This is a genomic window from Mycetocola zhadangensis, from assembly GCF_003668565.1.
Classification (GTDB): Bacteria; Actinomycetota; Actinomycetes; order Actinomycetales; family Microbacteriaceae; genus Mycetocola_A; species Mycetocola_A zhadangensis.
The window spans coordinates 115,344-171,186 of the sequence record NZ_RCWJ01000001.1 but is presented as its reverse complement, the minus strand read 5'-3'; the positions used below and the strand labels follow the sequence as shown (position 1 = coordinate 171,186).

General features: G+C 63.2%; 58 protein-coding genes (2 of these 58 only partly in view). 14 read left to right on the top strand and 44 right to left on the bottom strand.

Features of this window, described 5'->3' with window-relative positions; genetic code table 11:
- The 5 genes from purH to sucC all read right to left on the bottom strand — a co-directional run.
- Positions 1-1,134 carry the 5' portion of a bifunctional phosphoribosylaminoimidazolecarboxamide formyltransferase/IMP cyclohydrolase gene (purH, locus tag D9V28_RS00830; RefSeq protein ID WP_121657835.1) on the bottom strand. It extends 459 nt beyond the left edge of the window, so 1,134 of the gene's 1,593 nt are visible here — the first part of the coding sequence; it begins with the start codon at positions 1,132-1,134; its stop codon lies off the left edge, out of view.
- Between the two features lie 50 nt (positions 1,135-1,184).
- Positions 1,185-1,766 carry a phosphoribosylglycinamide formyltransferase gene (gene purN, locus D9V28_RS00825; RefSeq protein ID WP_121657834.1) on the bottom strand — a complete coding sequence of 194 codons (582 nt, stop codon included), beginning with the start codon at positions 1,764-1,766 and terminating at the stop codon, positions 1,185-1,187.
- A gap of 40 nt (positions 1,767-1,806) precedes the next feature.
- Positions 1,807-3,069 (bottom strand): cell division protein PerM, encoded by a 1,263-nt coding sequence (locus D9V28_RS00820; RefSeq protein WP_121657833.1) that lies wholly within the window; start codon positions 3,067-3,069, stop codon positions 1,807-1,809.
- 105 nt (positions 3,070-3,174) lie between these two features.
- Positions 3,175-4,062: a succinate--CoA ligase subunit alpha gene (gene sucD / locus D9V28_RS00815; RefSeq protein ID WP_121657832.1), complete on the bottom strand. Its 888-nt coding sequence runs from the start codon at positions 4,060-4,062 to the stop codon at positions 3,175-3,177.
- Positions 4,063-4,078: 16 nt separating this feature from the next.
- Positions 4,079-5,242: an ADP-forming succinate--CoA ligase subunit beta gene (gene sucC, locus D9V28_RS00810; protein WP_121657831.1), complete on the bottom strand. Its 1,164-nt coding sequence runs from the start codon at positions 5,240-5,242 to the stop codon at positions 4,079-4,081.
- A gap of 174 nt (positions 5,243-5,416) precedes the next feature.
- Between sucC and D9V28_RS00805 the strand changes: the two genes are divergently transcribed.
- Entirely contained in the window at positions 5,417-6,199 is a 783-nt protein-coding gene (locus D9V28_RS00805) for an oxygenase MpaB family protein (RefSeq protein WP_183086383.1), read from the top strand.
- A 90-nt stretch (positions 6,200-6,289) separates the two neighbouring features.
- Here D9V28_RS00805 and D9V28_RS00800 read toward each other — a convergent pair whose 3' ends face one another.
- Positions 6,290-6,934, bottom strand: a complete 645-nt coding sequence (locus tag D9V28_RS00800; protein WP_121657830.1) for a hypothetical protein — start codon at positions 6,932-6,934, stop codon at positions 6,290-6,292.
- Between the two features lie 187 nt (positions 6,935-7,121).
- On the opposite strand from D9V28_RS00800, the gene D9V28_RS00795 reads away from it, so the two are divergent.
- Positions 7,122-8,939 carry a sensor histidine kinase gene (locus tag D9V28_RS00795; RefSeq protein WP_121657829.1) on the top strand — a complete coding sequence of 606 codons (1,818 nt, stop codon included), beginning with the start codon at positions 7,122-7,124 and terminating at the stop codon, positions 8,937-8,939.
- The gene (locus D9V28_RS00790) at positions 8,936-9,625 is read left to right on the top strand and encodes a response regulator (RefSeq protein ID WP_121657828.1); all 690 of its coding nucleotides are present in this window, start codon (positions 8,936-8,938) and stop codon (positions 9,623-9,625) included. The genes D9V28_RS00795 and D9V28_RS00790 overlap by 4 nt, the downstream gene beginning before the upstream one ends.
- A 6-nt stretch (positions 9,626-9,631) precedes the next feature.
- Here the strand turns inward: D9V28_RS00790 and panD are convergent, their stop codons facing one another.
- From panD to D9V28_RS00775, 3 genes are read right to left on the bottom strand one after another with little or no spacing between them, the layout of a single operon-like run.
- Complete coding sequence (gene panD, locus D9V28_RS00785; RefSeq protein ID WP_121657827.1) at positions 9,632-10,048, bottom strand: aspartate 1-decarboxylase; 417 nt, start codon at positions 10,046-10,048, stop codon at positions 9,632-9,634.
- Between the two features lie 4 nt (positions 10,049-10,052).
- Positions 10,053-12,440, bottom strand: a complete 2,388-nt coding sequence (locus D9V28_RS00780; protein ID WP_121657826.1) for an ATP-dependent helicase — start codon at positions 12,438-12,440, stop codon at positions 10,053-10,055.
- A gap of 50 nt (positions 12,441-12,490) precedes the next feature.
- A complete protein-coding gene (locus D9V28_RS00775; protein ID WP_121657825.1) occupies positions 12,491-13,531 on the bottom strand; it encodes a glycerophosphodiester phosphodiesterase family protein in 1,041 nt (346 codons plus the stop codon).
- A gap of 161 nt (positions 13,532-13,692) precedes the next feature.
- Here D9V28_RS00775 and D9V28_RS00770 point away from each other — a divergent pair, with 161 nt between their 5' ends.
- Positions 13,693-14,493: a Bax inhibitor-1/YccA family protein gene (locus D9V28_RS00770; RefSeq protein WP_121657824.1), complete on the top strand. Its 801-nt coding sequence runs from the start codon at positions 13,693-13,695 to the stop codon at positions 14,491-14,493.
- 88 nt (positions 14,494-14,581) lie between these two features.
- Complete coding sequence (locus tag D9V28_RS00765; protein WP_121657823.1) at positions 14,582-15,244, top strand: pentapeptide repeat-containing protein; 663 nt, start codon at positions 14,582-14,584, stop codon at positions 15,242-15,244.
- Between the two features lie 5 nt (positions 15,245-15,249).
- On the opposite strand, the gene D9V28_RS00760 is transcribed toward D9V28_RS00765, so the two are convergent.
- Positions 15,250-15,819, bottom strand: coding sequence for a CGNR zinc finger domain-containing protein (locus D9V28_RS00760; RefSeq protein WP_121658823.1), 570 nt, complete (start codon positions 15,817-15,819; stop codon positions 15,250-15,252).
- Positions 15,820-15,914: 95 nt separating this feature from the next.
- Here D9V28_RS00760 and D9V28_RS00755 point away from each other — a divergent pair, with 95 nt between their 5' ends.
- On the top strand, positions 15,915-16,910 hold the full coding sequence (locus D9V28_RS00755) for an EamA family transporter (protein ID WP_183086382.1): 996 nt from the start codon (positions 15,915-15,917) through the stop codon (positions 16,908-16,910).
- Positions 16,911-17,081: 171 nt separating this feature from the next.
- On the opposite strand, the gene guaA is transcribed toward D9V28_RS00755, so the two are convergent.
- The 6 genes from guaA to D9V28_RS00725 form a co-directional block, all read right to left on the bottom strand.
- Positions 17,082-18,665, bottom strand: a complete 1,584-nt coding sequence (gene guaA / locus D9V28_RS00750; RefSeq protein ID WP_121658822.1) for a glutamine-hydrolyzing GMP synthase — start codon at positions 18,663-18,665, stop codon at positions 17,082-17,084.
- Positions 18,661-19,128 (bottom strand): DUF3817 domain-containing protein, encoded by a 468-nt coding sequence (locus D9V28_RS00745; protein WP_121657821.1) that lies wholly within the window; start codon positions 19,126-19,128, stop codon positions 18,661-18,663. The genes guaA and D9V28_RS00745 overlap by 5 nt, the downstream gene beginning before the upstream one ends.
- Before the next feature lie 4 nt (positions 19,129-19,132).
- Positions 19,133-19,951, bottom strand: a complete 819-nt coding sequence (locus D9V28_RS00740) for an SURF1 family protein (protein ID WP_147440888.1) — start codon at positions 19,949-19,951, stop codon at positions 19,133-19,135.
- 10 nt (positions 19,952-19,961) lie between these two features.
- Complete coding sequence (locus D9V28_RS00735) at positions 19,962-21,335, bottom strand: cation:proton antiporter (protein WP_121657819.1); 1,374 nt, start codon at positions 21,333-21,335, stop codon at positions 19,962-19,964.
- Positions 21,332-21,871, bottom strand: a complete 540-nt coding sequence (locus tag D9V28_RS00730; RefSeq protein ID WP_121657818.1) for a cation:proton antiporter regulatory subunit — start codon at positions 21,869-21,871, stop codon at positions 21,332-21,334. Before D9V28_RS00730 ends, D9V28_RS00735 begins: the two co-directional genes overlap by 4 nt.
- A 146-nt stretch (positions 21,872-22,017) precedes the next feature.
- Positions 22,018-23,745: a glycerol-3-phosphate dehydrogenase/oxidase gene (locus tag D9V28_RS00725; RefSeq protein WP_121657817.1), complete on the bottom strand. Its 1,728-nt coding sequence runs from the start codon at positions 23,743-23,745 to the stop codon at positions 22,018-22,020.
- Between the two features lie 235 nt (positions 23,746-23,980).
- Between D9V28_RS00725 and poxB the strand changes: the two genes are divergently transcribed.
- Entirely contained in the window at positions 23,981-25,711 is a 1,731-nt protein-coding gene (poxB, locus tag D9V28_RS00720) for a ubiquinone-dependent pyruvate dehydrogenase (RefSeq protein WP_121657816.1), read from the top strand.
- A gap of 25 nt (positions 25,712-25,736) precedes the next feature.
- Here poxB and D9V28_RS00715 read toward each other — a convergent pair whose 3' ends face one another.
- Positions 25,737-26,855, bottom strand: a complete 1,119-nt coding sequence (locus D9V28_RS00715) for a GuaB3 family IMP dehydrogenase-related protein (RefSeq protein ID WP_121657815.1) — start codon at positions 26,853-26,855, stop codon at positions 25,737-25,739.
- Positions 26,856-27,008: 153 nt separating this feature from the next.
- Positions 27,009-28,511, bottom strand: coding sequence for an IMP dehydrogenase (gene guaB, locus D9V28_RS00710; protein WP_121657814.1), 1,503 nt, complete (start codon positions 28,509-28,511; stop codon positions 27,009-27,011).
- Positions 28,512-28,780: 269 nt separating this feature from the next.
- Between guaB and D9V28_RS00705 the strand changes: the two genes are divergently transcribed.
- From D9V28_RS00705 to D9V28_RS00690, 4 genes are read left to right on the top strand one after another with little or no spacing between them, the layout of a single operon-like run.
- Positions 28,781-30,091, top strand: a complete 1,311-nt coding sequence (locus D9V28_RS00705; protein ID WP_371869981.1) for a branched-chain amino acid ABC transporter permease — start codon at positions 28,781-28,783, stop codon at positions 30,089-30,091.
- Between the two features lie 9 nt (positions 30,092-30,100).
- On the top strand, positions 30,101-31,081 hold the full coding sequence (locus tag D9V28_RS00700) for a branched-chain amino acid ABC transporter permease (protein ID WP_121657813.1): 981 nt from the start codon (positions 30,101-30,103) through the stop codon (positions 31,079-31,081).
- A complete protein-coding gene (locus D9V28_RS00695) occupies positions 31,071-32,069 on the top strand; it encodes an ABC transporter ATP-binding protein (protein WP_121657812.1) in 999 nt (332 codons plus the stop codon). Before D9V28_RS00700 ends, D9V28_RS00695 begins: the two co-directional genes overlap by 11 nt.
- Complete coding sequence (locus D9V28_RS00690; RefSeq protein ID WP_121657811.1) at positions 32,066-32,809, top strand: ABC transporter ATP-binding protein; 744 nt, start codon at positions 32,066-32,068, stop codon at positions 32,807-32,809. The genes D9V28_RS00695 and D9V28_RS00690 overlap by 4 nt, the downstream gene beginning before the upstream one ends.
- 448 nt (positions 32,810-33,257) lie before the next feature.
- Here D9V28_RS00690 and D9V28_RS00680 read toward each other — a convergent pair whose 3' ends face one another.
- The 3 genes from D9V28_RS00680 to groES form a co-directional block, all read right to left on the bottom strand.
- Entirely contained in the window at positions 33,258-34,538 is a 1,281-nt protein-coding gene (locus D9V28_RS00680) for an ABC transporter substrate-binding protein (RefSeq protein WP_121657809.1), read from the bottom strand.
- Positions 34,539-34,688: 150 nt separating this feature from the next.
- Positions 34,689-35,627: an EamA family transporter RarD gene (gene rarD / locus D9V28_RS00675; protein ID WP_121658820.1), complete on the bottom strand. Its 939-nt coding sequence runs from the start codon at positions 35,625-35,627 to the stop codon at positions 34,689-34,691.
- A 162-nt stretch (positions 35,628-35,789) separates the two neighbouring features.
- A complete protein-coding gene (gene groES / locus D9V28_RS00670) occupies positions 35,790-36,086 on the bottom strand; it encodes a co-chaperone GroES (protein ID WP_121657808.1) in 297 nt (98 codons plus the stop codon).
- A 144-nt stretch (positions 36,087-36,230) separates the two neighbouring features.
- Here groES and D9V28_RS00665 point away from each other — a divergent pair, with 144 nt between their 5' ends.
- On the top strand, positions 36,231-37,418 hold the full coding sequence (locus tag D9V28_RS00665) for a class I SAM-dependent methyltransferase (RefSeq protein ID WP_121657807.1): 1,188 nt from the start codon (positions 36,231-36,233) through the stop codon (positions 37,416-37,418).
- Positions 37,419-37,544: 126 nt separating this feature from the next.
- Positions 37,545-38,018: an SRPBCC family protein gene (locus D9V28_RS00660; RefSeq protein WP_121657806.1), complete on the top strand. Its 474-nt coding sequence runs from the start codon at positions 37,545-37,547 to the stop codon at positions 38,016-38,018.
- A 60-nt stretch (positions 38,019-38,078) separates the two neighbouring features.
- Here the strand turns inward: D9V28_RS00660 and D9V28_RS00655 are convergent, their stop codons facing one another.
- Genes D9V28_RS00655 through glmS form a run of 10 tightly spaced genes read right to left on the bottom strand, consistent with a single transcriptional unit; the run spans position 38,079 to position 46,341 of the window.
- Positions 38,079-38,885 (bottom strand): nitroreductase family protein, encoded by an 807-nt coding sequence (locus D9V28_RS00655; RefSeq protein ID WP_121657805.1) that lies wholly within the window; start codon positions 38,883-38,885, stop codon positions 38,079-38,081.
- Between the two features lie 2 nt (positions 38,886-38,887).
- On the bottom strand, positions 38,888-39,232 hold the full coding sequence (locus tag D9V28_RS00650; RefSeq protein WP_229727667.1) for a hypothetical protein: 345 nt from the start codon (positions 39,230-39,232) through the stop codon (positions 38,888-38,890).
- Positions 39,233-39,242: 10 nt separating this feature from the next.
- Complete coding sequence (locus D9V28_RS00645; protein ID WP_147440887.1) at positions 39,243-40,208, bottom strand: DUF4190 domain-containing protein; 966 nt, start codon at positions 40,206-40,208, stop codon at positions 39,243-39,245.
- A gap of 23 nt (positions 40,209-40,231) precedes the next feature.
- Positions 40,232-41,305 (bottom strand): tRNA (adenosine(37)-N6)-threonylcarbamoyltransferase complex transferase subunit TsaD, encoded by a 1,074-nt coding sequence (tsaD, locus tag D9V28_RS00640; protein WP_121657803.1) that lies wholly within the window; start codon positions 41,303-41,305, stop codon positions 40,232-40,234.
- Positions 41,302-41,796, bottom strand: a complete 495-nt coding sequence (gene rimI / locus D9V28_RS00635; protein ID WP_121657802.1) for a ribosomal protein S18-alanine N-acetyltransferase — start codon at positions 41,794-41,796, stop codon at positions 41,302-41,304. Before rimI ends, tsaD begins: the two co-directional genes overlap by 4 nt.
- The gene (gene tsaB / locus D9V28_RS00630; protein ID WP_121657801.1) at positions 41,793-42,413 is read right to left on the bottom strand and encodes a tRNA (adenosine(37)-N6)-threonylcarbamoyltransferase complex dimerization subunit type 1 TsaB; all 621 of its coding nucleotides are present in this window, start codon (positions 42,411-42,413) and stop codon (positions 41,793-41,795) included. Before tsaB ends, rimI begins: the two co-directional genes overlap by 4 nt.
- Before the next feature lie 9 nt (positions 42,414-42,422).
- Positions 42,423-42,917, bottom strand: coding sequence for a tRNA (adenosine(37)-N6)-threonylcarbamoyltransferase complex ATPase subunit type 1 TsaE (gene tsaE / locus D9V28_RS00625; RefSeq protein WP_121658818.1), 495 nt, complete (start codon positions 42,915-42,917; stop codon positions 42,423-42,425).
- Positions 42,918-42,958: 41 nt separating this feature from the next.
- Entirely contained in the window at positions 42,959-44,071 is a 1,113-nt protein-coding gene (gene alr / locus D9V28_RS00620; protein WP_121657800.1) for an alanine racemase, read from the bottom strand.
- Entirely contained in the window at positions 44,068-44,457 is a 390-nt protein-coding gene (locus D9V28_RS00615) for a holo-ACP synthase (protein ID WP_121657799.1), read from the bottom strand. The genes alr and D9V28_RS00615 overlap by 4 nt, the downstream gene beginning before the upstream one ends.
- Before the next feature lie 33 nt (positions 44,458-44,490).
- Positions 44,491-46,341: a glutamine--fructose-6-phosphate transaminase (isomerizing) gene (glmS, locus tag D9V28_RS00610; RefSeq protein ID WP_121657798.1), complete on the bottom strand. Its 1,851-nt coding sequence runs from the start codon at positions 46,339-46,341 to the stop codon at positions 44,491-44,493.
- Between the two features lie 35 nt (positions 46,342-46,376).
- Between glmS and coaA the strand changes: the two genes are divergently transcribed.
- Positions 46,377-47,333: a type I pantothenate kinase gene (gene coaA / locus D9V28_RS00605; RefSeq protein ID WP_121657797.1), complete on the top strand. Its 957-nt coding sequence runs from the start codon at positions 46,377-46,379 to the stop codon at positions 47,331-47,333.
- 33 nt (positions 47,334-47,366) lie between these two features.
- Here the strand turns inward: coaA and glmM are convergent, their stop codons facing one another.
- From glmM to D9V28_RS00540, 13 genes are all read right to left on the bottom strand, one after another.
- Positions 47,367-48,728, bottom strand: a complete 1,362-nt coding sequence (gene glmM / locus D9V28_RS00600; protein WP_121657796.1) for a phosphoglucosamine mutase — start codon at positions 48,726-48,728, stop codon at positions 47,367-47,369.
- 27 nt (positions 48,729-48,755) lie between these two features.
- Positions 48,756-49,241, bottom strand: coding sequence for a 30S ribosomal protein S9 (gene rpsI / locus D9V28_RS00595; RefSeq protein WP_121657795.1), 486 nt, complete (start codon positions 49,239-49,241; stop codon positions 48,756-48,758).
- Between the two features lie 30 nt (positions 49,242-49,271).
- Entirely contained in the window at positions 49,272-49,718 is a 447-nt protein-coding gene (rplM, locus tag D9V28_RS00590) for a 50S ribosomal protein L13 (RefSeq protein WP_121657794.1), read from the bottom strand.
- A 135-nt stretch (positions 49,719-49,853) separates the two neighbouring features.
- Positions 49,854-50,780, bottom strand: coding sequence for a tRNA pseudouridine(38-40) synthase TruA (gene truA / locus D9V28_RS00585; protein ID WP_121657793.1), 927 nt, complete (start codon positions 50,778-50,780; stop codon positions 49,854-49,856).
- A gap of 130 nt (positions 50,781-50,910) precedes the next feature.
- On the bottom strand, positions 50,911-51,441 hold the full coding sequence (gene rplQ, locus D9V28_RS00580; protein ID WP_121657792.1) for a 50S ribosomal protein L17: 531 nt from the start codon (positions 51,439-51,441) through the stop codon (positions 50,911-50,913).
- 47 nt (positions 51,442-51,488) lie between these two features.
- On the bottom strand, positions 51,489-52,481 hold the full coding sequence (locus tag D9V28_RS00575) for a DNA-directed RNA polymerase subunit alpha (protein ID WP_121657791.1): 993 nt from the start codon (positions 52,479-52,481) through the stop codon (positions 51,489-51,491).
- Between the two features lie 129 nt (positions 52,482-52,610).
- Positions 52,611-53,009: a 30S ribosomal protein S11 gene (gene rpsK, locus D9V28_RS00570; protein ID WP_108391748.1), complete on the bottom strand. Its 399-nt coding sequence runs from the start codon at positions 53,007-53,009 to the stop codon at positions 52,611-52,613.
- A gap of 44 nt (positions 53,010-53,053) precedes the next feature.
- The gene (rpsM, locus tag D9V28_RS00565) at positions 53,054-53,428 is read right to left on the bottom strand and encodes a 30S ribosomal protein S13 (protein WP_108391749.1); all 375 of its coding nucleotides are present in this window, start codon (positions 53,426-53,428) and stop codon (positions 53,054-53,056) included.
- A 154-nt stretch (positions 53,429-53,582) separates the two neighbouring features.
- Positions 53,583-53,696: a 50S ribosomal protein L36 gene (gene rpmJ / locus D9V28_RS00560; protein WP_021759549.1), complete on the bottom strand. Its 114-nt coding sequence runs from the start codon at positions 53,694-53,696 to the stop codon at positions 53,583-53,585.
- Positions 53,697-53,792: 96 nt separating this feature from the next.
- Positions 53,793-54,014, bottom strand: coding sequence for a translation initiation factor IF-1 (gene infA, locus D9V28_RS00555; protein WP_121657790.1), 222 nt, complete (start codon positions 54,012-54,014; stop codon positions 53,793-53,795).
- Positions 54,015-54,163: 149 nt separating this feature from the next.
- Entirely contained in the window at positions 54,164-55,309 is a 1,146-nt protein-coding gene (locus D9V28_RS00550; RefSeq protein WP_121657789.1) for a mannitol-1-phosphate 5-dehydrogenase, read from the bottom strand.
- Positions 55,306-55,746 (bottom strand): PTS mannitol transporter subunit IIA, encoded by a 441-nt coding sequence (locus D9V28_RS00545; protein WP_121657788.1) that lies wholly within the window; start codon positions 55,744-55,746, stop codon positions 55,306-55,308. Before D9V28_RS00545 ends, D9V28_RS00550 begins: the two co-directional genes overlap by 4 nt.
- Positions 55,743-55,843 carry the final stretch of a PTS mannitol transporter subunit IIBC gene (locus D9V28_RS00540; protein WP_121657787.1) on the bottom strand. It continues 1,483 nt past the right edge of the window, so the window shows 101 of its 1,584 coding nt (coding positions 1,484-1,584); its start codon lies beyond the right edge, outside the window; its stop codon occupies positions 55,743-55,745. The genes D9V28_RS00545 and D9V28_RS00540 overlap by 4 nt, the downstream gene beginning before the upstream one ends.

Here is a 55,843-nt window from a genome sequence, read left to right as displayed (position 1 = left end):
GAGCGGTTCAGGGGCGAAGTCGGCCGGAAGCTGCAGGATGCGGAGGTTCTTTTTTGTGCGCAGAACATCGATCGCGTCTTCGTCGAAGCCGGGAGCAACGAGCACCTCGGTGAAGATCTCCCTGATGGTCTCGGCCATCTTGAGCGTCACCATCCGGTTCGCGGCGATAACACCGCCGAACGCCGAGACCGGGTCGCAGGCGTGGGCCCTGGCGTGAGCCGATGCGATGGCGTCAGGAGCCTTGGGCGCAGCGACCGCGATGCCGCAGGGGTTTGCGTGCTTGATGATGGCGACCGCCGGAACCGTGAAGTCGTAGGCTGCACGAACGGCGGCGTCGGCGTCGACGAAGTTGTTGTAACTCATCTCCTTGCCGTTGAGCTGGGTTGCCTGGGCAATGCCGTGTCCGCCTGCGCGAAGGTAGAGTGCGGCTTCCTGGTGCGAGTTCTCGCCATAGCGGAGCACGTGGGCCAGCTCGGCCTGGATCGTCAGTGAGGCGCCGAAACCCTCAGCCGTGTCGGTGAACCAGCCTGCGACAGCGGTGTCATACGCGGCCGTGTGGGAGAAGGCTCGGGCGGCCAGTTCGCGGCGCTGGACGAGGGTGGTTCCGCCCTGCGCGACGGCATCGATGATCTCGCCGTAGCTGGCCGGCGATACGACGATTGCGACGTTGGGGTGGTTCTTTGCGGCAGCGCGGACCATGGCCGGGCCACCGATATCAATCTGCTCAACGACGTCGTCGCCGACGGCACCGCTGGCCACCGTCTCGACGAACGGGTAGAGGTTGACCACGACGAGTTCGAACGGTTCGACGCCGAGCTCATCGAGCTGCTGCTCGTGGGACTCGAGGCGCAGGTCCGCAAGCAGTCCGGCGTGCACTGAGGGATGCAGGGTCTTCACACGGCCGTCGAGGGACTCGGGGAATCCGGTGATGTTGGCGACGTCTGTGACGTCGAAGCCGGCGTCGCGGATGGTCTGCGCAGTCGATCCGGTCGAGACCATTTCGACGCCGGCGCCTGCGAGGGCACGGGCGAGGTCGAGCAGACCCGTCTTGTCGCTGACGGAGATGAGTGCGCGCGAGATGCGCACAACGTCACGCTCGCGGTAGAGGCTCTTGTCGTGGCTTGGACCTGCCATGGTGTGCTCCTTCTAAAGCCGAGGAAACTCGGGTCTTGAGGCCGGTCACGCTAGAGGGAAGCGAGGTCGAGCCCGTTGGCGATGTCGAGAACCGTCTGCACGAGCAGTCGGCGTTCGACGGGTTTAATCCGTTCGTGCAGTTCGTGTTCGGTGTCTCCTGGGAGAACCGGAACACGTTCCTGAACGATGATCGGACCCTGGTCGACTCCGTTGTCGACGACGATGATGGATGCCCCGGTCTGGGTCGCGCCAGCTGCCAGAGCGTCGCGGACACCGTGTGCGCCTGGGAACTCGGGCAGGTACGCCGGGTGCGTGTTGATGAGGTGCGGAGCGAGAGCGTCGACGACGGAGCGCGGGAGGAGGCGCATGAGTCCGCTGAGCACAACGAGGCCTGGGGACCAGACCTGAATCTGCTCGAGCAGCGCCTCACCCCATTCTTCGCGTGACGCGAAAGAGCTGTACGGCACGATGAACGACGGGATTCCGAACGCCTCGGCGTGTGCGAGTCCATCGGCCTCGCGGTCGGCTCCGACCGCGACAACACGAGCGGGGAATTCAGCGTCGGCTGACGCCTCAAGCAGCGCACGGAGATTGGACCCCGTGCCCGAGATCAGCACGACGATATTCAGCACGGGGCAATCCTACAGTTGCCCGGCGGTGGGGCTGGAGCCCTCAGCCGACGCGCGACGCGCTTCGGCCCGATGGGACGTCGAGCTGGGCGGTGTCGCTCTTGCCGGACGCCATCCCGATCAGAGCGGCCAGAGTGACTTCGACGAAGGCGAACAGGGCGATCATCAACGGGTTCGGGCCAACGGACACCAGGCGCCCCGGGCCGACCGCCCCTCCGGAGAACCAGGCCAGCAGGCCAAGAACGATCGCGGAGACGACGCCGATGCCCACTGCCGCGAGAGCCAGGCGGCTGGCAAGCGGTCCACCGCGCAGGTCGGAGACGAGACGGGGCCGTACGAGAGCGGCCGCAAGGAAGCCGACGGCGAGAGGAACGAGCAGTCCGAGAAATCCGAGCGGGAGATCGCCGCTGGGAACAGCACCGAGCAGAGGCAGTGCGGGCACCGGGCCGACGAGCGTGTTCACCGGTGAGATCGAACTTCCGGCACCGAGGGCGAACCCCGGTCCGATCAGCCAGGCCGCGACCCAGATCACGAAGTTGCCGAGGAATCCGATTTGGGCAATGGTCGCCATGATCCCGCCGGAGACGCCGAGCTGTGAGCTCTGGTACAGGCTGGTGATGACACCGAAGTTACCGACAATGAGCACTGCGAGCAGGGTGGCGGCGACAGCGATCAGTGCGAGCACAACGGCGAGACCGCCACGCAATGATGCCCCCATGACGGCGAGGGCCGTGTCGTCAAAACGGTCGGTCACGCGTGAAACGAGACCGCGATCGCCGACCTGACCAGCGGCATCCGCTCGCCACAAAACGCGCAGTGCGCCGATCGCGAGACCGAGTGCGTACACGATGCCGGGAATCAGGAAGCTTTGCCACAGCGACGGGCGCACGGCCGAGTCCTGGGCCGTCAGCGCCAGGGCGCCGGTGAGCAGGATGAACGTGACGAGGGCGGCAACGACGCCCGTCGGCCAGAGTCGGGTGCCAGCGGCGCGTGCGCCGGTGCGGGCGCCCATGAACACTGTGAACCCGGCGACAGCCAGTGGCGCGATGCTGACGACGAAGGGTGTTGCTGCCTCTGGAATACCGATCGCCGCGACGATCGCACCAGGGAGGGCAACGGTGAGGTTCACCCCGTTGCCGAGAAGCCAGATGTCAACGGCGGCGCGCCAGAACACCAGCCAGTCGACGGAGAACCCGTAGTCGGTGGCCCAGAGCACACTCAACGGAACGAGGGTCACTGCGATTCCGATGGCGACGGTGATGAGCGCCTCGAGAGCGGCGAGCAGGGCAAGAGTTGTGCGGTTCATTCGACTCGAAGTTTAGCCCTCGGGTGCGGGCGGTCAGGCGTGCCACGCCACGCACGACGAAGGGCGGCAGTTTCCTGCCGCCCTTCGCTGTGGAACCGGTTCGGACTACAGTCCAGCGATGATCTCGCGCATGAGGCGTGCGGCCTCTGACGGGGTCTTACCGACCTTGACGCCTGCGGCCTCGAGGGCCTCCTGCTTGGCAGCAGCGGTTCCGGCCGAGCCGGAGACGATGGCACCTGCGTGACCCATGGTCTTGCCCTCCGGCGCCGTGAAGCCGGCGACGTAACCGACGACGGGCTTGGTGACGTGAGCCTTGATGTAATCAGCGGCGCGCTCTTCAGCGTCTCCACCGATCTCACCGATCATGACGATGGCCTTGGTCTCGGGGTCCGCCTCGAACGCCGCGAGTGCGTCGATGTGCGTGGTGCCGATGATGGGGTCTCCACCGATACCGATGGCGGTCGAGAAGCCGATTTCGCGCAGCTCGTACATCATCTGGTAGGTCAGGGTTCCTGACTTGGAGACGAGTCCGATCGGTCCCTTGCCCGCAATGTTGGCCGGGGTGATTCCGACGAGGGCCTCACCGGGGGTGATGATGCCTGGGCAGTTCGGACCGATGATGCGGGTCTTGTTGCCCTTCTGCTGCGCGTAGGCCCAGAACTCGGCCGAGTCGCCGACGGGAACACCCTCGGTGATGATGACGAGCAGTGGGATCTCAGCGTCGATGGCCTCGATGACGGCGTTCTTGGTGAATGCCGGGGGCACGAAGGCGATCGACACGTCAGCGCCGGTCTTCTCCATCGCTTCTGCGACTGTTCCGAAGACGGGCAGTTCGACGTCGCCGTGCAGCACAGTGGTGCCGGCTTTGCGTGCGTTCACGCCACCAACGACGTTGGTGCCAGCCTTGAGCATCAGTGCGGTGTGCTTGGTGCCCTCACCGCCGGTGATGCCCTGAACGATGACCTTGGAATCCTTGTTGAGGAAAATTGACATTGTTTCGTTCGTCCTTTTACTTCGAAGCCAGCTCGGCGGCCTTGTCGGCGCCTTCGTCCATGGTTGCGGCGAGGGTGACCAGCGGGTGGTTGGCCTCGTTGAGGATGCGGCGGCCTTCTTCGACGTTGTTGCCGTCGAGGCGAACGACGAGCGGCTTGTTCGCTGCGGAGCCGAGTTCGGCGAGCGCGCCAACGATGCCCTTGGCGACTGCGTCGCACGCGGTGATTCCACCGAAGACGTTGACGAAGACGCTCTTGACCTGCGGGTCACCGAGGATGACGTCGAGGCCGGCGGCCATGACCTCAGCGGATGCTCCGCCTCCGATGTCGAGGAAGTTGGCTGGCTTCACTCCGCCGTGGTTCTCACCGGCGTATGCGACAACGTCGAGGGTCGACATGACGAGTCCTGCACCGTTTCCGATGACACCCACCTCACCGTCGAGCTTGACGTAGTTGAGGTCGCTCTGCTTGGCCTTCGCTTCGAGCGGGTCAGCAGCGTCCTTGTCCTCGAGCTTCTCGTGTGCAGCGTGGCGGAAGCCGGCGTTCTCATCGAGCGAGACCTTGCCGTCGAGGGCCACGATGTCGCCTTCCTCGGTGAGGACGAGCGGGTTGACCTCGACGAGCGTCGCGTCCTCGCCCTTGTAGACGTTGTAGAGCTTCACGAAGACGTCGGACACCTTGTCAACGAGCTCAGCGGGGAAGTTTGCAGCTACGGCGATTTCGCGAGCCTTGGCAGCGTCGATTCCTTCGATCGGGTCGACCTCGATGCGAGCGAGCGCTTCAGGCTTCTCGACGGCGAGAACCTCGATCTCCATTCCGCCTTCGACGCTTGTGAGCGACAGGTAGGAACGGTTGGCGCGGTCGAGCAGCACGGAGAAGTAGAACTCCTCGGCGATGCGAGCGCCTGCCGCGACCATGACGCGCTTGACGACGTGGCCTTTGATGTCGAGGCCGAGGATGGCCTGAGCTGCTTCGAAAGCTTCGTCAGGCGTCTTGGCGACCTTGACGCCGCCAGCCTTTCCGCGGCCACCGACCTTGACCTGAGCCTTGACGACGACGACACCACCAAGCTTTTCGGCTGCGGCGCGCACCTCCTCTGGCGTTTCAGCGACGATACCCGGCAGGACCGGGACCTCGTATTTTTCGAACAGGTCGCGTGCCTGGTATTCGTAAAGATCCACGTGGATTTCCGTTTCTGCTTAGTGCATTACTGATGTGCGCAGTTGCTGGCGGCCCCAGCGTCAGGTATCTCGACGCCGAGAGAAAAGCCTTTACCACTCTACTTCGTCTCTTCCGAGCGTACCCGCACTCGCTCCCCTGCTCTGCGCTGGAGGAGTGTGGGCTACTGTGGGCCCGTGACCACACTCTCTGACGTCGGCCGGGACGCTCTTCTGGTCGCCGGAGGCGGGCGCGCGATTCTTCTCCAGATCGCGAACCCGGGTGTTGGTCGCGGTGTGGCGGCGCACAGCGACTTCGCGTCACGGCCGCTTGATCGGTTGCACTCGACGCTGACGTACGTCTACGCCCAGGCTTTCGGTACGGACGCTGACAAACGCGCGGTGACCCGCCGTGTCAATCGGGCGCACGCACCGGTCTCGGCCGAAGCCACACTTGACGCACCTGGGTATTCTGCGTTCGATCCGGCTCTCCAACTATGGGTCGCTGCGACCCTCTACGACACGGCGGTCCGCGTGCGGGAGCTCGTTTACGGCCCGCTGGGTCCGGAAGCGGCCAGGCAGGTGTACGACGACTATGCCGTGCTGGGCACCGCCCTCCAGATGCCTGAGGACTTGTGGCCGTCGGGCCCGGAAGAATTCGCTGTCTACTTCGAAGCTGAGACCGCGCGGCTCGAGGTCACCCCGGAAGCCCGCGCCGTCAGTAGACAGCTTCTGTCGGGGCAGTCCTTGCCAGCATGGCTTCGCGCTGGGATGCCGCTGGTTCGACTCGTGACGGCGGGTCTGCTCCCATCGCAGTTGCGAGCGGCGTACGGGTTGCGCTGGACGCCGAGGCAACAGCGGCGGTTCGGCAGGGTTCTCGGCGTGACCCGAGCGGTGTGGCCGAAGCTGCCCCGTGGCATCCGCTTTGCCGCGTGTTCTTTCTATCTGCACAAATTGCGGGCAGCACCCGACGAACGCTGACGCCCGACGCTGCCAAAAGCCGGGACGGCAGGAGGCCGGTCATGCGAGTGACCGGCCCAGCTGTGGATCAAGGCGCACCGAAGCCCTCGGTCACCCCGCCCCCTGGAGCCTCGACTCCCGGTTCATCGACGATGGTGCGTCTCCGCTGACCGCTGGCGTGCTTTCGACACCGATGGCCGCGATGCCGAGGAGCGCAACACCAGAATTCACGACGGTTTCGAGGTACGCCGGATGTGCCCAGGTGGACACAGTTGCGAGAACAAGCGTGAGCGGCAGGACAGCGACGGGTGACAGGAGGAACACCACGGGCACCCGGAACTCTCTTCGCCGGAGCAGCGCGACGCCCAGAAGCACCGGGACCAGGAGCGTCGCGATGAATGCGGCGGTCGTGGCGATCTCGAAAATCCCAGTCGGTGCGTATCGCACGTCGAGAAACCCGAGCCCGGTGTAGAGGATGCCGAACACCGCGAAACCGCTGACGATCACCCATCGAACGATGCGCGGAAACCGGCGGCCCCCGTCAATCGTGCGACCGCCCCGGATCAGGACCGCGGCGAACAGCGCGTAGGCGATTCCGTGAGCGAGGGCGAGGCCGCGAAGCATGAACTCCGGACCGTCCTCAAGACTCCAGGCCGATGGAGTGTCCGGCATATTGGCGCGCCACAGCGCGTCAGTAAGAGCAATCGTGGCAAGGGATGCCGCACCGCACAGGGCAGCTAGTGGAAGGATTTTCATGACGGGACCTTTCGATGACGGCGCGGGGTGCGCCGGATAATGTGATCGTCATCCGCCTTGGAAGACGCCGCATCCGCCTGCGGTCGATTGTCGTTCCCCGCTCGGCTCTGCTTGCAGCCATCAAGGCGACAGCGCCTCCGACCTTTGGGGGAAGCGCGCTCCTCTCCCGCGGTCTACCCTCGGCATTATGAGGCTTCGACAGCCGACATTGAGTGAGTGGACCATCGCCGTCGCGTGCGGCGGTTGGACTGTCGTGTTCCTGCTCCCCGAGAGCGAATGGGCCGCACCGATCGCCCTGGTGTGGGCCATTGTTATCCTTCTTCTTCCACAGCGGCCGATCATTGGGGCGATCACCCTCGCGCTGCTGCAAACCGGCCTCGTCCTCACCGGGCCGACCGCGGACAACCCGGCAGCACTGGCATCGCTGCTCATAGCCGTTTATTACCTCGGCCGGCATGCCCCGCTCCGGTGGGGAGCGCCCGTCGGCGCGCTCTTCCTCGTCGAGGTGATCGCTGACCGAGGTGACGCAACCACCCTGGTGTTCGCGGCAGCTCTTCTCGCAGGAATGTTTGCTTTTGGGCGTCTCGTTCAGTTGCGCGCGGAAGCGGCTGCCCGGGCGAAACGAGTAGAAGCGGCTCTGTCCGGCGTTGACGCTGAACAGTTGGCGGAGTCGATAGTGGCTCGTGAACGGATACGGCTGGGAACACAGGCGCTCGAGATCATCCGGAGTTCGGTGGATGTGATGAGAGCTGAGGCCACTCAAGCAATGGACGACCTGGACCCTGCTCGAATTCAGTCCATCGTCGACCGAGGTTCCATAGCGGTGGAACAGTTGCGACGGCTGCTGGGCATTCTGCGCTCACCAGCGTCGGCCCCATCGCCGCGAATCGGACCGAGCCTAACGCGCCCGTGGGCTGACTTCGGAATTGCGGCGGCGCTCGTACTGCTCGCCGTGGCTGAGCTGATTTCATCGGGGCATTCGATGAGCCCACTGGGGTGGGCACTCGCGATTTCGTTCCCGCTCACGGTCGTGCTGCGACGACCCCGTCCAACGATTGCTGCGGCGAGCGCGGCAGGAATCGTCATCCTGATGGTGCTGGTGCCCGCACCCCTTCTCACCGGCTGGGGTGCCGCGGGACTCGTCACACTCATCCTTCTGTCATGGTCGTCGGCCGCAGCGGGACAGTGGCACGCGTGGGCCGCATACGCAGCGCTGCTTGGGTCGACCATCATATGGTTCGCTACCTTCGGTCCCGAGAACATCCCGATGAGCCTCGCGATCCTCGGGTTGTCCGCTTTCGCCGCTTCCGAATGGAGCCTTCGCAACCGCGAACGTTTGAGTGCATCGACTCATGCCGACCGCCTACAGTCAGAGCTGGACCAGCATATTCACGAGGCTGTCCGGCTCGAGCGGCTCAGGATCGCGCGTGACCTTCACGACGTGACCAGCCATGCCGTCGGCGTGATGGTGTTGCAGGCGTCGGCGGCGCAAGCGAATCTCCGGCGGGATCCAGCCGCCGCCCGTCACGCCCTGCTCACGGTTCAGACGGCAGGGGAACAAGCCCTGACTGAGCTCGGCATGCTGGTGTCCTTACTTGAGGCAGCGGAGAACAACGCGGGACCGGGATCAACACTTCTCGAACTGCTCGACGCTCTCGCCTCCCGGGTTCGGGCGCTCGGCCTGGACGTGGAGATCGACGCCGACGATGCCCCCAACGCGCTGATCGACCTCGCCTACCATGTCGTCCGTGAGGGGCTCACCAATGTGATTCGCCACTCGAAGGCGACACGGGTGACCGTGGAGGTGCGCGCTACCGAGCAAACGCTCACGATCAGGGTGACCGACAACGGCGAAGGCGCGCGCACAGAAGCGGCAGGGTTCGGGCTCTCCGGTATGAGCGAACGTGTGCAGGATGCCGGTGGACAGTTTGCGGCGACGACCGGCCCGGGTGGCTTCCAGGTTGTCGCAGACATCCCCATCGAATCGAAGGCACCGCGATCATGACGACAGCGCCGGAGGGCCGGATACGAGTACTGATCGCTGACGACCAGTATCTGATCCGCAGCGGCCTCCGTTCCATTCTCAGCGCTGAGGACGACCTCGTCGTGGTGGGCGAAGCGGGCGACGGCGTGTCTGCCGCCAGAGCAGCAGAGGCTTTGAAAGCCGACGTTGTCCTGATGGACATCCAGATGCCAGGAAGTGACGGAATCGAAGGTGTTCGGCTTCTGGCCGAAATGAGGCCGGAGGCCCGCGCCCTAGTGCTGACCATGTACGACCTCGACGAATACGTGGTCACGGCCCTGCGCGCTGGTGCCAGCGGATTCCTGCTGAAGACAACTCCCCCATCGCAACTCGCTGCCGCTATCCGGATGTGTCACGGTGGCGGGCAGTTGTTCGCGCCGTCGGTGACACATCGACTCATCGATGCTTACGTCCGACACCCACCCCCAGTCTCAGGAACCCCTCGAGAAGTGGTGTCTCTGACCACCCGCGAACTCGAGGTGTATCGCGCGCTCGCGACTGGCCTATCGAACGCGGAAATCGCGCGACAACTCTTCCTCGGCGAAGCAACAGTGAAGTCCCACGTGACTCGCATCCTCGCCAAGCTCGGATTGAGGGACCGCGTGCAGGCGGTCATCTTCGCGTTCGAATGCGGCCTTGTCTACGGAACCGAACGTGACAACGCGTGAAACAGGTCAGCGAAGCAGGGCGTGCGGCGGCGTCTCGACGTCACCGACGAGAGCCTCGGCCGGGTCATTGCCGACCGCGACGATGCGGTTGTTCGCATCGACGTGCACGACGTTCGGCTCGAACACCCGCGCTTCCTCGGTGGTCATCTGCCCGTACGCGATGAGGATGACCGTGTCTCCCGGGAAAACAAGACGCGCAGCGGCACCGTTGATTCCAACGACGCCGCTCCCCCGCTCGCCGGCGATCGTGTAGGTCTCAAGCCGAGCTCCATTGGTGACGTCGACGATAGACACCAGCTCACCCGGCAGGATGTCTGCAGCGTCGAGCAGGTCGAGGTCGACCGTGACCGATCCGACGTAGTGCAGGTCGGCCTGGGTCACCGTCGCACGGTGAATCTTCGCGGTGAACATGGTGCGCAGCATGAAATTACAACTTCTCAATCGGTGCGATTTTGATCAGCAGCTTTTTGAAGCCCGCCGATTCGAACTGGACGTGCGCGATGCGTTTGGCGCCTTCACCTGTCACCGTCTGTACGCGACCATCACCAAAATCACTGTGACGGATGCGATCACCAGCGGCCAGTTCCAGCGATCCATTGTCGCGAACCTGGTTGGTGATGCGGTTCGGCCAGTCCCGCTTCTCCGTCAGCGGCTTCGTCGCGAGATCGGTGCCATTCCATTTGGTGCGGTTGGCGTTGAGCGCACGCGGCTGGGTGCCGCCACGCGAATTCGCCATTCCAGGAGACTGGCGCCACTCGATGAGCTCGCCGGGAATCTCTTGCAGGTAGCGGCTCGGCATCGCAACAGCCGTCTCACCGTACTGGGCGCGGGTCATGGCGAGTGAGAGGAACAACCGCTTCTTCGCCCGGGTGATCCCCACGTAAAACAGTCGACGTTCTTCTGCGGGACCACCGGGTTCGGACGCGCTCATCCGGTGCGGAAGCAGGTCTTCTTCTATGCCCGTCAGGAAGACGGCGTCGTACTCGAGTCCCTTCGCGGTGTGCAGCGTCATCAGCGACACGGTTCCGCTCGAGTCATCGAGGTCGTCCGCCGCTGCGACAAGCGACACCTCAGTGAGGAAGTCGACCAGCTCGCCATCGGGGTTGTTCCGCTCAAACTCCTTGGTGACGGCGATGAGTTCTTCGATGTTCTCAGCGCGTGCTTCGTCTTGCGGATCGTGGCTGCGGCGCAGCGATTCGATGAGCCCGCTCTTGGTGACGAGCGTGCTCATCACTTCGGACACCTTGCCCTCCGCGACCAGGCCAGCACCCTCATCGAGCAGTGCCGACAGCGACAGAATCGCGTTCGTGACCTTCGGGCCGAGGCCGAGCGCCGCGGCTTCGCGCATGGCGTCGCGAAAGCTCAATCCGTTGTCTTCGGCGAATCGGAAGAGCTGCGTCTCCGTCGCTGGACCAATTCCTCGCTTGGGAGTGTTGAGGATGCGTCGAAGCGCGAGGGTGTCTTGCGGGTTCGCCACGGAAACGAGGTAGCCCATGGCATCCTTGATTTCCGCTCGCTCGTAGAATTTGGTGCCGCCCATGATTCGGTACGGCAGCGCTGAGCGGATGAAGATTTCCTCAAGTGCGCGGGTCTGTGCGTTGGTGCGATAGAACACGGCGATCGAGCTGTATGGCGTGCCTTCGCGGTGCAGCTTCTCGATCTCGTCAGCGACGAACTGCGCCTCATCGTGACCGGAATACCCGGTGTAACCAACAATCTTCTCGCCGTCGCCAACGGCGGTCCACAGCTTCTTGTCTTTGCGATCGAAGTTGTTTGCGATGACCGAGTTCGCTGCGGTGAGGATGTTCTGCGTCGAGCGGTAGTTCTGCTCGAGCAGAATGACCTTCGCGCCAGGAAAGTCGCGCTCAAATTCAACTATGTTGCGGATGTCTGCGCCTCGGAACGCATAAATCGACTGGTCGGAGTCACCAACGACGGTGAGCGAAGCGCCGGGCGACGTCGTGATGAGTGCGTTGTCATCGAGTGCTGGCGGACGGGTCAGTTCGCGGATCAGCGAGTACTGCGCGTGGTTGGTGTCCTGGTACTCGTCGACGAGGACGTGCTTAAACCGGTTCTGGTACGTCGCGGCGACGTGCGGGAACGCCCGGAACAGATACACGGTCTGGCCAATAAGGTCGTCGAAGTCGAAAGCGTTCGCCGCGGTGAGAGCCCGCGTGTACGAACGGAAGATCTGCACAAACGCCGCCTCGTTTGGGTCGTCCATATTCGCGTTGCGCGAGTAGCTGTCGACGTCTGCGAGCTCATTCTTGAGCTTCGAGATCTTTGCAGAAACGTTGCCCGGGGTGAAGCCGAGCACGTCGGCGCCCTGCTCCTTGATGATGCGCTTGATGAGCACCCGGGAGTCTGAGGAGTCGTAGATCGTGAAGTTCTTGGTGAACCCGAAGTTTTCGGCTTCTCGGCGGAGGATGCGAACGCACGCGGAGTGGAACGTTGAGATCCACATTCCTTCTGACGCCGCGCCGACAAGGGCACCGACCCGCTCGCGCATCTCGGCGGCAGCCTTGTTCGTGAAGGTGATGGCCAGGATCTGGCTCGGCCACGCCTCTCGGTTCTCGAGCAGGCTCGCGATGCGGCGGGTGAGCACACTCGTCTTGCCCGAACCGGCACCGGCGACGATGAGAAGCGCCTGCCCACGGTAGAGGACGGCCTCCCGCTGCTGCGGGTTGAGCCCGGAAAGCAGTCGACTCTCACTCCGCGACTCGGTGGGGTCGCTCGTCGGAATGGTGGCGGTGTGCCAGCCGTCGACGATCACGGGGGTCGCGGACTGCGGATTCGGTTCTAGGGTGCTCGCCATATCACCCTCAAGCTTAGGCGGGGCGTCTGACAGTGGGCTCCAGTTGGCGGCTAACCCTCAAGCTCGCGTCGAGCCTGCCTTGCGGTGAACCCGAGATCGGGGTGGTCACAGAAGATCCCATCGATTCCCGTCGCCAGAATGGCATCGAACTCCCGTTCCCAATGGCCGAAAGCTGACGGCTCGTCCTCGGTGCGGAAACTCTTGTTCAGAAACTTGTTTTCGGGCCGGAGCGTCCAGGTGAAGACATCGAGGCCGCGCCGATGTGCACGCGAGACAAGGTCATTGGTCTGCCCGTCCTGCGCTCCGGCGAACAGCATTGCCTTGTCGACACTGATGCCGTCGACAGTAAATCCGTTTGCGCCTGCCGACAGGGCGTCCAGACCAGCGTTCGTGATGACATCCGCATATTTGGTTGCATTGCTGCCGAGACGGGCCACCTCGTCGAACGGTCGGCCCTTCTTCTCCAACAGGTAGATGTAGCGAGCGGCGAGGCCGCGCGCGTGCATCCTGGCGAGCACCGACTTCTCAAATGCTTCGATAACGAGGCCGGCTCCGTTCGACCAGGACGTGCCCGAGAGAGCGGATGCCACGAGGTCGTCAAGAGGAAGCCCGACGTTGTCGAAGTAGGTCGCGTGTTTGATCTCGACCACGAGCCCGAGCTGTCGACCCTGGGCTTCAGACGCCTCGTCGATGATCTCGAGCAGGTCGGTGAGGCGCAGGATTCCGGCGGAGCCGTCAAAGCTGGCGCTCGACGGCCGAAGCTGAGGTATGCGTTCACGGCTGCGCAGGGTGGCGAGCTCCGCCCAGGTGAAGTCTTCGGTGAACCATCCGGTCAGCTCGGTGCCGTCGATGTTCTTCGTGGTGCGGCGGTCGGCGAACTCTGATCGGGACGCAATATCGGTGGTTCCGGAGATCTCGTTTTCGTGCCGAAGCACCAGAACGCCGTCTTTCGTCGCAACGACATCGGGCTCGACAGCGTCGGCGCCGAGCGCGAACGCAAGCTCGTACGAGGACCGGGTGTGTTCCGGGCGATAGCCTGGGGCACCGCGGTGACCGATGAGAAGCGGGCCTGCCGGTCGGGACACTGTCATGGTTCGAGCCTATTCGAGAGCCGCGTATCACAGTGCAGACCTCCATGCAGGCCCGGAATCCTCGGATTTTCCCAGTAAAGACCGCTAGATTGGGACGCAAGTTCCGCGCAGCGGTACCGACACATTCCAGCCGTTACGACTGAGAAGGAAAAACCACAGACATGGCAACGAGCAATCCGGCGTTCAAGAACCCGGCATTCACCCAGTCGAACGCGATGGCCGCGCAGACGGCAAGCGCGTCCGAACTTCAGGACATGTACAACCGTCCGGCAGCAGGCCCCGTCACCGCTGACCGGATGACCATCGAAGACACCATCGTCAAGAGCGCTATCGCGTTCGGCATCCTGGTCGTCGGCGCTGTCGCCGGCTGGGCTCTCGGTGCAACAATGCCAGCTCTCGTCTTCGGGGCGGCGATCATCGGCTTCGTCCTCGCCCTGGTCAACACCTTCAAAAAGGAACCGTCCGCTCCGCTGATCCTTGCCTACGCTGCCATGCAGGGTGTCTTCGTTGGTGGCATTTCGTACATCTTCGAGCAGACGTGGTCCGGCGTTGTCGTCCAGGCCGTTGTCGCCACGCTCGTCGTCGTCGGTGTGACCCTCGCCCTGTTCGCGAGCGGAAAGATCCGCGCGTCGAAGAAGGCCACGAAGATCTTCCTCATCGCGATGGTCGGTTACCTCGTCTTCTCGCTTGTCAACGTCGGCATGCAGATGTTCGGCCTGACCGACAACCCGTTCGGCCTCCGTGGCGCTGAAATTGCGGGTATCCCGCTCGGCCTCATCCTCGGTGTGCTCTGCGTGATCATGGGTGCATACTCCCTCGTGCTGGACTTCGACTTCATCCAGCGTGGCGTGCAGAACCGCGCCCCTCGCAAGTTCGGCTGGTCAGGCGCATTCGGCATCATGGTCACGGTCATCTGGCTGTACCTTGAGATCCTGCGCATGCTCGCCATCACGCGCGAGTAACAACGTTCATCCGACAGCCCCTGGGCCACCGTTTTGCGGTGATCCAGGGGCTTTCTTCTTCCCCCGCAATCATCACGTCTGAGGCACCATGGCACGTCGACCATCCACCCATCCCCCGCGTCTCGACACTCTTCGCACTGTGGAGCGGTCACCAGGCGACGCCGACAGCCTCGACACCGACGATGACCGCGAGCTCGAGGAATTCGTCGGCATCGACCTCAGCGACAGGGACCTGTCCGGCATCACCCTCCGCGAATGCTCGCTCGAGGATGTGACGCTCACCGACACCAACCTGCGCGGGTCGCGAGTGATCGAAACCGTGCTCACCGGCATCAACGCCCCGATCCTGCGATCCAGCCGCTCAACCTGGCGCGACGTCATGGTGAACCGGTCACGAATCGGCTCAGGCGAACTCTTCGACGCAACCTGGCAGTCCGTTCGCATCTCTGTCAGCAAGCTCGGCTACGTCAATCTCCGCGGCTCATCCCTCACCGACGTGCTGTTTGAGGATTGCACCATCGACGAGCTCGATCTCGGCGGCGCAACGGCTACCCGCGTTGCATTCACCAACACTCGAGTTCAGACGCTGGACCTGACCCGAGCTGCGCTCACCCACGTCGACCTGCGCGGACTCGAGTTCCAGGCGATCCACGGGCTTGAAGGGCTCAAGGGCGCCACGGTGAGCGAGTATCAACTCAGCGAGCTGGCGCCACTCTTCGCCACCCACCTGGGGATCCTGGTGGAGGGGTAGCCCGTTCAGCTGACCTTCTCGCCACCGCGTCGCTGCCGGGAGCGGTACGCGGCAACGTGCATACGATTGCCGCAGTTGCCGACGTCACAGTAGCGCTTGGACCGGTTGCGGGTCAGGTCGACGACGACCGCCGTGCAGTCATCGGCCGCACACTCGTGCAGCCGCTCGAGCTCCTTCGTTCGAACGAGGTCGATGATGGCCATTGCCGTCTCAACCTGCGCCCGGTGGGCGACAGGAGCGGACGCCTCGGTCGCGTGCACGTGCCAGTTCCAGTGGTCGTGCCTCACCAGCTGCGGCAGCGCCCTCGCCTCACGAAGAAGTTCATTGACGAGATCGACCACCCCGACCTCATCGCGGGTCCAGAATCCCCGCAACCGCCAACGCAGCGCTCGCATCTCCTCAAGCTCCGCCGTGTCCCCTGCGCGCGAGCCGGTGAACTCTACCCTGTCGAGGAACGCGACAAGCTGCTCTCCTGTCGATAGCTCGTCATTTCCACTGGCCGAGGCTCCTGGCAGTGTATTGATCAGCGCAGCCGTCGACACAAGAGACACCTCGGTGTCATAGGCAAAAAGCATGTTGACTCCTGACAGCACCCGGGTTTAGTGTCATGACCATAACCCAGTTTACTCCTGACAGGAAGAAGTGGCTCTCCCGCGGTCACGCTCACATAATGACAATTTCTTCTACGGACACCATGACAACGGATGCCACTCGGCTCGCGCGGCGAGGACAGGCGACCGGTATCGCCATCGCACTCTCGAGCGCACTGATGTTCGCGCTGAGCGGCCCATTCGCAAAGTCGCTTCTGGATGCGGGCTGGTCGCCGGGGGCCGCCGTGCTCGTGCGAATCGGTGGAGCTGCGCTCGTGTTGCTGGTGCCGACCATCCTCTCGCTCCGTGGTCGCTGGCGCACCCTCCGTCGAAGCAGCAAGGTGATCGCCCTCTACGGCACCATCGCAATTGCCGGTGCCCAGGTGGGTTTCTTCAACGCCGTCTCCTACATGTCGGTCGGAGTTGCGCTGCTCATCGAGTACCTGGCACCGGTTTTGCTCGTCCTCCTCGTCTGGGCGCAGACCCGACGTCGCCCTGGCGTTCGCACGATCGTCGGCACTGTGATCGCGATCCTCGGCATGGTGCTCGTGCTTGACCTCACCGGCGCGCAGACCGTGCACCCCATCGGCGTCGCGTGGGCGCTGCTCGCCGCCGTCTCCCTCGCCACCTACTTCGTGCTCGGCACAAAGATCAGCGACGATCTTCCTCCGCTTGTGCTTGCAGGCGGCGGACTCGTGGTTGGAACCGTCGTTGTCGGCCTGTGCGGAGTGATCGGGCTCCTGCCACTCGCGTTCTCGGCGGCCGACGTCACAATGCTCAGCCTGCAGATGTCGTGGCTCGTGCCGATACTGTCGCTCGCCCTGATCTCCACGGCCGCGGCGTACGTCACAGGAATCCTCGCAACAGCGAAGCTCGGCACCCGCATCGCGTCGTTCGTCGGACTGTCGGAGGTCGTGTTCGCCGTGCTGGCGTCGTGGCTGCTGCTGGCTGAACTGCCCGGCGTCCTCCAACTGCTCGGTGGCCTCGGCATCCTCATCGGAGTGATCCTCGTGCGCGCCGACACCTACACGCCAGCTGCGGCGACCACGCGCACGAATCGCGTCACGCCGAGATAAGGACATCGCGCCCACAGAAGGACGAACGGAGCGCACGCGTCCTTTTCTCGGCCCTTTTTCCTTGTCTCGCCCCTGACCCGTTGCACCGAAAAAGGGCCAGCTCAGTGAGCCGGCCCTTTTCGCGTCAGTGTTTGAGCTCAGGAGAGGATGATCGGCTTTCCGCCGCCACCTCTACTCCCACTCAATGGTTCCCGGTGGCTTCGACGTGACGTCGAGCACGACGCGGTTCACGCCGTCCACCTCGTTGGTGATGCGGTTCGAGATCTTCGCGAGCACGTCGTACGGCAGGCGCGTCCAGTCCGCCGTCATGGCGTCCTCTGAACTGACAGGACGAAGCACGATCGGGTGGCCGTAGGTTCGGCCATCGCCCTGCACGCCCACCGAGCGAACGTCGGCGAGAAGTACGACGGGGCACTGCCAGATTTCGTTGTCGAGACCGGCGGCAGAGAGTTCGAAGCGAGCGATAGCATCCGCTTTGCGAAGCAATTCCAGACGCTCAGCGGTGACCTCACCGACGATGCGGATTCCGAGGCCGGGGCCGGGGAAGGGCTGGCGGCCGACGATGACCTCGGGCAGGCCGAGTTCGCGGCCGATCGCGCGGACCTCGTCCTTGAACAGGGTACGCAGCGGCTCGACCAGTTCGAAGGTGAGGTCGTCTGGCAGGCCACCGACGTTGTGGTGGCTCTTGATGTTCGCGGTGCCGGTTCCTCCACCGGACTCGACGACGTCGGGGTACAGAGTGCCCTGAACGAGGAATGCGATCGGGTCGCCGTCATCTTCGAGGGATTCGGCGATGAGGTCGGCCTGGGCCTTCTCGAAGGTGCGAATGAACTCACGGCCGATGATCTTGCGCTTGGTCTCGGGGTCGCTGACTCCGGCGAGCGCGTTGAGGAACTGCTCGCGGGCGTCAATCGTAATAAGACGGATGCCTGTGGCTGCGACGTAGTCTTCCTCAACCTGCTTGCGCTCATCCTGGCGCAGCAGACCGTGGTCGACGAAGACACAGACGAGCTGGTCGCCGACGGCCTTGTGCACGAGAGCGGCCGCGACAGCTGAATCGACTCCACCGGAGAGGCCACAGATGACCTTCCCTGTGCCGATCTGAGCCTGGATCCGTTCAACCTGCTCGGCGATGACATTGCCTGGATTCCAGTCGGACGGGATGCCGGCGGCGCGGTGCAGGAAGTTCTCGAGCACGTTCTGGCCGTACGCTGAGTGCTTCACCTCGGGGTGCCACTGCACGCCGTAGAACTTGCGCTCGTCGTTGCCGAACGCCGCAACCGGGGTCGACGCGGTCGATGCGAGAACTGTGAAGCCCTCGGGTGCTTTGGCGACCGAGTCGCCGTGGCTCATCCACACGGTCTGATCGGCTGGCTGCCCGTCGAGCAGAACACCACCATCAGGAACGAGGGCAGCGTCGGTCGATCCGTACTCACGAAGACCGGTGTTGGCGACCTCGCCGCCGAGGGCGCGAGCCATCACCTGGAAGCCGTAGCAAATGCCGAGCGTGGGAACCTCGAGGTCGAAGATGTCGTTGTCGAGGGCGGGAGCGCCCTCTTCGTAGACACTCGACGGACCGCCAGACAACACGATGCCGACCGGGTTCTTCTCGGCGACCTCCGCTGCGCTGATCGAGTGCGGCACGATCTCGGAGTAGACGCCCGCTTCGCGAACGCGGCGGGCAATGAGCTGGGCGTACTGGGCGCCGAAGTCGACGACGAGAACGGGGCGGGCGTTGGTTGCCTGCTCGTTAATGAGATGCCTCCACAGAGTTCGATGATGGTGAAGCAGAAGATGCGGATGCTGTTCGCTCGGCACGCGCGGCGAGGTACGTCCGCACCTCCCGGGCAATCCGTGTCTCCAGGAAGAACGAAAGTCCGGGCACGATGCCACCGCTTGCGAGCAGGAGCAGGCGCGGGAACTCCCAGCGCATCATGCTCCACAGCCGGAAGTTGCTGAACAGGTAGAGCACGTAGAACCAACCGTGGGCGATGAGGATACCTGTGGAGAGGTTCACGGCCTGCGCGGTTCCGGTCGGCACGAACGCGAGGAAACCGTAGGCACCTCCGAGCTCGAGTTCCAGCCCGAACGCGTACTTCATCACCATCTCAGCGCAGAGCGCGAGCAGCATGGCACCGGTGATGATCGAAGCGATCTGGTAAAACTTCAGCGCGCCGGCGATTCGCGGTAAATCGCTCTCGCGAGGTTCTAGTGGCATGGCTCTAGTCTACGTGCCCGTTTCCTGTGCGTTCGAGCTCGGCTTCCTCGTCACGCCGCGACTTCGCGTCCTTCACCAGGTGGAACCAGACGAACACCGCGAACCCGGCGAACACGATCCACTCGATGGCGTAGAAGATGTTGAGCCAGTTGAGGCTGACCTCCTCCACGACAGCGGGAGCGTCGATAACCGTCAAGGTTTCCGGCGCATCGTCCGAGACAACGTACCCGTTATAGACGGGCCGATCGCCGAGCTCGCTCCAGATGTTGACGAACGCGGCCGTCGACATCGTGGTGAGCTCAAACGGGTCGCTGTCCTCGTCAGGCAGCTCCGGAGCCTGAGACGCGTTCAAACGGCCCGCAATTTTGACTGCGGATGCCTCGGCGCCGGCGTTGAGGTCGGCTGCCACTTCGTCAGCCACCTCCCTCTCCTCGGTCCAGCCGAGTGCGACAGCAATGGAGGCCTCTGGTTCCGTTTCCGTGACCAGGTGGCCTGTCACCCAATACCCTGTTCGGTCAAGGTTCACTCGGTTCGACACCACGAGGAAGTCACCGGGAACATAGGTTCCGGTGACCTCGACGAGCTGGCCGATCACACTGTCCCTCAGCGAACCACCGGTTTCGGCGACGTCTTCCAGGGCGCGCGTTCGTTCGGTCGGCTGGTCGACGGTCTCCGTCGAGATCACAGCCCGCTCGAGCTGCCACTGGCCGAGCCAGGCAAACGCACCCGAGACGAGGAGTGCAAGCAGCAGCATCGCGATCCAGCGCGGCTCGAGCATGGTGCGGAATAGCGTCTTCGGGGGTTCGACTGTGCCCGAAGGCACCGGGGTGTTGCTAGTAATCGTCGTCTCGCTTCGTCGGATCTGGCTTCGTGTCGGTCGAGTTCATGGCTTGTTCCACGATGCGATCGACAACACGGGCCGTTTTTGTGGGGTTTGGTGCCGCGTCACCGCTCGTCGCCGCTTCGACGAGCGCGATTTCTTCGGCAAGCATCGGGTCAACGGGCCGGGCCGGTGTCTTGCGTTTCGTACGGAGAACAGCGGCACCGATGCGCTCCGAGTTCGAGGCGAGCAGCGGGCCCATCACACTGACGACGAGAACGTACAACCCCGCAAACGGCTGCAGGCGCGGGTCGAGTCCGGCGGTGAGAGCGAGGATCGCCAGGATGAGCGCGAACTCGCCTCGGTTCATGAGGATCGCCGCCGCGTTGATGCCGGCCTGGGCGCTGAAGCCGTACAGCCTCGCCATGAATTGCCCGGCAACGACGTTGAGCACAAGAGTGAGAACCACCGCAACGATCACTGGCCAGATCACGAGCGGGAACTCCGTTGGATCAAGACCAAGACCGAAGTTGAGGAAGAAGAAGGCGCCGAAAACATCCCGGAGCGGCACGGCGACGTGTTCAATCTTGGCGCTGTACCTGGTGGCGCCGAGCACGAGCCCGATGAGGAACGCGCCAATCGCGTCGCTGACGCCCAGCACCTCGCCGAGTCCGCCGAAGAGCACAGCGAGCCCGAAGAACAGGATGGTGAACAGTTCGTCGTCTTTGGTGCGGAATAGCCGCCCGACGAAGGCGCCTCCCCAACGTGCGATGGTGAACATCACAACGAGGAAGGTGAAGGCGATGGCGAGTTTGCCCGCGACGAGCCACGGTTCGTTCTCGCCGCTCAGGATGACAGACACGATCGCCAGGTAGATCGCAAGGAAGATGTCCTGCACGACAGTCACGCCGAGGATCATTGGCGTCTCGCGGTTGGCGAGACGCCTCAGCTCGATGAGGAGCTTCGTGACGATTGCGCTCGAGGAGGTGCCGATGATTCCGGCGATGATGAGCGCTTCCTTGGTTCCCCAACCGAGTGCAAACCCGAAGATCAGGCCGGCACCCATCAGCAGCACCAAATAGGAACCGCCGGAGATCAGCAGCTTCCCCGCATTACCGAAGAACTCGTCCTGATCGAACTCGAGCCCCAGATTGAAGAGCAGGAGAAGGAGACCGAAGACCGCGATGAGTTCGATGTAGTCGCTGCGGAAGTTGAGCGGAAACCACCCGTTGTTCGGGCTCGCCAGAAAACCAACGACCATGTAGATCGGAATCGCCGGCAAGCCGATGGTCTTGCCGGCCCGGCCCAGGATGTACGCGCCAATCAGCAGGGTGCCGAGAACGACGAGGTTCGTTCCCAGATCAGGGACTGCTGCTGCGGTGATCATGCGGGTCGAACTCCCGGCGGACCGTCAGCGGAACCGCCAAGCCGGGACGCACCGGTGCGGAAGAATGCGAAAGCTTTGGCGACCTTTTCCGGGCTGCCAGCAACGACAAGGGTGTCTCCCGGGAACACACGGAAGTCGACGCTCGGTGCCGGGTTCGCCGATTCACCACGCACAACGGCGACGACGGTGAGGCCGACGATGCCCCGGTCAGCGGGATCGCCGAGGGGCTGCCCAGCAATATGGTCGTCGTAATCGACGGTGAACCAGTCGATACTGAGCCCTGGGATCTGGTCGAGCGCGGTGAGGGACTCGGTGATTTGCGTGCCGCCAAGCAGTTCGGCAAGGGTGTGCGCCTCGTCTTCGCTGAGCCGCAGCGATACCTTGCTGGCGTCAGAGCCGTCCTCATCATCGGCGAACGTGATGAGGTCGCTGTGTCCTGAGCGGTGTGCGATGACACCGACCTTGCCCCCGTCGGCGGTGATGAAGGTATGCAGCACTCCCACACCGGGAAGTTTTACCCGCCGAACGTCAACCATTGCCGGACTCCTAGGGTTGTGGGAAGTCCGCCCAGTCTATCGGAGCGCCGAAGCCGGTTCAGAGGCTAACGGGATCGCCGTTCACAGCCGACTGGCCCGTCCACAGCGTGAACGGGCCAGTCCGAGCATCGAAACAGATGCCTGCTCTACCGAGCGACGATGTCAGGTGCTTCCAGTCGAATCCGATCGGCCGACTCATCGTCGGGCTGCTCCTGCGACGCGCGTTCGGCCGCCACTCGCTTGAGGTAGACAGCGACCTCGTGTTCCGCGCGCTCATCGTCCCAGCCGAGCACCCCTGCCATCAGTTTCGCGGCAACGGGCGCGGCCGACACTCCGCGGTCCCATGCCTCGATCGAGATTCGGGTGCGTCGGGCGAGCACGTCCTCCAGGTGCAGAGCGCCCTCGTGTGAAGCGGCGTACACGACCTCGGCTCCGATATAGTCATCGGCTCCCGGCAACGCTTCGCCGAGTTCCGGACGCTCGCGGATGAGGTCGAGCAGCTCGTCGGTCAGCACTCCGTAACGGTTGAGCAGGTGCTCGATCCGCACGGTGTGCACACCGAAGGCCCTGGCAATTTTGGCCCGCTTGTTCCATGCGGCCTGATATCCCTCGGCACCGATGAGAGCAATGTTCTCGGTCGTTGAGGCGGGAACCTTCCCGTCGAGCGCATCCGCGGCCGCGTCGATCGCGTCCTTGGCCATCACGCGGTACGTCGTCCACTTACCACCGGCGATCACCACGAGGCCGGGAACCGAGTGCGCGACGAGGTGTTCACGGGACAGCTTCGACGTCTGATCACTCTCGCCTGCGAGCAACGGACGCAGGCCAGCGTAGACACCCTCGACGTCATCGCGCGTCAGGGGTACGGCGAGAATTTTGTTCACGTGCTCGAGCAGGTAGTCGATGTCCGCTGCGGTCGCCGCGGGGTGTGCTTTATCGAGGTCCCAGTCGGTGTCTGTTGTGCCAATGATCCAGTGTCGACCCCACGGGATGACGAACAGCACGCTCTTCTCGGTGCGCAGCAGCAGCCCCATGGTGGACTGGAATCGATCGCGCGGCACGAGAAGGTGGATACCCTTTGACGCGCGCACCTTGAACTGGCCACGCTCGCCGACCATGGCCTGCGTGTCATCGGTCCAGACGCCCGTCGCGTTGACGACTTGTTTTGCTCGAACCTCGAAGCGCTCTCCGGTTTGCAGGTCGTGTGCCTTCACACCGACGACACGCTGACCGACCTTGAGAAATCCTTCGACCCGGACCCGGCTGGCCGCGTGTGCACCATACGACGATGCCGTGCGCACGAGTGTTGAGGTGTAGCGCGCATCATCGACTTGGGCGTCGTAATAAGTGATACCGCCGACGAAGGCGTTGTTGCGCAGCGACGGTATCGCGCGCTGGACCTGTCGTTTCAGAAGGTGCCGGTGATGAGGGACCCCGGGCGGCCGGCCACCCGTGTAGCTGAAGATGTCGTAGAGCAGCATTCCTGCTCCGATGTACAAGCGCTCGAAGAGCGGACGGTTCAGGGGGTAGAGGAACCGAACCGGCTTCACCAGGTGCGGCGCGATGCGCTGCAGCAGAAGGCCGCGTTCGATCAGGGCTTCCCGCACGAGCCGGAAATCGAGCTGTTCGAGGTAGCGGATTCCACCGTGAACGAGCTTCGATGAGCGACTCGAGGTTCCGCTCGCCCAGTCACGTGCTTCCAGGATCCCGGTGGAGAGTCCGCGGGTGATCGAGTCGAGTGCCGCACCCGTTCCGACGATGCCACCGCCAACCACGAGCACGTCGAGCTCTTTTGTTTTGAGAGCCTGAATGGCTGCGGCCCGCTCGTCAGGGCCAAGCTTTGTCGAGTGCGAAACGGTGTTCGAATTGGCCATTGTGATCTCCCCCGACGACCGAGCCTGTCACGATCATCGGACCCGCATTGGTGGGTGGCACCGACAGGCTACGCCACACCTCTTCCTTCGAAGCTAATGCACCCGTTCGGTGCTGACAACAGGTTGCACCATGGATTGATCTGCGAGCGCCACCCCCTTAACATCGGCGATGCTCTGTGCTCGACTCGAGGAACAGCGCCTGGTCAGGCGCGTATGTCCAAAAGCGAGGAATCTCATGGCATCAATCGCAGCGAACATCGTCGATACGCTTCAGGCCAGCGGAGTGCAACGTGTGTACGGCATCCCCGGAGACTCACTTAATGGGTTCACCGAGGCGCTTCGTGGTGAAGGCAAACCCGAGTGGGTGCACGTGCGCCACGAGGAGGCTGCCGCACTTGCCGCGTCCGCCGAAGCCGGGCTCACCGGGCAGATCGCCGTCTGCGCTGCGAGCTGTGGACCTGGCAACCTTCACTTCATCAACGGCCTCTACGACGCTCAGCGATCCCGGGTCCCAGTGCTCGCCATCGCCGCGCACATTCCAAGCGGTGAGATCGGCAGCGGCTATTTTCAGGAAACGCATCCGCAGGAACTCTTCCGCGAATGCAGCGTCTACTGCGAGCTCGTCGGTTCACCCGAACAGATGCCTCGCATGCTCGAGATTGCGATGCGTACAGCTGTCGAAAAGAAAGGCGTCGCCGTTCTGGTGATTCCAGGTGACATCCTCCAGGCCAAAGCGGAAAACACACGGGTCGCGGCGATCAGGCCCACCGAGAGTTCCGTGCTGCCGAGTGCCGACGGGCTGGCCGAAGCCGCCAGGCTCCTCAACGATGCCAGCAAGGTCACCATCCTGGCGGGAGCGGGTGTCGCCGGAGCGCACGGCGACGTTCTTGCCCTGGCTGAGGCCCTCGGCGCCCCGATCGTTCACGCCCTCCGCGGCAAGGAACACATCGAGTACGACAACCCGTTCGATGTGGGGATGACGGGACTGCTCGGCTTCAGCTCGGGCTATCGCGCCATGGAGAACTGCGACGCGTTGCTCATGCTCGGCACCGATTTCCCCTACCAGCAGTTCTTTCCTGACGGAGCCGTCAAAATTCAGGTTGACGTGCGCGGCGAACAGCTCGGCAGGCGCACACCTCTCGACCTCGGCCTGGTTGGCACGGTGCGCGACACAGCTCGAGCCCTCGTCACACTCGTTCGGCACAAGGATGATCGCGAGCATCTCGACTCGTCGGTGAAGCACTACCGCAAGGCGCGGAAGGGCCTCGACGAATTAGCCACAAACGATCGGAACCGAGCGCCGATACATCCCCAGTACCTCGCGAGACTGGTAGATGAGCTGGCAACCGATGATGCTGTCTTTATTCCGGATGTCGGTTCACCCGTCGTGTGGGCATGCCGATACCTCACGATGAACGGGAAGCGCCGCATGATCGGCTCGTTCACCCACGGCACTATGGCCAATTCCGTTTCGCAGGCGATCGGCGCCCAGGCATCGCACCCTGGCCGGCAAGTGGTCGCGCTTGCTGGCGACGGCGGACTCACGATGCTTCTCGGTGAGTTGATCACCCTGACGCAGAACAAACTGCCTGTGAAGGTGGTCGTGTTCAACAACTCGTCGCTGAACTTCGTCGAATTGGAGATGAAGGCGGCTGGGCTGGTCAACTACGGTACAGAACTCACCAATCCGAACTTCGCCGACGTGGCGAAGGCGATGGGAATCCACGGTCAGCGCGTCGAACGGCCGGACGACCTGCCAGACGCCCTCCGTGCGGCGTTCGCCCATGACGGGCCTGCGCTCATCGATGTGGTGACGGCACGGCAGGAGCTTTCACTCCCACCGACGATCACCGCAGAGCAGGCGAGCGGCTTCACCCTCTACGCCATCCGCACTGTTCTGTCCGGGCGCGGTGAGGAGCTCGTCGACCTTGCACACACCAACGTCGTGCGGCGGATCCTGAAGTAGGGGTTCCGCTCGCCCGGTGGTGCGCCTAGTTGGAGCGGTACGGGGCGAGCACAACCTCAACCCGCTGGAACTCCTTAAGGTCCGAGTACCCGGTGGTTGCCATCGAGCGGCGAAGCGCTCCGACGAGGTTGGCTTTACCGTCAGCGACGGTAGCCGGTCCATAGAGGACCTCCTCGAGGGTTCCGATCTGCCCAACCTCGACACGCTTTCCGCGTGGGAGCTGGGAGTGGTACGCCTCGGTACCCCAGTGGTACCCGCCCCCAGGCGCGTCGGTGGCGCGAGCGAGGGTGGTGCCGAGCATGACAGCATCCGCTCCACATGCAACGGCTTTGACGATATCACCGGCTGTGCCGAGACCACCGTCAGCGATCACGTGCACGTAACGTCCGCCTGACTCGTCCATGTAGTCGCGGCGAGCGCCGGCGATGTCGGCGACCGCTGTGGCCATCGGAGCGTGGATACCGAGGGTGGCGCGGGTTGTCGATGCCGCTCCCCCGCCGAAACCGACGAGGACACCGGCTGCTCCGGTGCGCATGAGGTGAAGTGCTGCCGTGTATGTGGCTGCGCCTCCCACGATGACCGGAACGTCGAGCTCGTAGATGAACTCCTTAAGGTTGAGCGGCTCCTGGTTCCGGGAGACGTGCTCAGCCGACACGGTTGTTCCACGGATGACGAACAGGTCAACTCCCGCGGCGACAACGGTTTCGTGAAGTTCCTTCGTGCGCTGCGGCGATAGTGCTCCGGCGACGGTGACACCGGCGGCGCGAATCTCCGCGAGGCGCTGGGTCACCAGCTCGGGCTTGATCGGCTCGGAGTAGATCTCCTGCATCCGGGCGGTCGCACTGTCGGCGTGCAGCCCACGGATTTCGGCGAGCAGCGGCTCAGGGTTCTCGTACCGCGTCCAGAGACCTTCGAGGTCGAGCACACCGACTCCGCCGAGCTTGCCCATCATGATGGCGGTCTCAGGCGAAACCACCGAGTCCATCGGCGCCGCGAGGATCGGAATGTCGAAGGAGTATGCGTCGATCGACCAGGCAACCGAAACGTCTTCGGGGTCCCTCGTCCGCCTGGACGGGACTACCGCGATGTCATCGAAGGCATATGCCCGGCGTGCGCGCTTGGATGCGCCGATCTCAGTTTCCATACTCACCCCTCCACCCTACCGTTCGCTGCTTTCTCGCTCGGTCGTCGCGGCGCTGGATTGTCGAATTTTGGAACCGGCAAGCCGGCACGGGTTGGCGCACACGCAAAAACCCGCACGCGTCCAGGACGCGTGCGGGTTTGTGGAATCGGGTTATCAGCGGCTGTAGTTCGGCGCTTCGACGACGATCTGCACGTCGTGCGGGTGCGATTCCTTGAGGCCGGCCGACGTGATCCGAACGAACTTGCCCTTGCTCTTGAGCTCCTCGATCGTGCGCGCACCAACGTAGAACATCGACTGGCGGAGGCCGCCGATGAGCTGGTACGCGACAGACGACAGCGGACCGCGGTACGGCACCTGTCCTTCGATGCCCTCGGGGATCAACTTGTCGTCGCTCGGAACGTCGGACTGGAAATACCTGTCCTTCGAGTAGGACGTCTTCTCGCCACGGGTCTGGAGTGCGCCAAGCGATCCCATTCCGCGGTACATCTTGAACTGCTTGCCGTTGACGAAGACCAGCTCGCCCGGGCTCTCGTCGCAACCGGCGAGGAGAGAGCCGAGCATGACCGTGTCAGCACCAGCGACGAGCGCCTTGGCGATGTCACCCGAGTACTGCAGGCCGCCGTCCGCGATGACCGGAACGCCGTACTCACGAGCGGCGAGGGAAGCCTGGTACACGGCGGTGATCTGCGGCACTCCAACACCGGCGACAACGCGGGTGGTGCAGATCGAACCTGGGCCGACTCCGACCTTCACCGCGTCGGCTCCAGCCTCAGCGATGGCCTTGGCGCCGTCGCGGGTCGCCACGTTTCCGCCGATCACGTCGACGCCAGCAAACGCCCTGTCTGCCTTGAGCTTGCGCACGATGTCGAGGACACCAGCCGAGTCTCCGTTGGCCGTGTCCACAACGAGCACATCGACTCCGGCGTCGAGGAGAGCGCCGGCACGCTGCCAGGCGTCACCGAAGAACCCGATGGCCGCCCCAACGCGCAGTCGACCGGAGTCGTCCTTGGTGGCGAGCGGGTACTTCTCGCGCTTGTCGAAGTCCTTCACGGTGATCAGGCCCTTGAGCTTGCCTGCAGCGTCAACGAGGGGCAGCTTTTCGATGCGGTGCTCGGCCAGGATCGCGATCGCGTCTTCCGGCGTGATGCCGACAGGTGCCGTGATCAGAGGCATGCGGGTCATGACGGCGCTTGCGGGCGTTGTCGCCTTTTCCTGCGGAGCAACGAACCGCATGTCGCGGTTGGTGATGATGCCGACCAAAACACCGTCCGAGTCGATCACGGGAAGACCGGAGACACGGAAGTTGCGGCACAGCGCATCGACTTCGGCAACCGTCGCTGTGGCTGTCGTGGTCACGGGGTTGGTGATCATCCCGGACTCGCTGCGCTTGACGAGGTCGACCTGTTCGGCCTGATCGCCGATCGACAGGTTGCGGTGCAGGATGCCGATTCCGCCCTGGCGTGCCATCGCGACGGCCATGCGCGATTCAGTCACAGTGTCCATGGCGCTCGAGAGCAGTGGAGTCGCGACGGTGATGCGCTTAGTCAGGCGCGAAAAAGTCTCCGCCTCACTTGGAATGACGTCGGTGTGCCCTGGGAGCAGGAGCACATCATCATAGGTGAGCCCGACGAAGCCAAATGGGTCTGAGGTTTCCATTGCATCCCTTCACAGAAGCGCTGATTACCGGCGTCTGTAGCTGACGGATGCCACCGAAAAGCGAGCATCGGACCGGTAGTTAATGCTAACCGCAGAAAGGTAACGATTATGCCCGTGCGGTTCGACATTGATGTGAGGAATACCCATGTACGAAACATGTAGGTCATAATCGGGTCGTATCGTCAAACGGAGCCGTTCGGCGAAGAACCACAAGGAGACCTGGCGGTCTCTTCACTCGAGGGACCTGGCGGTCCCGTTCTGGAGGTGCAGTGAGTCTCACTCATTCAGCCCATGCCCCGCGCCTCAAGCGCACCCTTTTGCTGTTCCTCGGATTTCTGTTTGCGGCTCTCCTGCTGCAAACGGTTTCGGCGACGTCTGCACGAGCCGATGAAGTAGGAACGGAATATGAGTTCTACTTCGCCGGAAACGTGAAGTACGACAGCGAGCCACTCGAAGGCGTAACAATTTTCGTCGAGGGCAATGGCTACGAAGCAGAAGTCGACACAGCGGCGGATGGCAAGTGGAAGATCGGTGTCCCAGAGAAGGGCACGTACACGGTGACCCTGAACGAGGAGACACTGCCGGAAGGCGTGATCGTCGCCGAAGGATCAGCCAGCGTCGAGGCTGAGATCAAACTCACCAACTCCAAGATCGTGAACTACTTCCTCGGCGAGGGGGTGCGCGAGACCACCAGTTTCTGGGATCAACTCGCGGAACGCATTGTCAACGGCCTGAACTTCGGGCTCCTGCTCGCCCTGGCCGCTGTTGGCGCCTCTCTGGTCTTCGGAACAACAGGACTCTCGAACTTCGCTCACGGTGAAATGGTGACGTTCGGTGCCGTGATGGCGTACGTCTTCGCCAACGTCTTGCAGTGGCCGTTGTGGAGTGCGCTGGTCGCCGCTGTGATCGTGAGTGCGCTCTTCGGCTTCACTCTGGACACCGGCTTATGGAAACCGTTGCGAAGGAAAGGCATCGGAATTGTTCAGGTGATGATCGTCTCCATCGGTCTGTCACTGCTCATTCGTTACGTGTTCCTCTACTTCATCGGCGGTGGCACCTATCAGCTGCCCGGCGCAGGCGAAGCACGGATCACCCTGTTCGGCACGGTCGCATTGTCGGTCACAGACATGGTCAGCATGGGCGTCTCGGTTGTGGTTCTCCTCGCCGTTGCCTGGTGGCTGCTCCGCACGCGCACCGGTAAGGCGACGCGAGCCATCTCAGACAACCCGTCACTCGCCGCCGCAAGCGGTATCGACGTCGACAAGGTGATCAGGACCGTCTGGATCCTGGCTGCCGCACTCGCCGGTCTGGCCGGAATCCTCTGGGCGTACTTCCGCCCGGGTATCAAGTGGGACATGGGAACACAGATTCTGCTCCTCGTCTTCGGCGCCATCGTGCTCGGTGGACTCGGAACAGCGTTCGGTGCTCTCATCGGCGCGATCATCGTCGGCCTCCTCGTCGAGGTGTCGACCCTGTGGATCCCATCGGACATCAAGTACGTCGGCGCACTTGTCGTGCTCATCGGCGTCCTGCTCGTGAAACCCCAGGGACTGCTGGGCCGCAAAGAGAGAATTGGATAGGAGGACGCCATGGACTGGGGATCAATTCTTTCAAACACCGCCTCCTGGCTGATTAGCCCTGAGACGATCGCCTACGCATTGGCCGCCCTCGGCCTCGCCGTCCACTTTGGATACGGCGGACTGCTGAACTTCGGTATGGCCGCCTTCATGGCGCTTGGCGCATACGGGTACGCAATTTCGATTCTGACGTTTGGTCTGCCGTGGTGGGCCGGAATTATCGTCGGCTGCCTGGCATCCGTCGTCTTCGCTTTGATTCTGGGTATTCCGACGCTCCGACTTCGCGCGGACTACCTCGCTATCACGACCATCGCGGCGGCCGAGATCGTTCGACTGCTGTTCACAACGCAGGTGTTCGACAAGGTCACCAACTCAGCAGACGGACTCGGCAACTACCACGCCGGATTCCGTGCGGCCAACCCGTTCCCTGAGGGAACATACGGGTTTGGCCCGTGGACATACAACGAGAACGGCTGGTGGGTTCGCGTCTTCGGTATCTGTCTGCTGGCCGTCGCCGTCCTCCTCGTGTGGCTGCTCATGCGCAGCCCGTGGGGCCGCGTGCTCAAGGGCATCCGTGAAGACGAGGATGCCGTGCGCGCGCTCGGCAAGAACGTGTTCGCCTACAAGATGCAGGCGCTTATGGTCGGCGGTGTGTTCGGCGCCCTCGGTGGTGTGGTGTTCGCACTACCGTCTGCTGTGGTGCCGAGTGTGTACGTCACGAGCCTGACCTTCTTCATCTGGACGATACTTCTCCTCGGAGGCGCCGCGACGGTCTTCGGACCGCTGCTCGGTGCTGTGATCTTCTGGGTGATCATGGGCTTCCTGTCGAACGTGCTCCCCGAGCTCGCATCGAGCGGTGTTCTGCCGTTCATGTCGACAACGCAGGCTGCGACGCTCCGCTACATCCTGGTTGGACTGGCTTTGATGCTGATTGTGATCTTCAGACCGCAGGGCATCCTCGGAAACAAGAAGGAGCTGACCTTTGTCAAGTAGCAACGCTGCACCGCTCAGGCCGGTCAAATCCACGGGACTGCACATTGGAGACGCCGCTCCAGGCGTCGCGAAGGTCGACCCGATCATCATTGCCGACAACGTCACTCGTCAGTTCGGTGGACTCAAGGCTGTCGACGTCGAGCACCTCGAAATTCCGCGGAACGCCATCACGGCGCTCATCGGTCCGAACGGAGCTGGCAAGACCACTCTGTTCAACCTGCTCACCGGCTTTGACAAGCCGGACACCGGAACCTGGGTGTTTGACGGTGCCCAGCTCAACGGGGTGCCCGCGTTCAAGGTGGCTCGGATGGGTCAGGTTCGCACCTTCCAGCTAACGAAGGCGCTCGGTCTGCTCACCGTGCTCGAGAACATGAAGCTCGGGTCACAGAAGCAAAAAGGTGAGGGCATCTTTGCGAGCCTGATCAAGCCGCTGTGGAACAAGCAGGAAGAGGAGATTGAGGAGCGGGCGCTCGATATCCTCGCGAGGTTCAAGCTCGACACCAAAAAGGACGACTTCGCGGCAAGCCTCTCCGGCGGCCAGCGGAAGCTCCTCGAGATGGCTCGCGCCCTCATGAGCCAGCCGAAACTGGTCATGCTCGACGAGCCGATGGCAGGCGTCAACCCTGCACTGACGCAGTCGCTGCTCGAGCACATCCTCGACCTGAAAACGCAGGGCATGAGTGTGTTGTTCGTTGAGCACGACATGCAGATGGTCCGCCATATCGCCGACTGGGTGGTGGTTATGGCTGAGGGTCGCGTCGTTGCCGAGGGCCCGCCCGAGGACGTGATGCAGAACCCGGCCGTTATTGACGCTTACCTCGGATCGCACCAGGATGTCGACCTCGGCGTTGTCACCGGACGAGTGGCCGGCGAGATCACCCCCGAGGTTGAGGAGCTCCTCGAGGAGATCGACGCCGAGACCGGTGTCGATCACGCTATTGACCAGCCGACGGCAGCGGCCCCGGAGAAGGACGAGGACATCAAATGACCGCAACAATCGCTCCAGAGGTCGTCGTCCAGGTGGAGAACGTAACGGCCGGCTACCTGCCGGGCGTTAACATCCTCAACAGCGCCAATCTCACGGCCGCCAAGGGTGAACTCATCGGAATCATCGGGCCGAACGGCGCCGGAAAGTCGACGCTGCTCAAGGCCATCTTCGGCCAGGTGAAGGTTCGCGAGGGCTCGATCCGCCTCAACGGTGACGACATCACGGGTCTCAAGGCTGACAAGCTTGTCGCGCGCGGCGTTGGATTCGTACCGCAGACGAACAACGTCTTCCAGAGCCTCACCATCGAAGAGAATCTGCAGATGGGGCTGTTCCAGAAGCCGAAGGCTTACGCAGAGCGGCTGGAGTTCGTCACCGGAATCTTCGCCGAACTTGGCAAGCGCCTCAAGCAGCGCGCTGGCTCGTTGTCCGGCGGTGAACGCCAGATGGTGGCGATGTCTCGCGCTCTCATGATGGACCCGGCCGTCCTGCTCCTCGACGAGCCGAGCGCTGGCCTCTCCCCCGTCCGCCAGGATGACGCGTTCATTCGCGTCTCCGACATCAACAAGGCGGGTGTGACCACAATCATGGTTGAGCAGAACGCCCGTCGGTGCCTGCAAATTTGCGACCGCGGTTACGTGCTCGATCAGGGAACCGACGCGTACACCGGAACCGGTCGTGAACTGCTGAACGATGACAAGGTGATCGGGCTGTACCTGGGCACGCTCGGCCAGGACGACTGAACCACCGCTCCCTTTTACCAGGAAACGCCCTACCTTTTCGGTGGGGCGTTTCTTGCTGAGCGCTACGAAACAGGGGCTGGGAGGGGTAAGCAGCGACGGCGAATCCGAGCCTGCGGCTCCGGGTGGCGGCGCCGACCGCCAAGGCGAGCCAGTCCGCACCGCTGTGCGCCAGCCTCAGCGAACGCAAGCCACTACGGCGACCGTTTGGTCGTACGGCATCCAGTGTGGCCTCATAACGGCCGACGAGGCTGGCCTCGTCCACTCTCGCGGGGAGGCCGACGCGGCCAGACAGCATTCCATCTAGCGGTCGGCACGATGTCGGCCCGCTTCTGAGTGCCTGCGTCACTACCTGTCGCTTGCGATCCTCGATCCGCGGAACCCTGACTGCCAGATAAACGGCTGCAGGGCCACGGTTGCCCGTGGCCCTGCAGCTTTATTTCAGTACGAACTAGTTAGCGATGCGCTCGTAGGTGTTGTCTTCCTTGTACTGGAAGATACCGATGGTTGCCTCGGTGGGGTCGCCGTTCTCGTCGAACGTGATCGGTCCGGAGGTTCCGTCGTAGTTGACGGTCTTGCCGTCGTTGATCAGTTCAGCACACTCCTTGAACGAGGTGCACTTTTCGCCGTCACCTGAACCTCCAGAGACTTCCTGGAGCTTCTCGGCGATGTCGGCACCCTCAGTTGAGCCCGCTGCCATGGAGGCCAGCGCAAGGAGAACCACTGCGTCGTAGGACTCAGCCGAGTAGGTGAAGTCCTTCAGTTCGGCGTTGCCTTCGCCCTGCCAGAATGCCTGGAGGCGCTCGACGAAGTCGCCGGCCTCAGCGGTGTTGGGCCCAGGCGCGGTGCCCTTGGCGCCGTTGAGAGCCCCAGCCGGGAGCGAAGCCGAGTAGTCGGACAGGTTTCCGTCGACGAGGTACATCTTGTCGGACGGGAACCCAGCCATCGCCGGAACGATGGTCTTGGTCTCTTCGAAAGCAATCAGGGCGATCGCGTCAGGGTTAGCCGCCTTGAGTGCGCTGACCTGAGCGTCGAACGACGTGTCACCTGTGTTGTATGACTGCTGTTCGACGACCTCGCCGCCTGCCGCCTCGAACGCCTCTGTGGTGAACTCGGCGAGGCCGGTTCCGTACGAGTCGTTCAGGTACAGGATGCCGAGCGTTTCGTTGCCGTCCTCTGCAATGAGGTTGCCGAGAACTTCGCCCTGGAGAGTGTCGCTCGGAGCCGTACGCCAGTACAGTCCGTTGTCATCCCACGTGGTGAAGTCCGCTGCCGTGTTCGCCGGTGAAAGCTGGACTACGCCAGCGCCGGTTACCTCGTCGATGAAGAGCCGGGACACGCCGCTGGATGCAGCGCCGATGATGGCGGAGACACCTTCCTGGAGAAGTCGCGGTACCTCAGTGGCGTATGCCTTGTTATCGGTGTCGCCAGAGTCGCCGTACTCGATTTCGATTTCCATGCCAAGGGCAGCGTCGTTGACCTCCTTGACCGCCAGACCGACGCCCGCTTCTTCGGGCGGGCCGAGGAATGCGAGGTTTCCCGTCTGAGGCAGCTGGGTTCCGATCTTGAGGGTAAGGTCGCCTGCTGGCTTGCTGGTGGTTTCACCTTCGCCGCCACCTGAACTGCTGCAACCGGTGAGAACCAGTGCACTGGCTCCGAGGATTGCAAGGCCACTCAGAGTGATCGTGCGGGTGCGTGAGCGGGAGGCCGTAGCCCGGGTGAAGACGCCCATGTTGCTCCTATGCTGTGTCGTGTATCCAAAGACAGCGCTAGATACTGTCGTGGTGCCAACATATTCGAGCATTCGTCACCGAACAATACATCAGGGTTACATCCGTGTAACGGCGACGCAATCGTTACAGTTCCTGAGCCGATTTCGCGCTCAAACGGGCTGCGATGCAGTTTTGTTGCGTCGAACGGTCGAACGCCGCGCGGCGATGACCGTGTCCGCGGTCAGCACGACGAGCGCAATCCAGACGAGGATGAACCCGATCCAGCGCTCGAGGGGCATCGCTTCGTGCAGCACAAGCACACCGACCAGGAACTGGATCACCGGCGCGAAGAACTGGATGAAACCCATGTAGATCAGCGGCAGTCGACGAGACGCCGACGCGAAGAACAGCAGAGGAACAGCGGTGATCACACCGGTTCCGACCAGGAGCGCCGTGTGGAGCGGACTTACCTGCCCGATTGTCAGGCCAGTTGTCGCCCCCACAACGACGAGCTGAACGACCGCCACAGGCGCGAGCCACGCAGTTTCGAGGGTCAGCCCCGAAACCGCGTCAACGGTGGGCCCGACCCGCTTCTTGATGAATCCGTAAAGCCCGAACGAGAACGCCAGAATCAAAGCAATCCACGGCACACCGTGTGCGCCGATAGCGAGGACGAAGACCGCGACGATGCTGAGTCCGACCGATATCCACTGCACGACCCGCAGCCGCTCGCGAAGGAAGAAGACGCCGAGGAACACTGTGACGATCGGATTGATGAAGTAGCCGAGCGCCGATTCGATGACCTGCCCGCTGAGAACGCCATAGACATAGGTCTGCCAGTTGACGAAGATCAGCAGCCCGGCGAGCGCCATGGTGAGCGACACCCGGCGGTTTCGAACCAGCGCCAGGAACGGCTTCCACCCGCGCATGACGGTGAGCAGCAGCGCGCAGAAGACGAGAGAGAACAATACCCTCGCCGCCACGAGCTCGAACGGTCCGGTGGGAACCAGGAGAAGAAAATACAGCGGGAGGACGCCCCACAGGGTGTACGCGGTGACGGCGTATGCCAGCCCCGGTCGGCTCAGTTGGCCCGGCGGCACGACCGCCAGGCCTGTCGAATCCGCATCGACGTCTGGCTGGTGAGGAGGGGTGTGCACCAGAGAATGCTACTCCGGCGTTGCGCTCAGACCCGATTCCGGGAAACGCCGGCCGTTAAACAGAGAAACCCGGGTGGTGATATCACCATCCGGGTTTCTCGATGTTCGTTGAAGTTAGCGAACCACAACTGCGAGCACGTCGCGAGCCGAGAGAACCAGGTAGTCCTGGCCGTCGTACTTGACCTCGGTTCCGCCGTACTTGGAGTAGATCACCTTGTCGCCGACGGCGACGTCGAGCGGAACGCGGTTGCCGTTGTCGTCGATGCGGCCGGGGCCGACTGCTTCGACAACGCCCTCCTGGGGCTTTTCCTTGGCAGTGTCAGGAATGACGAGACCTGAAGCAGTAGTCTGCTCTGCCTCGACCTGCTTGATGACGATGCGATCCTCGAGCGGCTTGATGCTGACCGACACGGTTGACCTCTTTCTGAACTAAGACTTGAGTTAGCACCCTCACATCGAGAGTGCTAATGCCAGTGTAGGGATCCGTTGGCACTCTCGCAACGTGAGTGCCAACGGTGCCCCGGCCGCCGGCATCCGGTCCGATAGATTTACGGAATGGAAAGAGCCGAACTTGTCGAACTGTTGACTCCCGAAGGGCTCACCCTCATTGACTCTGTGAGTGAGACGGATGCCACGGCAAACGTTGTCGGAGTCGTCTCGCGACTGCGCGCAGACGGGCACTCTCCTTCGCTGGTCGCTGGCGTGCTCACGCAGGCCAGGCTCCGGCGCAAGGCAGTGCCGAAGTTCGGCGAATTCGCCTCGCGAATGCTCTTCACCGAGGCGGGTCTCGAGCAAGCCACCCGGTTGCGCGTCGCGGCGCTTCACGCTGGGCGCTTCGGGGCCGCTGGCCTTTCCCGGGTGGCGGACCTCGGTTGCGGAATCGGCGGGGACGCGATGGCCATGGCTGCCATGGACCTCGACGTGACCGCGGTCGACGCCGACGAGGTGACCGCGACGGTCGCCAGCTACAACCTGGCTCCGTTCCCGACCGCTGAGGTCAGGCACGCTCGCGCTGAAGATGTGGACACCAGCGCGTTTGACGGGCTGTACTTCGACCCGGCTCGGCGCACATCCGGGCACACAAACACAACACGACTGACGAGGCCGGAGGACTACAGTCCTTCACTCGACGTGGTGTTCCATCGCGCCGAAACGATGCCGGTCGGCGTGAAACTCGGGCCCGGCTTCGATCGGTCGCTGATCCCCGCTGACTGCGAAGCCCAGTGGGTCAGTGTCGACGGACAGGTCGTCGAACTCGGCCTCTGGTTCGGTGCCCTTGCCCGGCCGGGCGTTCGACGTTCCGCGCTCGTTATTGACGTTGACGGCACCCACGAACTCGCGGCGGCTCAAGACAGCGACGACGTTGATGTACAGCCTCTTGGCGAGTACCTCTACGAGCCGGACGGTGCCGTCATCCGGGCCCGTTTGATCGGCGATGTCGCGCGCTCGTTGAACGCGGGCATGCTCAGCCCGGGGATCGCGTACCTCACCGGAAATGAGCACGTGCACACGCCGTTTGCGTCAGCGTTCAGAGTGCTCGAGCGGTTCCCGCTCGATGAACGAACGCTGAAGCGCGAGCTTGCCCAGCGCGAAATCGGAACACTTGAAGTGAAGAAACGCGGCGCTGACATCGACCCGGCGGTGTTCCGCAAGAAGATGGCGCTGCGCGGCTCGCAGAGCGCAACGCTGTTCCTGACGCGTGTCGACAACAAACACGCCGCGTTGCTGTGCGAGCGGGTGTGATGAAGCGCAACCACGCGAGAGGTTAGGCAGTTGAGGCCGGCGGGCGCAACCCCCTGCCTCACCCAAGGTCGATGTGTTTGCCTGAGGTTATCCCATTGAAGAAACCTCTAGAAAGAAGGAACACTCATGGCCACAGTCAATTCAGACATCGACGTAACCGTCCCGGTCTCCACTGCGTACAACCAGTGGACTCAGTTCGAATCTTTCCCCCAGTTCCTCAGCGGAGTAGACGAGGTGACGCAGACGAGCGACACCCACACGCACTGGAAGGTGTCGATCGCCGGGATCAAGCGCGAATTTGATGCAGAGATCAGCGAGCAGATTCCTGACACCCGCATCGCCTGGACGAGCACCGGGGGCGAAGATCACGCCGGAGTCGTGTCGTTCCACCGCCTGAGCGAGAACGAGACACGCATCTCCCTGCGACTCGACTGGACCCCGCAGGGCGTCATCGAGAAGGCGGGCGCCCTGCTTCAGGTCGACGACATCCAGATCGGCCACGACCTCAAGAAGTTCAAGGAACTCATCGAGTCCAACGGCTTCGAAACCGGTGCCTGGCGCGGTTCCGTCGACCGTGCGCCTGACGCAACTGGTCGCTGACTCCCAGACTGTGCACCCTCGGCTGACCGCTGAGGAACGGACGCCGCAGGGCGGTTCGGGTTATCCCGCGGAAGCGGGAGTGTCCCAGCCGGTCTGCGGCGTTTTGCATGTGCCGCGGAAGACGTACTGCGACGGCAACTTGCGCTCGTGGCTCGTCCAGTCGATTGCTGGCCGGCGCTGTTCGGTCGGCACATAGCCGAGACGGTACACAGCCATCAGCTCGAGCGAATCGGGCACCTCGAGCAGGTTCTCGATCTTGGCCCACATCCCAGGGACCTCCATGGGAAACGACACGAACTGAATACCCATGCCGAGCTCAACGGTGGTCAGCCACACGTTCTCCATGGCAGCCCCCATGCTGAAGACCGAGTAGAACGAGCTGAGCTCGCCTGGGCGGTACTCCGAGCGGTCAAGCATGACTCCGATGAGAAGCGGTGAACCTGCTACGAGCTTTCGGTTCTCCTCGCCGAGCTTCTGTGGCACCCGCATCGCGTTCATCAGCTTCTGACCGCGTTTGGTGAAGACCTGGGTCGTGAACGGTCGCAGCGCTGCGGGAAGCTTGTCGAACAGCATCCCGTCCCGTCTCTCGGCCATCTCGCTCGCGCTGAACCGGAAGTACGGTTTGTATCGCTCGAAGAACGTGCCGTTCGACATCGCTTCGGTCATGCTGTCGCCGCTGATGGTCGCGATCGTGTCAATGGTTGCCGGGTCATCGATGACCACGAACCGCCAGGGCTGGCTGTTCAGCTGCGAGGGAGCGCGACCGGCTACTTCCATCAGGAGACGCTGGTGTTCCTCGCTGACCTTGTCTGGCAGGAACGGACCATTTGTTGTCTTCCGTCGGCGAACCACATCGAGAAACTCCACGCCTACCTCCAGGCCTTGATCACACTGAGAACAAAAAACGGTGCGGCCGAGAGCGCGATTCGTACGTGCTTGTTCGACCGCGCGCTCGCACGCGGAATGATTGCGAGCGGGACGGCGGCCGGCAGGAGAAACAGCCCTGCCCGGTTACGACTCCAGAGAAGCGAACTTGCTGCGACGAGGCTCGTGCTCACCGTTGTGATGTAAAGCGCGTGGTGGATCCACCGGAACTTGCCGGTGTGCACGACGCCGGTCGCAACTCCTCCGCCGAGCGCGCAGTTGGCCGTGTAACTCGCAGCCGCAGTGGCGAACAGCAGCCGTGGCAGGCGTTCGCTCCTCGATGTGCGCACGGGAGTTGCGTTAGCCAGCAGCACGAGCAGCGATCGTGATGACGCTGTACGCAAGCCAGCCGAGCGACAGGAGCACACCGACCAATCCGGTCACGATTGCGGCGAGCGAGCGCCCCGGCGTGTCGACTTCCTTCTTGCGAGCAACGAACCCGAGGATCACGGCCGCGATCGACAGAGGTAAAGTCCAGCCAAAGATCACACCACCGATGACTCCGATGATCCCGAGGATCAGGCCGATCAGACCCTTCTTAGGCTTCGGCGGCGCCTTCGGCGACGGTGCACTACCCGGGTATGCGGGGTATACCTGCGTCGGGTCCGGGTATCCCTGCTGCCCGGGGTAGGCCGGCTGTCCTGGGTACGTCGATTGTCCTTGGTAGGTGGGTTGTCCCTGGTAGGTGGGTTGTCCCTGGTATGCGGGCTGCGCTGAATAATCGGGTGAGGCCGGATAGCCGGGCTGGCCGGGGTGCAGCGTCGTCGTAGCGACGTATTCCGCACCCTGTGCGGGCGCCGCAGGCTGCGAGTACGTTGGAGCCGCATACCCCGCGGGGGCGAACGCGGGCTGAGCGGGTGGGGCGTGCGGGTGGCTCGGTGTGGGGGCAGACGGGGCTGGCCAGTTCTGTTGCTGCTGCGGATATCCCGTCGGAGGAACGCCCTGAGGCGGGTTCGGTGCTGGCTGCTGCGGTGCATGGTAACCCTGGGTCTGGTACGCCGTTGGCTGTGGTGCCGGGGCCGGGGCTGCAGGTTGTCCGAACGGGTTTGCGGGAGGCGCGCCCTGAAACCCGTACGGGTTCGCGGGCGGTTCTGACGGGGAGGGGATGGTCGGTTCGACGGGTTGCGGCACCGAAGGTTCAGCCGGGGACGGTACCGCCGGTTCCGACGGCGGCGTCGGTCCAGCGGGCTCTGTCGGCTCGCCCGGCGTAGTCGGCGGCAGCGACGGCACCGGAGGAGTTCCGTCGGGGCGGGAAGGATCAGACATAAGCGTCTCCTGTGGTCGCGGTGCTAGCGCACCTGGATGTCCGTCACTGGAAGTGTCGAATCGGCCGAAAAGTCGAGAGTGGATGGTGCGTGCCCGGCCATGATGAGTTGCGCGCCGAGTTCCGCAATCATGGCACCGTTATCGGTGCAGAGCGAGAGGGGCGGAATGCGAAGAGCGACGCCTGCCTTTTCCGCCCGCTCCGCGGCGAGTTCGCGCACGCGCGCGTTCGCCACCACTCCCCCGCCAAGCAGGAGTCGCGGAACTCCATGATCCGCGCACGCGGCCAGGGCCTTGGTGATGAGCACATCCGCAACGGCTTCTCGGAAGCCAGCCGCGACATCCGCTACCGGCACGTCGAGGCCGGCGTCCTGTTTCTGCTCGACCCAGCGTGCGACGGCTGTTTTAAGCCCCGAGAAGGAAAAGTCGTACCGATGCTTCTCCATGTCTTTCGGGCGGCTGAGCCCGCGCGGGAACCGGATGGCATTCGGATCACCGGCCGCAGCCACACGATCGATCTGCGGCCCGCCGGGGTACGGGAGGCCGAGGATGCGGGCGACCTTGTCGAACGCCTCGCCCGCGGCGTCGTCGATGGTCTCGCCGAGCAGCTCGACGTCGCTCACCAGGTCGCGAACGAGAAGCAGTGAGGTGTGTCCCCCGGAGACCAGCAGAGCGATCGTCGGGTACTCGAACGGCGTCCCTGACGGGTCGAGGATGTCGGCACCGACGTGCCCAACGAGGTGGTTGACGGCGTAGATCGGCTTATCGAGCGCAACGGCGAGCGCCTTGGCCGCCCCGACCCCGACCATGAGCGCCCCGGAGAGGCCGGGCCCCGTGGTCACGGCGATAGCATCGATGTCATTCAGGCTGATGCCCGCCTCGGCGACCGCCTGGTTGAGCGCCGGAACCATTTCTTCGAGGTGCGCGCGCGCAGCGACCTCGGGCACAACGCCGCCGTATCGGGCGTGCTCGTCCATCGACGAGGCGATGGTGTTGCTGAGCAGCGTCGAACCGCGGACGATACCAATGCCGGTTTCATCGCAGGAGGTCTCGATCCCGAGCACGAGCGGGTTCGAGCGGTTAGTCACAACGTCGTTCACGACACTCCTACTGCCGGCCCAGGCACACGCGGCGCGAGAACGAGCTTCATCACGACGGCGTCGACGTCGTCTGGCTGGTAGTAGCCCGGTCGCACGGCGATCTCTTCAAATCCGAGCTCAAGGTACAGCGCCTGCGCTCCGGGATTGTCTGCCCGCACCTCAAGGAACACCTGCCGTGCTCCGCGTTTTCGCGCCTCACTGAGCAGGGCACGCACGAGAACCCGGCCGAGCCCCATCCGTCGAACCTCAGCGGCGACCGCGATGGTTTGAATGTCGGCTTCCTCGGCCCGCGGCGGCACCATGAGGCCCGCATACCCTTGCACGATCTCGGGAGCACCGGCGGGCGTCGCGACGATGTAGTAGGTGTTCTCGCTGGCGAGTTCAGAGCGCAGCAGGTCTTCGGACCAGGCGTCAGTGCCGAACGTCGTCTGCTCGATCGCCAGAATGTGCGCGAGGTCGGCAACGGTGGCTCGGCGAATCTGCCAGGTCACGCGGTCACCCGCTTTGCGCCGGTCGACGGCACAGCGTCTGGCGACCGCAGGTAGAGGGCCTCGTCGGCAGCGAACGCTCCGCCTGTGGCGTAGAGCAGTTCACCGAGCATGCCAAGCGCGCCTGCGGACACCGTCGTCGCGTCAACCCGAACCAGGTCGGCGTGGCCCAGGTCGTTCGGTTTGCTCAGCCCAGGCCCTTCGACCCGAACCGGAATGCCGTTCTGGTCGGCTCCCGAGTACGCGGACCAGTACAGTTCACGTCGCCGAGCATCGGTGACCACGAGCAGCCCACCTGTATGCCCTGAGCGGTACTTATCAAACGCAACAGCATCGTGACTCACAAGCGGCACGAGCGGCTTTCCTGTAGCGAGAGCGAAGACGCGAGCGGCCGCGATTCCAATCCGCAGGCCGGTGAACGGCCCCGGCCCCATTCCGCAGGCGACGCCCGAGAGAGCGGATGCTTCAACTCCCGCCTCCTGCATCACCTCACGAAGCGAAGACCCCACGACTTCGGCATGGCTCATGGTGTCGGTGATCGTACGTTCGGCCAGGATACCGCCGTCGCGATCGACCACAGCGACGCTCGTTCCCGTGGATGAATCAATGGCGAGGAGCACGGCTCAAGCCTACGCGGTTCGTGCCGACTCGTGCCGCGAGATGCGCACCCGTCGTGGTTCGTCGGTCTCCTCCACGTTTTCGCTGTTCCCGTCCTCGAGAACGGTGCTCACGGCATCCGTTGATATTCCGTTCGCAGCATGAAGGGCGCCCGCGCCCGTCGGCCGCTCGATCTCGACATCGAGCCAGCTCGTCGCGATACCGTCGAGCATTCCCCGTCCCCACTCGACAATGACGACACTGCCCGCGAAGTCGATATCGAGATCATCGAGTTCGGCTGCACTGGAGAGCCGGTAGGCGTCCACGTGCACGAGCGGCGGGCCGCCGGTCAGGTTCGGGTGGGTGCGAGCGAGCACGAAGGTGGGGCTGGTGACGGGCCCGCGAACACCGAGGCCTTCGCCGATGCCTCGGGTGAGCGTGGTCTTTCCGGCCCCGAGCGGCCCGGTGAGCACAAGCAGGTCCCCAGCACGGAGGTCTCGTCCCAGCCGGATGCCGAGGTCGTGCATGGCCTCTGGACTGTCGACGGGCTCGTCGAACGGCAGCGCGATCACGAGTTCGTCCGATAGACGCGGGGCACGCGTGCGCCGATGCGGGTGACGACCTCGTAGTTGATGGTTCCCGCGGCGTTGGCCCACTCGGTGGCACTCGGCACCCCTGTACTCGGATCGCCGAAGATCACGACGTCGTCGCCAGGTGCCGTCGCCGAGTTTCCAACGTCGACGACGAACTGGTCCATGGCGATGCGGCCAGCAACCGTGTGTCGCTGTCCTCCGATGGTCACAGGGCCCGCGCTGGATGCCTGGCGGGGAATGCCGTCGGCGTAACCGAGTGGAACCAGTGCGAGAGTGCTCTCTTCGGTCGTGCGGTAGGTGTAGCTATACGAAACGCCCTTACCGGCCGGCACGCGACGGACGGCAGCGACCGAAGCGCGCAGTGTCATGGCCGGCACCAGGCCGAGGTCGGAGGAGTCAGCGTCATCGAACGGCGACAAGCCGTAGAGCCCAATGCCGATCCGAACCGTGTTGAACCGGGTCTGCGGCAGCCGGATGGCCGCTGCGGTTGCCGCCAGGTGCACCAGTTCGGGCCGCAGTCCGTTCTCCTCAGCCAGGCGAACACCCGCGGCGAACTCGGTCGCCGCGGCGAGGTCATCGGCGTCGGAAGTGTTGGACAGGTGCGAGAAGATCCCGCGTACGTGGATGTGCCCCTCGCGTTCGAGCTCAGCCGCGCGTGCGAAAGTGGCCTGCCACTCTGCAGCGTCGATGCCGTTGCGTGAGAGCCCGGTTTCGAGTTTGAGGTGCACCTGCGCCTGGGTGTCGCCACCTGCATCCATCACCGCGTTCAACTGGTTCAGGGAGGAGACGCCGATGTCGATGCCGCGCTCGCGAGCCGGCCGGAAGTCCGTGTCGGGTGCGTGCAACCAGCAGAGAAGCGGCGCGGTGATCCCAGCGTCACGGAGCGCGAGAGCCTCATCGAGGTCGGCAGTTGCAAGCCAGTCGGCCCCACCGGCCAGTGCGGCGCGGGCGGCCGGTACCGCGCCGTGTCCGTAGCCGTCAGCCTTCACCACTGCGATGATGTGGTCGACCTTCACAATTCGTGCAAGGTGACGGATGTTATGGGTCATCGCATCGGTGTCGATGATCGCTTCGCGGAACCCGCTCATGCGCTCTCCTCGCTCTGTGTTGCCCGAGCCTCATCGCCGCGTTCGGCGACCACGAAGGCGATAGCTGCCCCCGCGTCGTGACTCATCGACAGGTGCAGGCTTGTGATGCCGCGAGTGGCGACCACCGTAGCCGTTTCACCGGAGAGCTCAAACCGAGGGTCACCCTCGGCACTGTTGGACACGGTGATGTCGAGCCAGTGCACGCCGTCTGAGCTGCCGAGCGCCTTGATCAACGCTTCCTTAGCGGCAAACCGACCGGCGAGCGACCGCAGCGGCTTGTCGCGTTCGCTCTCAGCGAAGAGGCGGTCGCGCAGTTTCGGAGTGCGATCGACGGCCCGTTCGAAACGGGCAAGATCGACAAGGTCGACGCCGATTCCGACGATCACGCTGGTCCTTTCCGGCCGAATAGCGACCGCGGGCTATTCGACGGTGACTGATTTGGCGAGGTTGCGTGGCTGGTCGACGTCGAGCCCCTTCGCGATCGCAAGTTCCATAGCAAAAATCTGCAGTGGAATCACGGCGAGGAGCGGCTCGAAAAGCGGTGCGGCCAGCGGGATGCGAATGACGGTGTCTGCGAACGGAAGAACCGCGGCGTCGCCCTCTTCAGCGATCGCGATGATCTTCGCGCCGCGAGCCCGGATCTCCTGGATGTTGGAGACAACCTTGGAGTGCAGCATTGCCGAGCCGCGTGGGCTCGGGACGACCACGAAGACGGGCTGGCCCGGTTCGATCAGGGCGATCGGACCGTGCTTGAGCTCACCGGCCGCGAAGCCCTCGGCGTGAATGTACGCGAGTTCCTTGAGCTTGAGCGCACCCTCAAGTGCGATCGGGAAGCCGACGTGACGGCCGAGGAACAGGACGGCACGGGAGTCGCTCATCCAGCGAGCCAGCTCTTCGACGACGCCACTCTCTTCGAGAATGGTCGCGATTTTGGCGGGAACAGCGAGAAGCTCGGCAGACTGCTCGGCGAGGACCTCCGCCGACTGCGTGCCGCGCACGCGGGCGAGGTGCAGGGCAAACAGGTAGAGCGCCGTGATCTGAGCGACGAATGCCTTCGTCGATGCAACAGCGACCTCGGGTCCGGCGTGGGTGTACACAACGGCGTCGGATTCGCGGGGAATGGTTGCGCCCTGGGTGTTGCAGATGGAGAGCGTTTTCGCGCCCTTCTCGCTGGCGTACTTCACGGCCATGAGAGTGTCCATGGTCTCGCCGGACTGGCTGATCGAGACGACGAGTGTCTGTGGCGTGATGACTGGTTCGCGGTAGCGGAACTCGTGGCTGAGTTCGACGTCGACCGGGATCCCGGCCCACTTCTCGAGGGCGTATTTCGCGGTCTGGCCCGCGTACGCGGCGGTTCCGCAGGCGATGACGACAACGCGGTTGATGTCAACGAACAGCTCATCGAGACCGTTGAGTTCCGGGATGACCACCTGGCCGTCTGCATCAATGCGCCCGCGCAGGGTGTTGGCGACAGCATCCGGTTCTTCGGAAATTTCCTTGGCCATAAAGCTGGGCCATCCGCCCTTGTCTGCGGCGCTGGCGTCCCACTGGATTTCGAACGGCTCGACCTCAACAGGTGCGCCGAAGAAGTCGGTCACCTCGACCTTGTCGGGGGTGATGGAGACGATCTGGTCCTGGCCGATGGCGAGGGCATTCTGCGTGTACTCGACGAACGCGGCGACGTCGGAGGCCAGGAAGTTTTCGCCGTCACCCAGACCGATGACCAGCGGCGAGTTACGGCGGGCGCCGACAACAAGGCCCGGCTCGTTCTCGTGCACGGCGAGGAGCGTGAATGCGCCGTCGAGACGGGCGACCACGTTCTGGAACGCTTCGCGGAGGTTGTTCGTTTTGCGGTATTCACGGCCGAGCAGCACGGCGGCGACCTCGGAGTCGGTTTCGCTTTCGAAGGCGAAGCCCTCATCGAGGAGTTCCTGCTTGAGCGGTGAGAAGTTCTCGATAATCCCGTTGTGGATGAGCGCCAACTTGCCGTCGTCGCCGAGGTGCGGGTGCGCGTTTCCGTCGGTGGGAGCACCGTGGGTAGCCCAGCGGGTGTGACCGATGCCGGTGTGGCTGGTCTCCATCGCTCCTGACTTCAGATCTCCGGCGAGAACGGCCAGCTTGCCAGCACGCTTGCGGGTGCGGATGGTGCCGGTTTCGTCGATGACGGCGACGCCAGCGGAGTCGTAACCGCGGTATTCGAGTCGGCTCAATCCACCCAGAAGTACATCGATGCTGTCATTGAGTCCTACGTATCCCACGATTCCACACATGGGCTCAAGAATAGCGGCAATAGACTGGGAACCTTATGTCTGACCACGGAGACGCCCACCACAACGGCACCCAGAACACACCGTTTGTTGAGATCGACCGGTCGGACTGGGCGCGACTCGCGCCGACGACCCAATCTCCGCTGACCCTCTCCGAGATTGTGCAGCTGCGCGGCCTGGGCGACCGACTCGATATGACCGAGGTCGCCGAGGTCTACCTGCCGATCAGTCGGTTGCTGAGCCTGTACGTTGCCGCGGCGAAACGGTTGCATGACTCGACGATGGCGTTTCTCGGTGAGTCAACGGAGCAGACGCCGTTTGTCATTGGCGTTGCGGGGTCTGTCGCCGTCGGCAAGTCGACGGTCGCCCGCCTTCTCCGTGAGCTGATGTCGCGGTGGCCTGATACCCCTCGGGTTGAGCTCATCACCACAGACGGCTTTCTGTACCCGAACGCGGAGCTGAAGCGTCGCGGCATCATGGAGCGCAAAGGCTTCCCCGAGGCGTACGACCGGCGCGCGCTGCTTCGGTTTGTCAGTGCGGTGAAGAGCGGGGCGCCGGAGGTACGGGCGCCGTTCTACTCCCATCTCAAATACGACATCGTCTCCGATGCCCAGGTGGTGGTCCGCCGCCCTGACGTGCTCATCGTTGAAGGCCTCAACGTGCTGCAGCCCGCCGGAAACGGGCACCGTTTGACGGTCGCTGACCTGTTCGACTTCAGTATCTTCGTCGACGCCCGCACGAGCGACATTGCGTCCTGGTACGAGGAACGCTTCATGGCGCTGCAGCGTGGCGCGTTCACGAATCCGAATTCGTTCTTCAACGTGTACGCCGACCTCACCGATGATGAGGCGCGCGAAAAAGCCCGATACTTCTGGCGCGAAGTGAACGAACCGAACCTGATCAACAACATCCGCCCCACCAAAGCACGCGCGAAGCTCGTCCTGCGTAAGGCGTCCAACCATCAGGTCAGTTCGGTTTTGCTCCGCAAGGTGTAAACCTGCGGCGGCCGGGGTTGAACCACGAACGCCTTAGACAGCGAGCTGGACCCGGACGACGTCAGCGATCTGGTGTGCAAGCCGGTCCGCCGTTGTCTGGTCAGCTGCCTCAACCATGACTCGAACGAGCTGCTCTGTGCCGCTTGGCCGAAGCAGAACACGACCGGTGTCGCCGAGTTCCGCCTCAGCGGTACGAACGGCTTCAGCGAGGACATCGTCCTTGTGGATTCCCTCGCGGTCAACATCGCGCACGTTCACGAGGATCTGGGGGTACACGGTCATCACACTGGCAAGTTCAGCAGCGGTCTTCCCTGTGCGGGCCATCTCGCTGGCAAGGTGAAGCCCGGTGAGGATGCCGTCGCCCGTCGTCGCGAACTCGCTCATGATGACGTGACCGGACTGCTCGCCGCCCAGGGCGAACTTGCCGCCGTCCATCGCTTCGAGGACGTATCGGTCGCCGACCTTGGTGTGAACCATCGAGATGCCATGACTCTCCATGGCCATGCGCAAGCCGAGGTTGCTCATCACTGTGGCCACGAGCGTGTTGTCTGTCAGGTGTCCGCGTTCTTTCATCGACACCGCGAGGATCGCCATGATCTGATCGCCATCAATGATCTTGCCTGCTGCGTCAACGGCGAGGCAGCGGTCCGCGTCGCCGTCGTGGGCGATGCCGATATCTGCCTTGTGCTCGAGCACGGCCTTAGCCAGGAGGTCAAGGTGGGTCGATCCGACACCGTCGTTGATGTTCATGCCGTCCGGATCGTTTCCGATCACGGTGACACGGGCGCCAGCGTCGCGGAAGACCTCAGGCGACACTCCAGCGGCTGCGCCGTGAGCGCAGTCGAGGACGACGTGAATGCCGTCGAGCCGGTGCGGCAAGCTGCCAAGCAGGTGCAAAACGTAGCGGTCTTCTGCGTCGGCGAAGCGGCGAATACGGCCGACGTCGGCTCCTGTCGGAGCCCAGTTCGGTTCGTCGAGGTGCTCTTCGATTCGCGCTTCGACGGCGTCGGGGAGTTTCGTGCCCCCACGCGCAAAGATTTTGATTCCGTTGTCAGGGGCCGGGTTGTGGCTCGCGGAGATCATCACGCCGAAGTCGGCGTCGATGTCCGCGATGAGGAACGCGGCGGCTGGAGTCGGAATGACGCCGGCGTCGAGAACATCGACACCGGATGAAGCGAGACCGGCGGCAACAGCCGCTGACAGGAACTCGCCGGAAATACGGGGGTCGCGTGCGAGCACGGCGACAGGCCTCTTACCTGCGGCACGACGGGCCTCAGCACTTCGGCCCTGCCCAAGCACCACAGCGGTGGCTTGGGCAAGGCCGAGAGCGAGGTCTGCCGTCAGGTCCTTGTTCGCGAGGCCGCGAACACCATCAGTACCAAACAGACGAGGCATAAAAAGCAGTCCGGATCCGAGGCGCGATTAGCGCTTCGAGAACTGAGGTGCCTTACGAGCCTTCTTGAGACCAGCCTTCTTGCGCTCCTTGACGCGAGCGTCACGGGAGAGGAAGCCGGCCTTCTTCAGGGTTGCACGGTTGTTCTCTTCGTCGATCTGGTTGAGCGCACGAGCGATACCGAGGCGCAGTGCACCGGCCTGGCCCGAGGGGCCTCCGCCGGAGATGCGAGCGATGACGTCGTAGCCGCCAGCCAGGTCGAGGATGGTGAACGGGTCGTTGATGAGCTGCTGGTGCAGCTTGTTCGGGAAGTACTCGGCGAGCTCACGGCCGTTGACCGTGATTGTGCCGGTGCCGGGGACGAGGCGCACGCGGGCGATGGCCTGCTTGCGACGGCCGACTGCTGCACCTGGGACGCTCAATGCGGGGCGTGCTGCCTTGGGGGCTGCCTCGGCCGGCGTCTCGGTGGAGAAGCTCTCCGGGGTCTCTGAAATGGAATCTGCGATCTTCGCCACTGTAGGAATCCTTATTTCTATTCCGGGCGCTTACTGGGCGACCTGGTCGAGGGTGAACGTCTTAGGCTGCTGTGCAGCGTGGGGGTGCTCGTTACCGGTGTATACCTTCAGCTTGCGCAGCTGGGCGGCGCCGAGGGAGTTCTTGGGGAGCATGCCGCGAACAGCCTTCTCCACCGCGCGGGTCGGGTTCTTCTCGAGCAGCTCGGCGTAGGTGACAGCCTTGATTCCGCCCGGGTAACCCGAGTGGCGGTATGCCTTCTTCTGGAGGAGCTTCTGGCCGGTGAGGGCAACCTTGTCGGCGTTGATGATGATGACGAAGTCACCGGTGTCCATGTGGTTCACAAAGGTGGCCTTGTGCTTTCCACGGAGGAGGATGGCGACCTGGCTGGCCAGACGGCCGAGCACAATGTCGGTGGCGTCAATGATGAACCAGTCACGCTGGATCTCAGAGACCTTGGGGGAATAAGTGCGCGTCACAGTAGTGCTGCTTTCTTGTCGTAAGTTGGTTGGTCGTGAATCCCGCTCCGTTGGGAGTTCTGATTAGAACGCCGCAGGTGGAGGGCTCAACTTCGGGTGCCGCACTGCAGGGAGTGTGGACACCAAGGAGCAACCTTACCCGGCCTCATCATCGTCGTCAAACTCAGCGAAAGGATCACGCCCGTCGTCGAGCGATCGTCGCTGACGTGTGAGCGCCGCGCGCTGGCCAAGCAGGGCGTCGTTTGGGTAGCCGACCTCGGCGAGGGTCAGGCCGCGCGCTGGCATCACGGCGAACTCGTTGGAGCGAGTCACTTCGGCGCGCAGCCGCTCGGCATCGGCGACTTCGAGCTTGCCCTCCCCCACGGCAACACAGACGCCGACGAGCGCGCGAACCATGCTGTGGCAGAACGCGTCGGCGCGGACGTCAGCAACGAGTACACCTTCGGAGTCCCGGGTCCAGCCGAAGCGCTGCAGGGTTCGAATCGTGGTCCTGCCCTCCCTGGGCCGGCAGTACGTTGCGAAGTCGTGCAGGCCGACGAGGGACTCAGCGGCGGCGTTCATTCTGTCGACGTCGAGCGGTGAGGGGTGCCACACGGTCTGCGCGCGTTCAAGCGGGTTGCGAAACGAGATGCTGTCGCTGATTCGATACTCGTAGCGGCGCCAGATCGCGGAGAAACGGGCGTCGAACCCTGGCGCGGCCGGCCGAGCATTCGTGATGAGGACATCCGGGTACTGCCCGAGCACGCCGTTTACTTTGCGCCGCAGGGCGCTCCCGGTCGGGTGCAGGCCATCCTTTGCTGGCCTGCCGCGGCGAACCCGCGCGGCACGGTCTTCGTCGAGGTCGAGGTGGGCGACCTGGCCCGTTGCGTGGACGCCCGTGTCCGTGCGCCCGGCGACGGCAACGAGAATGCGATCACCGTGCTTGCCAAGAATCGTGGTGATGGCGTCTTCAAGCACACCCTGGACGGTTCGCAGCCCTGGTTGTTTTGCCCAGCCGGCGAAGTGGGTGCCGTCATAGGCGATGTCGAGCCGAAATCTGGTGCTGGTTGGGGCGGGGTCCACCTCGAAAGTTTATCGGGCTTCCCGGGAGGCGCTCGGCGGGCTGAACCGCCACCCGTCACCTGACATCGAATGCGCCAACGACGAAGCCCCCGCCATCAAAAGATGGCGGGGGCTTCGAACGAAACGGATGCTACTTCTCGTCGGTCTTTTCAGCTTCGACGACCTCAGCCTCGGCTTCAACAGCCTCTGCCTCGGGAGCGGCCTCGGTTGCGGGCTCTTCAGCCTCAACCTCAGGAGCGGTCTCTTCTGCGACGACAGGAGTCTCAGCCGCTGCGGGCTTCGACTTCTTCACCTTGGGGGTGACGGGCTCGAGAACGAGCTCGATCTGCACCATCGAGGCGTTGTCGCCCTTACGGAAGCCGAGCTTCGTGATGCGGGTGTATCCACCCTCGCGCTCTGCGACGAGCGGAGCAATCTCGGTGAAGAGCTCGTGAACAACCGAGGTGTCACCGATCGTGCGCATGACGCGACGACGTGAGTGCAGGTCGCCCCGCTTTGCGAACGTGATGAGCCGCTCGGCGACCGGGCGGAGGCGCTTGGCCTTCGTCTCGGTGGTCTTGATGCTCTTGTGCGTGAACAGGGCAGCGGCCAGGTTGGCGAGCATCAAACGCTCGTGCGCTGGGCCGCCTCCGAGGCGGGGGCCTTTAGTGGGCGTAGGCATGTTGTATCTCCAGTATCAAAAAATGAAAGGGCGTCCGGGGACGAGCCTTAGTTGCTTGTCTCGTCGTCGTAGCCCGAGTAGAAGTGGGCGCCGTCGAATCCGGGAACCGAATCCTTGAGCGAAAGGCCCATTTCCACGAGCTTGTCGCGAACCTCGTCAACCGACTTCTGTCCGAAGTTGCGGATGTTCATCAACTGAGTCTCGCTCAGAGCAACAAGCTCGGAGACCGTGTTGATGCCTTCGCGCTTGAGGCAGTTGTAGGAACGAACCGACAGGTCGAGGTCTTCGATCGGAATCGAGAGCTCGCCGGGCAGAACGGCGTCAACCGGTGCCGGGCCGATCTCGATGCCCTCTGCTGCGTTGTTCAGCTCGCGAGCGAGGCCGAACAGTTCAACGAGGGTCTTACCGGCGGATGCGATGGCGTCGCGCGGCGTGATGGCCGGCTTCGTCTCGACATCGACGACCAGGCGGTCGAAGTCGGTGCGCTCACCGGCACGAGTTGCCTCGACGCGGTAGGTGACCTTGAGAACGGGCGAGTAGATCGAGTCGACGGGGATCTGGCCGGCTTCGGAGAACTCGTTGCGGTTCTGCGTCGCTGACACATAGCCACGGCCACGCTCGATGGTGAGTTCGAGTTCGAACTTCGCCTTGTCGTTCAGCGTTGCGATGACGAGTTCCGGGTTGTGGACCTCGACACCGGCCGGAGCCGAGATGTCTGCGGCGGTGACCTGACCTGCACCGGTCTTACGGAGGTAAGCGGTGATCGGCTCATCGTGCTCGCTTGAGACAACGAGACCCTTGATGTTCAGGATGATTTCGGTTGCATCTTCCTTGACACCGGGGATGGTGCTGAACTCGTGAAGCACACCGTCGATGCGGATGCTGGTTACAGCAGCGCCCGGGATGGAGGACAGCAGGGTACGGCGAAGCGAGTTACCGAGGGTGTAACCGAAGCCAGGCTCCAGGGGCTCAATCACGAACCGGCTGCGGAACTCTGAGATGTTCTCTTCGGTGAGCGTTGGGCGCTGTGCAATAAGCACTATGTGTTCCTTTCGGCTAAGTGTCCGCTATATGACACTTGCAATGACGAGGTATGAAGTTGTGTCCGAGCCGACGATTGAGCAGCACCAGAGATCCGGCGCCGCTCAATCGTCAAGAATCGAAAGTGCTTAAACGCGGCGACGCTTCGGCGGGCGACAACCGTTGTGCGCCTGCGGGGTGACATCGTTGATCGAACCGACCTCGAGGCCAGCGGCCTGAAGTGAACGGATCGCGGTCTCGCGGCCTGAACCGGGTCCCTTGACGAAGACGTCAACCTTCTTCATGCCGTGTTCCTGTGCCTGGCGGGCAGCGGACTCTGCAGCAAGCTGAGCGGCGAACGGGGTCGACTTACGCGAACCCTTGAAGCCAACTCCACCTGACGAAGCCCAGCTGATGACAGCGCCGGTCGGGTCGGTGATCGAAACGATCGTGTTGTTGAAGGTCGACTTGATGTGGGCCTGGCCCACAGCAATGTTCTTCTTCTCTTTTTTACGCGGCTTGCGGGCAGCCGTTTTGGGTGCAGCCATGAATATCTCCTAAATCTTTCGGCGAAGAGCTCGAAGGCCGGGGCCTAGCGAGCCTTCTTCTTGCCGGCAACTGTGCGCTTCGGGCCCTTACGGGTACGAGCGTTGGTCTTGGTGCGCTGTCCACGAACGGGCAGGCCGCGACGGTGACGGATGCCCTCGTAGCTACCGATCTCAACCTTGCGGCGAATGTCGGCCTGAACTTCACGGCGGAGGTCACCCTCTACCTTGTAGTTGCCTTCGATGTAGTCACGCAGCAGGACCAACTGGTCGTCGCTGAGATCCTTCACGCGGATGTCTCCGCTGATGCCGGTGTCGACGAGGGTCTTCAGAGCCCTCGTGCGTCCAACACCGTAAATGTACGTCAGTGCGATTTCCACGCGCTTATCGCGAGGAATGTCTACGCCGGCGAGACGTGCCATGGTGGCTTCTCCTAGGAGTTAGTGGAGGTGTGGAGCAGTTCCTGTGCCCGGGCCTCCGACCCGAGGTGTCCCTCGAATGAGATCTGGAACTGCCGATATTGTGCAGCGAATGCTGCGTTGTGCTGGTACTGCGTGTTCTCCGACGAGCGGAGAATTAGCCCTGGCGCTGCTTGTGGCGCGGGTTCTCGCAGATGACCATGACGCGTCCGTTGCGACGGATGACCTTGCACTTGTCGCAAATCTTCTTGACGCTTGGCTTGACCTTCATGAATTTCTCTCTCTCGCTGTCGTCGTACCGAGTTCGCTCGTTTCGAACACAGGAGTGTACGAACGGGCGCAACGCGGCCGTTACTTACAGTGCGCCTTACTTGTAGCGGTAAACGATCCGGCCGCGGGTCAGATCGTAGGGGCTTAGCTCTACGATGACGCGGTCCTCGGGGAGGATGCGGATGTAGTGCTGGCGCATCTTGCCGCTAATCGTGGCAAGAACGCGGTGGCCGTTGGTCAGCTCAACGCGGAACATCGCGTTGGGCAGAGCTTCGACAATTGCGCCTTCGATCTCAATGACACCGTCTTTTTTGGCCATAGCCTCACTGTCGCTAAAAATAGTTGCACTGGTCGTGCGGTGGATTTTGGTGCATCTAAGTCCTTGTGGATGACACGCCAGAAGCGTGCACAAAGCACCAACAGACAATCTTATGGTATTTATCGCCTTTTCGCCAACTGGCGCCTGCCCTAGTTCGATCGGGCGGAGACGACAGTGACAAGTTCTTCGAAGAGCGGATGCTCCGGTGCAAGTCCCGTGACCCGCTCAACGAATTCGGTCGGGCTGAGATCGGCCAGCATGGCCCGCATCTCGGTCGACTGCTCGTCATCGGCCACGTCGAATTGCAGGGCTTTGCCCATGGCGTCCACGAGGGCTGCGTGGCCAAGGCCGCGCTCGGCAAGCTGCGCTGCCGGGCCGATGAACCGCTCGTCGCGGCTGAGCTTCCGAAGCGGCTGGCGCCCCACCCGCTGGACAGTGTCCGGCAGGTGTGGGTTAGCGAAGCGGGTGAGAATCTTCTCCCGATACGCGCGCTGCACCTCGGCATCGATGCCGTGCTTGGCCACGAGGAGACTGGAGGTCTCCTCGAGAACGTGGCGGACAGCATCCGTTGCCTCGGTGTTCTGCAGCACGTCGGAGATCTTGTCGATGCCGGCCGCGAAGCCGTAGTACGCCGCTGTCGCGTGGCCCGTGTTCACCGTGAAGAGCTTGCGCTCGATGTACGGGCCGAGGGCGTCGACAAAGGTGGCGCCGGGGATCTCGGGGCGGGCGTCGCCGAACGGAGTGGACTCGATTACCCACTCATAGAAGGTCTCGACGGTGACGTCGATGCCAGCTGCCGGGTCCTGGCCAGGCACGATGCGGTCGACAGCGGTGTTGGCGAAGACCGCTCGAGCCGTGAGCGCGTCCCACTCGTCGGGCCCGACGCTCGCCTGAACCTCGGTCTTCAGCAGGTCGGTGGCGTTGATGGCGTTCTCGCAGGCCATCACGGCGAGCGGTGCGAGACCGGAGTCGCGAAGGGCGAGTGCCCGTGCGATCACCGGGGCCACGAACCTGAGGATGTTCGGGCCGACGGCGGTCGTGACGACGTCGGCCGTCTGGATTTCGGCGATGAGCTCGTTCTCGCTCGTCGCGCTGTTGACGGCACGGTAGCCGGTGACGGTGCGGACTCCCCCACCGTCACCGACCTCGTGCACCTCATAGCTCGGCGATGCGTTTAGCGCGTCGATGAGCTCCGCGTTCACGTCGGCGAAGACAACTTCATAACCGGCGTCGTGGAGCAACAAACCGACGAATCCTCGTCCGATGTTGCCTGCGCCGAAGTGAACTGCTTTCATTCTGCGTTGACCTCCTCGAGCAGGGCGAACAGTTCGTTCGCGTCTGCGGCGTGAATGAGTTTGGCGACCTCGTCCTCATCTGAGAACACGATGGCGATCTTCGAGAGGATCTCGAGGTGCTCGTTGTTCAGGCCGGCAATGCCGACCGCGAACCGAACCTCTTCGCCGTCCCAGTCGATGGCCTTGTCGTAGCGCACCAGAGAGAGCGCCGACCGCGTGATCGCGTCCTTTGCTTCGTTCGTGCCGTGCGGGATGGCCAGGAAGTTGCCCATGTAGGTCGACACCGAAGCTTCGCGTTCGAGCATCGCGTCGACGTATTCGGGCTTCACGGCACCCGCGGCGACGAGCAGCGCGCCCGCCTCGCGGATCGCCTCGTCCTTCGTGGTCGCTGAGCCAGCGGCTACGACGTTCTCGGGCGTGAGGATGTTGTCTGTCATTCGGTTACCCCCTGGTTGCGCTTGACGAGTTCGACCACTTCATCGTATTTCGGGCTGTTCATGAAGTTGTCCACCGAGATGTGCTGCGAGTTCGGTG

Bases quoted from the DNA above. Each gene is read 5' to 3' on its own strand.
- glmS (WP_121657798.1), bottom strand. From the start codon at position 46,341: ATGTGTGGAATCGTGGGATACGTAGGACTCAATGACAGCATCGATGTA.
- D9V28_RS00735 (WP_121657819.1), bottom strand. From the start codon at position 21,335: ATGATCACCGCAGCAGCAGTCCCTGATCTGGGAACGAACCTCGTCGTT.
- D9V28_RS00550 (WP_121657789.1), bottom strand. From the start codon at position 55,309: ATGAAAGCAGTTCACTTCGGCGCAGGCAACATCGGACGAGGATTCGTC.
- D9V28_RS00780 (WP_121657826.1), bottom strand. From the start codon at position 12,440: ATGGCGAGCACCCTAGAACCGAATCCGCAGTCCGCGACCCCCGTGATC.
- glmM (WP_121657796.1), bottom strand. From the start codon at position 48,728: ATGCCTCGTCTGTTTGGTACTGATGGTGTTCGCGGCCTCGCGAACAAG.
- guaB (WP_121657814.1), bottom strand. From the start codon at position 28,511: ATGGAAACCTCAGACCCATTTGGCTTCGTCGGGCTCACCTATGATGAT.
- D9V28_RS00795 (WP_121657829.1), top strand. From the start codon at position 7,122: ATGAGGCTTCGACAGCCGACATTGAGTGAGTGGACCATCGCCGTCGCG.
- infA (WP_121657790.1), bottom strand. From the start codon at position 54,014: ATGGCCAAAAAAGACGGTGTCATTGAGATCGAAGGCGCAATTGTCGAA.
- rplQ (WP_121657792.1), bottom strand. From the start codon at position 51,441: ATGCCTACGCCCACTAAAGGCCCCCGCCTCGGAGGCGGCCCAGCGCAC.
- D9V28_RS00665 (WP_121657807.1), top strand. From the start codon at position 36,231: ATGGAAAGAGCCGAACTTGTCGAACTGTTGACTCCCGAAGGGCTCACC.
- D9V28_RS00645 (WP_147440887.1), bottom strand. From the start codon at position 40,208: ATGTCTGATCCTTCCCGCCCCGACGGAACTCCTCCGGTGCCGTCGCTG.
- D9V28_RS00660 (WP_121657806.1), top strand. From the start codon at position 37,545: ATGGCCACAGTCAATTCAGACATCGACGTAACCGTCCCGGTCTCCACT.
- poxB (WP_121657816.1), top strand. From the start codon at position 23,981: ATGGCATCAATCGCAGCGAACATCGTCGATACGCTTCAGGCCAGCGGA.
- D9V28_RS00725 (WP_121657817.1), bottom strand. From the start codon at position 23,745: ATGGCCAATTCGAACACCGTTTCGCACTCGACAAAGCTTGGCCCTGAC.
- rpsK (WP_108391748.1), bottom strand. From the start codon at position 53,009: ATGGCTGCACCCAAAACGGCTGCCCGCAAGCCGCGTAAAAAAGAGAAG.
- D9V28_RS00775 (WP_121657825.1), bottom strand. From the start codon at position 13,531: ATGACAGTGTCCCGACCGGCAGGCCCGCTTCTCATCGGTCACCGCGGT.
- D9V28_RS00755 (WP_183086382.1), top strand. From the start codon at position 15,915: ATGACAATTTCTTCTACGGACACCATGACAACGGATGCCACTCGGCTC.
- D9V28_RS00545 (WP_121657788.1), bottom strand. From the start codon at position 55,746: ATGACAGACAACATCCTCACGCCCGAGAACGTCGTAGCCGCTGGCTCA.
- D9V28_RS00730 (WP_121657818.1), bottom strand. From the start codon at position 21,871: ATGGTTGACGTTCGGCGGGTAAAACTTCCCGGTGTGGGAGTGCTGCAT.
- D9V28_RS00760 (WP_121658823.1), bottom strand. From the start codon at position 15,819: ATGCTTTTTGCCTATGACACCGAGGTGTCTCTTGTGTCGACGGCTGCG.
- D9V28_RS00715 (WP_121657815.1), bottom strand. From the start codon at position 26,855: ATGGAAACTGAGATCGGCGCATCCAAGCGCGCACGCCGGGCATATGCC.
- rpmJ (WP_021759549.1), bottom strand. From the start codon at position 53,696: ATGAAGGTCAAGCCAAGCGTCAAGAAGATTTGCGACAAGTGCAAGGTC.
- D9V28_RS00800 (WP_121657830.1), bottom strand. From the start codon at position 6,934: ATGAAAATCCTTCCACTAGCTGCCCTGTGCGGTGCGGCATCCCTTGCC.
- coaA (WP_121657797.1), top strand. From the start codon at position 46,377: ATGTCTGACCACGGAGACGCCCACCACAACGGCACCCAGAACACACCG.
- D9V28_RS00765 (WP_121657823.1), top strand. From the start codon at position 14,582: ATGGCACGTCGACCATCCACCCATCCCCCGCGTCTCGACACTCTTCGC.
- D9V28_RS00690 (WP_121657811.1), top strand. From the start codon at position 32,066: ATGACCGCAACAATCGCTCCAGAGGTCGTCGTCCAGGTGGAGAACGTA.
- sucD (WP_121657832.1), bottom strand. From the start codon at position 4,062: ATGTCAATTTTCCTCAACAAGGATTCCAAGGTCATCGTTCAGGGCATC.
- D9V28_RS00745 (WP_121657821.1), bottom strand. From the start codon at position 19,128: ATGCCACTAGAACCTCGCGAGAGCGATTTACCGCGAATCGCCGGCGCG.
- D9V28_RS00700 (WP_121657813.1), top strand. From the start codon at position 30,101: ATGGACTGGGGATCAATTCTTTCAAACACCGCCTCCTGGCTGATTAGC.
- D9V28_RS00680 (WP_121657809.1), bottom strand. From the start codon at position 34,538: ATGGGCGTCTTCACCCGGGCTACGGCCTCCCGCTCACGCACCCGCACG.
- D9V28_RS00790 (WP_121657828.1), top strand. From the start codon at position 8,936: ATGACGACAGCGCCGGAGGGCCGGATACGAGTACTGATCGCTGACGAC.
- panD (WP_121657827.1), bottom strand. From the start codon at position 10,048: ATGCTGCGCACCATGTTCACCGCGAAGATTCACCGTGCGACGGTGACC.
- D9V28_RS00820 (WP_121657833.1), bottom strand. From the start codon at position 3,069: ATGAACCGCACAACTCTTGCCCTGCTCGCCGCTCTCGAGGCGCTCATC.
- tsaE (WP_121658818.1), bottom strand. From the start codon at position 42,917: ATGCACGACCTCGGCATCCGGCTGGGACGAGACCTCCGTGCTGGGGAC.
- rpsM (WP_108391749.1), bottom strand. From the start codon at position 53,428: ATGGCACGTCTCGCCGGCGTAGACATTCCTCGCGATAAGCGCGTGGAA.
- alr (WP_121657800.1), bottom strand. From the start codon at position 44,071: ATGAGCGGGTTCCGCGAAGCGATCATCGACACCGATGCGATGACCCAT.
- D9V28_RS00770 (WP_121657824.1), top strand. From the start codon at position 13,693: ATGGCAACGAGCAATCCGGCGTTCAAGAACCCGGCATTCACCCAGTCG.